This is a genomic window from Paenibacillus marchantiae, from assembly GCF_028771845.1.
In the GTDB taxonomy this organism is placed as follows: Bacteria; Bacillota; Bacilli; order Paenibacillales; family Paenibacillaceae; genus Paenibacillus; species Paenibacillus marchantiae.
Genome location: NZ_CP118270.1, coordinates 1,557,132 through 1,614,802, shown reverse-complemented (window position 1 = coordinate 1,614,802; position 57,671 = coordinate 1,557,132). Strand labels below are relative to the sequence as shown.

57 protein-coding genes (2 of these 57 cut by a window edge) are annotated in these 57,671 nt (G+C 48.1%); 21 read left to right on the top strand and 36 right to left on the bottom strand.

The window, feature by feature from the left end; genetic code table 11:
• The 4 genes from PTQ21_RS07465 to PTQ21_RS07450 all read left to right on the top strand — a co-directional run.
• On the top strand, window positions 1-138 hold the 3' end of the coding sequence (locus PTQ21_RS07465; RefSeq protein WP_024632265.1) for a thiamine-binding protein. It extends 153 nt beyond the left edge of the window; only the last 138 of its 291 coding nucleotides appear in the window; its start codon lies beyond the left edge, outside the window; the stop codon is at window positions 136-138.
• Window positions 138-896 carry an ABC transporter permease gene (locus PTQ21_RS07460; protein ID WP_072734948.1) on the top strand — a complete coding sequence of 253 codons (759 nt, stop codon included), beginning with the start codon at window positions 138-140 and terminating at the stop codon, window positions 894-896. The genes PTQ21_RS07465 and PTQ21_RS07460 overlap by 1 nt, the downstream gene beginning before the upstream one ends.
• Window positions 897-939: 43 nt before the next feature.
• Window positions 940-1,839 (top strand): ABC transporter ATP-binding protein, encoded by a 900-nt coding sequence (locus PTQ21_RS07455; protein WP_274569324.1) that lies wholly within the window; start codon window positions 940-942, stop codon window positions 1,837-1,839.
• A gap of 95 nt (window positions 1,840-1,934) precedes the next feature.
• Window positions 1,935-2,741, top strand: coding sequence for a TatD family hydrolase (locus PTQ21_RS07450; protein ID WP_274569323.1), 807 nt, complete (start codon window positions 1,935-1,937; stop codon window positions 2,739-2,741).
• 108 nt (window positions 2,742-2,849) lie between these two features.
• On the opposite strand, the gene nfsA is transcribed toward PTQ21_RS07450, so the two are convergent.
• From nfsA to PTQ21_RS07405, 9 genes are all read right to left on the bottom strand, one after another.
• The gene (gene nfsA / locus PTQ21_RS07445; RefSeq protein ID WP_274569321.1) at window positions 2,850-3,593 is read right to left on the bottom strand and encodes an oxygen-insensitive NADPH nitroreductase; all 744 of its coding nucleotides are present in this window, start codon (window positions 3,591-3,593) and stop codon (window positions 2,850-2,852) included.
• Entirely contained in the window at window positions 3,577-4,185 is a 609-nt protein-coding gene (locus PTQ21_RS07440; RefSeq protein WP_063566247.1) for a TetR family transcriptional regulator, read from the bottom strand. The genes nfsA and PTQ21_RS07440 overlap by 17 nt, the downstream gene beginning before the upstream one ends.
• Window positions 4,186-4,412: 227 nt before the next feature.
• The gene (locus PTQ21_RS07435; protein ID WP_269053781.1) at window positions 4,413-5,573 is read right to left on the bottom strand and encodes a YhgE/Pip domain-containing protein; all 1,161 of its coding nucleotides are present in this window, start codon (window positions 5,571-5,573) and stop codon (window positions 4,413-4,415) included.
• A 335-nt stretch (window positions 5,574-5,908) separates the two neighbouring features.
• Entirely contained in the window at window positions 5,909-8,341 is a 2,433-nt protein-coding gene (locus tag PTQ21_RS07430; protein WP_274570462.1) for a heavy metal translocating P-type ATPase, read from the bottom strand.
• Between the two features lie 257 nt (window positions 8,342-8,598).
• Window positions 8,599-8,799, bottom strand: a complete 201-nt coding sequence (locus PTQ21_RS07425; RefSeq protein WP_274569319.1) for a copper ion binding protein — start codon at window positions 8,797-8,799, stop codon at window positions 8,599-8,601.
• 48 nt (window positions 8,800-8,847) lie between these two features.
• Window positions 8,848-9,249 carry a metal-sensitive transcriptional regulator gene (locus tag PTQ21_RS07420; protein ID WP_082935409.1) on the bottom strand — a complete coding sequence of 134 codons (402 nt, stop codon included), beginning with the start codon at window positions 9,247-9,249 and terminating at the stop codon, window positions 8,848-8,850.
• A 162-nt stretch (window positions 9,250-9,411) separates the two neighbouring features.
• The gene (locus PTQ21_RS07415; RefSeq protein WP_079695857.1) at window positions 9,412-9,894 is read right to left on the bottom strand and encodes a GNAT family N-acetyltransferase; all 483 of its coding nucleotides are present in this window, start codon (window positions 9,892-9,894) and stop codon (window positions 9,412-9,414) included.
• Between the two features lie 147 nt (window positions 9,895-10,041).
• Window positions 10,042-10,224 (bottom strand): hypothetical protein, encoded by a 183-nt coding sequence (locus tag PTQ21_RS07410; RefSeq protein WP_063566250.1) that lies wholly within the window; start codon window positions 10,222-10,224, stop codon window positions 10,042-10,044.
• Window positions 10,225-10,347: 123 nt separating this feature from the next.
• Window positions 10,348-11,238: a DMT family transporter gene (locus tag PTQ21_RS07405; protein ID WP_063566251.1), complete on the bottom strand. Its 891-nt coding sequence runs from the start codon at window positions 11,236-11,238 to the stop codon at window positions 10,348-10,350.
• Window positions 11,239-11,448: 210 nt separating this feature from the next.
• Between PTQ21_RS07405 and PTQ21_RS07400 the strand changes: the two genes are divergently transcribed.
• Entirely contained in the window at window positions 11,449-12,336 is an 888-nt protein-coding gene (locus PTQ21_RS07400) for a LysR family transcriptional regulator (RefSeq protein ID WP_274569315.1), read from the top strand.
• Window positions 12,337-12,521: 185 nt separating this feature from the next.
• Here the strand turns inward: PTQ21_RS07400 and PTQ21_RS07395 are convergent, their stop codons facing one another.
• The 6 genes from PTQ21_RS07395 to PTQ21_RS07370 form a co-directional block, all read right to left on the bottom strand.
• Window positions 12,522-13,280 carry a nucleoside phosphorylase gene (locus PTQ21_RS07395; protein WP_090954100.1) on the bottom strand — a complete coding sequence of 253 codons (759 nt, stop codon included), beginning with the start codon at window positions 13,278-13,280 and terminating at the stop codon, window positions 12,522-12,524.
• Between the two features lies 1 nt (window position 13,281).
• The gene (locus PTQ21_RS07390) at window positions 13,282-13,953 is read right to left on the bottom strand and encodes a sulfite oxidase-like oxidoreductase (RefSeq protein ID WP_090954102.1); all 672 of its coding nucleotides are present in this window, start codon (window positions 13,951-13,953) and stop codon (window positions 13,282-13,284) included.
• Window positions 13,954-13,999: 46 nt separating this feature from the next.
• Window positions 14,000-14,923 (bottom strand): ABC transporter permease, encoded by a 924-nt coding sequence (locus tag PTQ21_RS07385; RefSeq protein ID WP_024632282.1) that lies wholly within the window; start codon window positions 14,921-14,923, stop codon window positions 14,000-14,002.
• The gene (locus tag PTQ21_RS07380; RefSeq protein WP_063566254.1) at window positions 14,907-15,974 is read right to left on the bottom strand and encodes an ABC transporter permease; all 1,068 of its coding nucleotides are present in this window, start codon (window positions 15,972-15,974) and stop codon (window positions 14,907-14,909) included. Before PTQ21_RS07380 ends, PTQ21_RS07385 begins: the two co-directional genes overlap by 17 nt.
• A complete protein-coding gene (locus tag PTQ21_RS07375; RefSeq protein WP_063566255.1) occupies window positions 15,971-17,470 on the bottom strand; it encodes an ABC transporter ATP-binding protein in 1,500 nt (499 codons plus the stop codon). The genes PTQ21_RS07380 and PTQ21_RS07375 overlap by 4 nt, the downstream gene beginning before the upstream one ends.
• Before the next feature lie 104 nt (window positions 17,471-17,574).
• The gene (locus PTQ21_RS07370) at window positions 17,575-18,606 is read right to left on the bottom strand and encodes a BMP family lipoprotein (protein ID WP_064642704.1); all 1,032 of its coding nucleotides are present in this window, start codon (window positions 18,604-18,606) and stop codon (window positions 17,575-17,577) included.
• Between the two features lie 277 nt (window positions 18,607-18,883).
• On the opposite strand from PTQ21_RS07370, the gene PTQ21_RS07365 reads away from it, so the two are divergent.
• The 3 genes from PTQ21_RS07365 to PTQ21_RS07355 all read left to right on the top strand — a co-directional run bounded on the left by PTQ21_RS07365 (window position 18,884) and on the right by PTQ21_RS07355 (window position 23,285).
• Complete coding sequence (locus PTQ21_RS07365) at window positions 18,884-20,326, top strand: hypothetical protein (protein WP_274569312.1); 1,443 nt, start codon at window positions 18,884-18,886, stop codon at window positions 20,324-20,326.
• 239 nt (window positions 20,327-20,565) lie between these two features.
• Window positions 20,566-21,198: a DUF5317 domain-containing protein gene (locus PTQ21_RS07360; RefSeq protein ID WP_063566258.1), complete on the top strand. Its 633-nt coding sequence runs from the start codon at window positions 20,566-20,568 to the stop codon at window positions 21,196-21,198.
• 254 nt (window positions 21,199-21,452) lie between these two features.
• Complete coding sequence (locus PTQ21_RS07355) at window positions 21,453-23,285, top strand: bifunctional diguanylate cyclase/phosphohydrolase (RefSeq protein ID WP_063566259.1); 1,833 nt, start codon at window positions 21,453-21,455, stop codon at window positions 23,283-23,285.
• 128 nt (window positions 23,286-23,413) lie between these two features.
• Here the strand turns inward: PTQ21_RS07355 and PTQ21_RS07350 are convergent, their stop codons facing one another.
• Entirely contained in the window at window positions 23,414-23,581 is a 168-nt protein-coding gene (locus PTQ21_RS07350; protein ID WP_162842449.1) for a hypothetical protein, read from the bottom strand.
• Window positions 23,582-23,883: 302 nt separating this feature from the next.
• Here PTQ21_RS07350 and PTQ21_RS07345 point away from each other — a divergent pair, with 302 nt between their 5' ends.
• The 4 genes from PTQ21_RS07345 to PTQ21_RS07330 all read left to right on the top strand — a co-directional run bounded on the left by PTQ21_RS07345 (window position 23,884) and on the right by PTQ21_RS07330 (window position 28,295).
• On the top strand, window positions 23,884-24,714 hold the full coding sequence (locus PTQ21_RS07345; RefSeq protein ID WP_274569311.1) for a sensor histidine kinase: 831 nt from the start codon (window positions 23,884-23,886) through the stop codon (window positions 24,712-24,714).
• A 1-nt stretch (window position 24,715) separates the two neighbouring features.
• The gene (locus PTQ21_RS07340; RefSeq protein WP_063566261.1) at window positions 24,716-25,372 is read left to right on the top strand and encodes a response regulator; all 657 of its coding nucleotides are present in this window, start codon (window positions 24,716-24,718) and stop codon (window positions 25,370-25,372) included.
• Window positions 25,373-25,552: 180 nt separating this feature from the next.
• Window positions 25,553-27,247, top strand: a complete 1,695-nt coding sequence (locus tag PTQ21_RS07335; protein ID WP_274569310.1) for a copper resistance CopC/CopD family protein — start codon at window positions 25,553-25,555, stop codon at window positions 27,245-27,247.
• Window positions 27,248-27,524: 277 nt separating this feature from the next.
• Window positions 27,525-28,295: a YcnI family copper-binding membrane protein gene (locus tag PTQ21_RS07330; protein ID WP_274569309.1), complete on the top strand. Its 771-nt coding sequence runs from the start codon at window positions 27,525-27,527 to the stop codon at window positions 28,293-28,295.
• Between the two features lie 175 nt (window positions 28,296-28,470).
• Here PTQ21_RS07330 and PTQ21_RS07325 read toward each other — a convergent pair whose 3' ends face one another.
• The 4 genes from PTQ21_RS07325 to PTQ21_RS07310 all read right to left on the bottom strand — a co-directional run bounded on the left by PTQ21_RS07325 (window position 28,471) and on the right by PTQ21_RS07310 (window position 32,006).
• Window positions 28,471-28,743 carry a hypothetical protein gene (locus PTQ21_RS07325; RefSeq protein ID WP_053780102.1) on the bottom strand — a complete coding sequence of 91 codons (273 nt, stop codon included), beginning with the start codon at window positions 28,741-28,743 and terminating at the stop codon, window positions 28,471-28,473.
• A gap of 53 nt (window positions 28,744-28,796) precedes the next feature.
• The gene (locus PTQ21_RS07320) at window positions 28,797-30,047 is read right to left on the bottom strand and encodes a Tle-like phospholipase domain-containing protein (protein WP_420800373.1); all 1,251 of its coding nucleotides are present in this window, start codon (window positions 30,045-30,047) and stop codon (window positions 28,797-28,799) included.
• An 82-nt stretch (window positions 30,048-30,129) separates the two neighbouring features.
• On the bottom strand, window positions 30,130-30,411 hold the full coding sequence (locus tag PTQ21_RS07315; RefSeq protein ID WP_063566264.1) for a hypothetical protein: 282 nt from the start codon (window positions 30,409-30,411) through the stop codon (window positions 30,130-30,132).
• Between the two features lie 338 nt (window positions 30,412-30,749).
• A complete protein-coding gene (locus PTQ21_RS07310; RefSeq protein WP_274569307.1) occupies window positions 30,750-32,006 on the bottom strand; it encodes a DUF445 domain-containing protein in 1,257 nt (418 codons plus the stop codon).
• A gap of 336 nt (window positions 32,007-32,342) precedes the next feature.
• On the opposite strand from PTQ21_RS07310, the gene PTQ21_RS07305 reads away from it, so the two are divergent.
• Window positions 32,343-33,170: an aldo/keto reductase gene (locus tag PTQ21_RS07305; RefSeq protein ID WP_274569306.1), complete on the top strand. Its 828-nt coding sequence runs from the start codon at window positions 32,343-32,345 to the stop codon at window positions 33,168-33,170.
• Window positions 33,171-33,265: 95 nt separating this feature from the next.
• Here PTQ21_RS07305 and PTQ21_RS07300 read toward each other — a convergent pair whose 3' ends face one another.
• Window positions 33,266-33,724: a cupin domain-containing protein gene (locus PTQ21_RS07300; RefSeq protein ID WP_063566267.1), complete on the bottom strand. Its 459-nt coding sequence runs from the start codon at window positions 33,722-33,724 to the stop codon at window positions 33,266-33,268.
• A gap of 258 nt (window positions 33,725-33,982) precedes the next feature.
• Between PTQ21_RS07300 and PTQ21_RS07295 the strand changes: the two genes are divergently transcribed.
• Entirely contained in the window at window positions 33,983-34,834 is an 852-nt protein-coding gene (locus PTQ21_RS07295) for a helix-turn-helix transcriptional regulator (RefSeq protein WP_274569305.1), read from the top strand.
• A 114-nt stretch (window positions 34,835-34,948) separates the two neighbouring features.
• Here PTQ21_RS07295 and PTQ21_RS07290 read toward each other — a convergent pair whose 3' ends face one another.
• Window positions 34,949-36,562, bottom strand: a complete 1,614-nt coding sequence (locus PTQ21_RS07290) for a glycoside hydrolase family 28 protein (protein ID WP_274569304.1) — start codon at window positions 36,560-36,562, stop codon at window positions 34,949-34,951.
• A 437-nt stretch (window positions 36,563-36,999) separates the two neighbouring features.
• On the opposite strand from PTQ21_RS07290, the gene PTQ21_RS07285 reads away from it, so the two are divergent.
• The 4 genes from PTQ21_RS07285 (at window position 37,000) to PTQ21_RS07270 (ending at window position 40,147) form a co-directional block, all read left to right on the top strand.
• Window positions 37,000-37,752: an amino acid ABC transporter ATP-binding protein gene (locus PTQ21_RS07285; RefSeq protein WP_079695864.1), complete on the top strand. Its 753-nt coding sequence runs from the start codon at window positions 37,000-37,002 to the stop codon at window positions 37,750-37,752.
• A 32-nt stretch (window positions 37,753-37,784) separates the two neighbouring features.
• Complete coding sequence (locus PTQ21_RS07280) at window positions 37,785-38,618, top strand: ABC transporter substrate-binding protein (protein WP_274569303.1); 834 nt, start codon at window positions 37,785-37,787, stop codon at window positions 38,616-38,618.
• A gap of 102 nt (window positions 38,619-38,720) precedes the next feature.
• The gene (locus PTQ21_RS07275) at window positions 38,721-39,443 is read left to right on the top strand and encodes an amino acid ABC transporter permease (RefSeq protein WP_090954121.1); all 723 of its coding nucleotides are present in this window, start codon (window positions 38,721-38,723) and stop codon (window positions 39,441-39,443) included.
• Between the two features lie 53 nt (window positions 39,444-39,496).
• Window positions 39,497-40,147: an amino acid ABC transporter permease gene (locus PTQ21_RS07270; RefSeq protein ID WP_063566273.1), complete on the top strand. Its 651-nt coding sequence runs from the start codon at window positions 39,497-39,499 to the stop codon at window positions 40,145-40,147.
• A 128-nt stretch (window positions 40,148-40,275) separates the two neighbouring features.
• On the opposite strand, the gene PTQ21_RS07265 is transcribed toward PTQ21_RS07270, so the two are convergent.
• The 12 genes from PTQ21_RS07265 to PTQ21_RS07210 all read right to left on the bottom strand — a co-directional run bounded on the left by PTQ21_RS07265 (window position 40,276) and on the right by PTQ21_RS07210 (window position 52,817).
• Window positions 40,276-41,613 (bottom strand): FAD-dependent oxidoreductase, encoded by a 1,338-nt coding sequence (locus PTQ21_RS07265; RefSeq protein ID WP_274570461.1) that lies wholly within the window; start codon window positions 41,611-41,613, stop codon window positions 40,276-40,278.
• A 49-nt stretch (window positions 41,614-41,662) separates the two neighbouring features.
• Complete coding sequence (locus tag PTQ21_RS07260; protein WP_274569302.1) at window positions 41,663-42,517, bottom strand: carbohydrate ABC transporter permease; 855 nt, start codon at window positions 42,515-42,517, stop codon at window positions 41,663-41,665.
• The gene (locus tag PTQ21_RS07255; RefSeq protein ID WP_274569301.1) at window positions 42,501-43,415 is read right to left on the bottom strand and encodes a carbohydrate ABC transporter permease; all 915 of its coding nucleotides are present in this window, start codon (window positions 43,413-43,415) and stop codon (window positions 42,501-42,503) included. The genes PTQ21_RS07260 and PTQ21_RS07255 overlap by 17 nt, the downstream gene beginning before the upstream one ends.
• A gap of 34 nt (window positions 43,416-43,449) precedes the next feature.
• Window positions 43,450-44,154 carry a beta/alpha barrel domain-containing protein gene (locus PTQ21_RS07250; RefSeq protein ID WP_274569300.1) on the bottom strand — a complete coding sequence of 235 codons (705 nt, stop codon included), beginning with the start codon at window positions 44,152-44,154 and terminating at the stop codon, window positions 43,450-43,452.
• Between the two features lie 27 nt (window positions 44,155-44,181).
• Window positions 44,182-45,477, bottom strand: a complete 1,296-nt coding sequence (locus tag PTQ21_RS07245; protein ID WP_274569299.1) for an ABC transporter substrate-binding protein — start codon at window positions 45,475-45,477, stop codon at window positions 44,182-44,184.
• Window positions 45,478-45,580: 103 nt separating this feature from the next.
• On the bottom strand, window positions 45,581-46,324 hold the full coding sequence (locus PTQ21_RS07240) for a response regulator transcription factor (RefSeq protein WP_274569297.1): 744 nt from the start codon (window positions 46,322-46,324) through the stop codon (window positions 45,581-45,583).
• A 30-nt stretch (window positions 46,325-46,354) separates the two neighbouring features.
• A complete protein-coding gene (locus PTQ21_RS07235; protein WP_274569296.1) occupies window positions 46,355-48,178 on the bottom strand; it encodes a cache domain-containing sensor histidine kinase in 1,824 nt (607 codons plus the stop codon).
• A 227-nt stretch (window positions 48,179-48,405) separates the two neighbouring features.
• The gene (locus PTQ21_RS07230; RefSeq protein ID WP_064642743.1) at window positions 48,406-48,594 is read right to left on the bottom strand and encodes an aspartyl-phosphate phosphatase Spo0E family protein; all 189 of its coding nucleotides are present in this window, start codon (window positions 48,592-48,594) and stop codon (window positions 48,406-48,408) included.
• A gap of 247 nt (window positions 48,595-48,841) precedes the next feature.
• Complete coding sequence (locus PTQ21_RS07225) at window positions 48,842-49,351, bottom strand: hypothetical protein (protein WP_274569295.1); 510 nt, start codon at window positions 49,349-49,351, stop codon at window positions 48,842-48,844.
• Window positions 49,352-49,488: 137 nt separating this feature from the next.
• Window positions 49,489-49,650, bottom strand: a complete 162-nt coding sequence (locus tag PTQ21_RS07220) for an aspartyl-phosphate phosphatase Spo0E family protein (RefSeq protein WP_139295711.1) — start codon at window positions 49,648-49,650, stop codon at window positions 49,489-49,491.
• A 595-nt stretch (window positions 49,651-50,245) separates the two neighbouring features.
• A complete protein-coding gene (locus tag PTQ21_RS07215) occupies window positions 50,246-51,166 on the bottom strand; it encodes a hypothetical protein (protein ID WP_274569293.1) in 921 nt (306 codons plus the stop codon).
• Window positions 51,167-51,425: 259 nt separating this feature from the next.
• Complete coding sequence (locus PTQ21_RS07210) at window positions 51,426-52,817, bottom strand: transcriptional regulator (RefSeq protein WP_274569292.1); 1,392 nt, start codon at window positions 52,815-52,817, stop codon at window positions 51,426-51,428.
• 268 nt (window positions 52,818-53,085) lie between these two features.
• Here PTQ21_RS07210 and PTQ21_RS07205 point away from each other — a divergent pair, with 268 nt between their 5' ends.
• Window positions 53,086-54,210 carry an LLM class flavin-dependent oxidoreductase gene (locus tag PTQ21_RS07205; RefSeq protein WP_090810121.1) on the top strand — a complete coding sequence of 375 codons (1,125 nt, stop codon included), beginning with the start codon at window positions 53,086-53,088 and terminating at the stop codon, window positions 54,208-54,210.
• Window positions 54,211-54,308: 98 nt separating this feature from the next.
• Here PTQ21_RS07205 and PTQ21_RS07200 read toward each other — a convergent pair whose 3' ends face one another.
• On the bottom strand, window positions 54,309-54,890 hold the full coding sequence (locus PTQ21_RS07200; RefSeq protein ID WP_090810119.1) for a TetR/AcrR family transcriptional regulator: 582 nt from the start codon (window positions 54,888-54,890) through the stop codon (window positions 54,309-54,311).
• Window positions 54,891-55,155: 265 nt separating this feature from the next.
• On the opposite strand from PTQ21_RS07200, the gene PTQ21_RS07195 reads away from it, so the two are divergent.
• Window positions 55,156-56,355, top strand: coding sequence for an MFS transporter (locus PTQ21_RS07195; protein ID WP_400348598.1), 1,200 nt, complete (start codon window positions 55,156-55,158; stop codon window positions 56,353-56,355).
• A gap of 75 nt (window positions 56,356-56,430) precedes the next feature.
• On the opposite strand, the gene PTQ21_RS07190 is transcribed toward PTQ21_RS07195, so the two are convergent.
• Window positions 56,431-57,474, bottom strand: a complete 1,044-nt coding sequence (locus PTQ21_RS07190) for an alkene reductase (RefSeq protein ID WP_274569290.1) — start codon at window positions 57,472-57,474, stop codon at window positions 56,431-56,433.
• A 193-nt stretch (window positions 57,475-57,667) separates the two neighbouring features.
• Between PTQ21_RS07190 and PTQ21_RS07185 the strand changes: the two genes are divergently transcribed.
• Window positions 57,668-57,671, top strand: the 5' portion of a protein-coding gene (locus PTQ21_RS07185) for a LysR family transcriptional regulator (protein WP_090954152.1). It continues 860 nt past the right edge of the window; 4 of the gene's 864 nt are visible here — the first part of the coding sequence; the start codon lies at window positions 57,668-57,670; its stop codon lies off the right edge, out of view.

Here is a 57,671-nt window from a genome sequence, read left to right as displayed (position 1 = left end):
GAGGAACTGCTGGAGGTTGTCCGCAAAATGCACGAAGTTCTCGTGGAAGCTGGCAGCCCAAGCATCATCTCACAGATCAAAATCGCCCATAGCCCAAGTGGCTTCAGCATGGACACCCTGACGGAGAAATATCGCTAATGCATGCCTATTGGAAAAGCGTATGGCCGCCCTTTGTGGCGGTTATTCTCTTTATAGCGATATGGCAGGGAGCCGTCTCCCTGTTCCATATTGAGAAATGGATGCTGCCTGCGCCTTCGGACATCGCCCATGAAGCAGCCTCCCAGGCCGAGCGACTTGGCATGCATGCATCGGCAACAATCCAGCTGACATTAATAGGATTTGCAGCAGGTACGCTCGTGGGATTACTGATTGCGATGGTGCTGCATCTGATTCCATTTTTGAAATCTGCACTCTATCCATTACTTATTCTTAGTCAAAATATACCGACCATTGCGCTTGCTCCGCTCTTGCTGATCTGGTTCGGATTTGGGCTGCTGCCCAAACTAATTACCATCATCCTGGTCTGCTTCTTCCCGGTAGCTGTAGCTGCCATGGACGGGTTGACCCGCACCGATGCGGCGATGATGAACTATATGCGCATGGCTGGTGCAAAACGCGGCCAAATTTTCTGGAAGCTCGAACTTCCACATGCATTGCCCTCGGTGTTCTCGGGGATTAAGATTGCCGCTACGTACAGCGTCATGGGTGCGATTATCGCCGAATGGATCGGTGCAGATAAGGGCATCGGCTATTATATGATGCTGCAAAAATCAGCCTATCGGACGGATCGTCTTTTCGTGGCAATCATGATTATTGTGGCATTGAGTCTGCTGCTCTTCCTGCTCATTGCGCTACTGGAGAAGCTGCTCGTACGCTGGCGACCACAAAAGCGATAACTTTGAAATATGCACCATATAAAGGTTAGGAAGTGATGACAAGATGACACCCGAACACAACGAGCGGGTAGCTACTGCGCCGGATGAAGGTGCAACCACTCCAACGAGTAATGGAGTTCCTGAGCATGGAGCCGTTGCCTTACCTGCACATCATTCATCACCCGCGTTGGAAGTTCTGAACGTGAATGCTTCGTTCCGAGAGCGACGCAGCACTTTGCCCGTTCTGGATGGCCTTTCTCTGACCGTGGAACAAGGAGAATTCGTAGCCATTGTTGGTCCTTCCGGCTGTGGCAAAAGCACCCTGTTTCACATCATCGGCGGTCTGCTGAAACCTCAGGAGGGACAAATCCTGATGAATGGTCAGGATGTCACCGGACAACGCGGCAAGATTAGCTATATGCCGCAGCAGCCTGCCCTCTTCCCATGGCGTACCATTGAGGACAATGTGCTGCTTGCAGGTGAAGTGTCTGCGGATGCACCACCCCGAGCAGAGGCGCTTGCAGATGCCCGGAAGTGGCTGAGCAGTGTCGGACTGGCTGGGTTCGAACAAGCCTATCCGCATATGTTATCGGGCGGCATGCAGCAGCGGGTTGCCTTTCTGCGCGCCCTGCTCAGTCCGCAGGAGCTGATGCTGCTAGACGAGCCTTTTAGTGCGCTGGATGCACTGACCCGTAGCGACATGCAGCGCTGGCTGCTCGATATCTGGGAACAGAACCGCCGCTCGGTGCTGTTCATTACGCATAATATCGAGGAAGCATTATTGCTTGCGGACCGTATCTATGTTTTATCAAATCGGCCTGCGGCTGTACTTCACGAGGTCGATGTTCCCTTTGATCGTCCACGTCGCGAAGCGATCACGGAGGAATCTGCTTTTCTTGAACGGAAACGGCAGATTTCCCAGTGGATGAGAGAAGAACAGCAGAAAACCCGCCTATCTAAATAGTGCGGGTTTTTGAGTTATTTTTTCCCTAAAATGGGTGATCCAAGACAAACTACCCTGCGTATCATTGGTAAAAGACAAAAAGGAGGGGTCCATCCATGCAATCAACCGCTTTTGCACCCTTGATCGATGCACATCTTCACCTGGACAAATATACACCTGAAGAACAACGTGAGATGCTGCATTCCTTCCCATCCCAGCAGGTTGAGTCTGTCATCGCCGTTTCCATGAATCTGGCTTCTGCCCAGAGTAACCTAGAACTAGCTTCCCAATACCCTCGTACCGTATATCCGGCCTTTGGGTTCCATCCCGAGCAGCCCCTGCCGTCCCTGGCAGAGCAGGATCTATTTTTCAAATGGATCGAAAAGCATATGGGACAAGCCACAGCGATTGGGGAAGTTGGATTGCCTTATTACAACCGACAGGAAGCTGAACAGGCGGGACAGTACTTTGATCAGAGCGGCTATATCGATCTGTTGGAGCGATTTATCCAGCTAGCGAAACGGCACGGTAAACCGATTGTGCTGCACGCTGTATACGAGGATGCCGATATCGCCTGTGACCTGCTGGAGCAATATCATCATCGCCGGGCACATTTTCACTGGTTCAAAGGCTCCAAGCGGACCGTCCAGCGAATGGCTGACAACGGATACTTCGTCTCATTTACACCTGATATCATATACGAAGAGGAAATTCGCGAATTAGCTCGCCAGTATCCTTCCGAGCAGGTTATGGCAGAGACTGATGGACCTTGGCCTTTCGAGGGACCTTTCCAGGGAAGAATGACGCATCCAGCCATGACCAGACAGGTCATTCAAGCGTGGAGTGAAGTGACCGGTATGGGAACGGAGCGGGCTGCGCGTCTCTTTTATCAGAATACGAAACGCTTCTACGATCTTCCTTAGGTCCGAATTGGCATCCATTCTTGTGCTGGTTCCTCAATTAAAAAGATATAGTATGCAAAAAAAGAAGTCAGTCGACATCTGCCGGACTGACTTCTTTTGTATTTACACTTAACGTTTCAAGAATCCTTTGCCTTCGAGGAATGGCTTCATCTGTAGACGTACCGGCTCTGTAAGACGTTTCGCCATCATTTCGGACCACGGTGTAGAACGTTCCCCTTGAGTGCGCTCCTTCATGTATGCAGCAGTCGTTTCGTCATAGCTCTCGACGCCTTTGAGGGTCTGCTCGGCGTTATAGCGGCCATGGTGCAGGACAGCATCTAGTGGTAGACGCGGACGAATACCCGTATCCTGATCAGCAACACCAATGCACATTCCATATACTGGATAGACGCCGTCGGGCAAGCCCAATACTTCGCTCACTTCCTCAATACGGTTGCGCAGCCCGCCAATATATACAATTCCGAAACCTAGTGACTCTGCTGCAAGCGCAGCATTTTGCGATGCGAGTGCAACATCAATGGTGGCCACCATAAAGTTTTCAGTGGAGTCCTCATAGGATTCCTTTTCAGGCAAATGACGCTTGGCAGCATCACTCAGGCGATAAAGGTCAGCACACCATACAAGAAACACAGGGCATTCATTGACGTAAGACTGATTGCCTGCCAATTCAGCCAATTTGGCCTTCTGCTCCTGTTCGGTAACAGCAATTATAGTATAGGCCTGCACACTACTTGAAGAGGAAGCCATCTGCCCGGCCGCCACGATTGCTGCCAGCTGCTCCTCTCTTACAGGGTCTGGCTTGAATTTCCGCACAGAGCGGTGCTTCATCATCAATTCAATGGTTTCGTTCATTGCTATTCACTCCCAATCCTCGTAGTACGAATTCAATGGTTTGCTCAGCCAGCTCATCTGTGTTCATATCCTGATAGTCAAAGCTAAACCGCGAATTCTTGGCCCGTTTGTGCGCCAAAGCCACACCCATGACCTGAAGCATCGCATAAGATACGGACTCGATCTGAAACACGCCCTGCTCCTTGCCTTCTTGCAGCAGTTCTCTCACTCTGGTCCAGACGGGGTCCAAAAAACGAAACACGGTAGCTGTGCGATGGGTACGCAGCGTAATTTCAAGCTGCACAATATCGCTCATTTCTCGGTCGGTCATTGTGAACTTTACAACTTCACCTATGATTCGTCGGATACCCTCCACGGGGGAGGACATGGACTCTTCAGCCAACTCGTTCATCATATGATCAGGAAAAAAGTGCTCAAATAATGCTTCGAACACCTTTTCTTTTCCACCAAAATGATACGAGACCAGCGATACATTCGCACCCGCCTCATCACAGATTTGACGAACACTTGTCCCGTCATACCCCTGCTGTGCAAAAAGCTTCTTGGCTGCAAGCAAAATCCTCGTTTTTATATCCAATTCCGGTTCCGTCATTCCGTCCGCTCCTCTTGTCCGTTCTATTCATTTGCTCCAGCTCACCGGGCTGCAGCGAGACTACTCTATCGTTTCATTATGAAAGTTTGTGCATCAAAGCGCAAGGTGTGCCGCCTGTGGTTCTGCAAAGCTAGCCACCTCAACCTACTATTAAACCAAGCACCCCGGTGAAAATCACCGGGGTGCTTGATCATATCCTATGAAGAACAACCATGATGACTGGAATATTAGCTGTTCATTTGAGCCGGGCTTGGTGCCCCAGCTGGCATGCGTTGTTTTTTCAACAACGTCACCACCAGGGAAAGGGCTACAGCAACCAGCAATACAATGGTAATTGAACCAGCAGCGGATTGAACTCCAGGTCCACCCAGTTGAGCGCTCAGAACACCTTGAACGGCATATGTGGCAGGCAGATACTGACCAATACCACTGTAGAAGCTGTTCAGCAATTCACGTGGCACCATTGCACCGGAAGATACCAGTTGCAGCGACAGTGAAATGATGTTGAACAAACTTCCCGCTGGTCCAAAGCAGATCAGGAAGAACTGGGAGAAGAACATGAACGTGCAGAGGAACAACGCCTGGAACAACCAGAATGCGATAAATCCTTGCTCGATCTGTCCGCCCAGCGACACGATCAGTGATGATCCCAGCAGGGAAACCACAAGAGCAGACCCCAGATTAATGACTACTCTGGCGCCAAACAAAGTCCAGCGGGAGTGAGTAGCCGACAGCATACCCATCGCTGTCTGCAGGTTCATACCCATAATCATGGCTCCCACATAAGAAGCGAGTACCATCATCATCGGCACCATCTGGTTGTTCATGCCGTTAACCGGATTAATAGAAGTCGTTGTACCTTCCACGCGGGTAGTCAGGTTGGCAGCAGCTTCAGCTGCCTGATCTGCAGGCGCTCCGGAAGCCGTCAACACAGCTTGCACACCTTGAGCGGTTGCTTGCTTGTTAATCGTGTTCGTCACGCTTTGCGATACACCTTGCATCATGCTTTTTATCGTAACCGGGTTCGCCTCGTTAATGGTGTACTTGATTTCGGCAGTGGAACCGGCTGTCTGAATCAGCTCGTTAAACCCTGCAGGAATATTCAGCACCATATGAATCTTGCGATGATTTAACTGGTCAAGTGCTTCGGCAGCACTCAGATTAGTTACGGTATGAAAAGGAAGCGTCTCAGCCATACGATCTGCGATCCCCTTGGACTGCTCTCCATCCTCATTGACAACGGCAACCGTCAATTCATTCATCCGGTCATTCACTCCGGAATATGCTGTCATCCAGATCACGCTGAAGATCACTTGGAACATAAGTGCCGTCACGATCCCCACAATTACTGGCGGTTTTTTCAACAATATACGTAAAGCCTGCAACATAAATGATGTCCTCCATTACTCATTAGTTCGAATTTGATGTAAACGATTGTTTGAATCAAACAATCGTTTTAAATTTTAAGTCTATATGTCTATATTGTCAATCTATTTCTGAAAGGTTCAGAAAGATTAAGATGTGTTTCACAAACAATGAATTCCATTTCATAAGAGGACATCACTTCACACGCTCACCTTCTAATAACAAGGAAAGGACCATTCCCTTAACATATCTCAGACATCTTTCCATAACAAAAAAAAGCACGCTCCGCCGCAGCGGACCGCACCCTATGCTTACTTTTGAGCATAATAGAAAGTTGAATCACGTCCCTCAATGGACATCAGTCATTGCTTTTCAGTTTCATCCGTTGCAGACGCAGCGAATTCAATACAACCGACACAGAGCTGAACGCCATGGCCGCACCTGCCAACCAAGGAGCTAGGAAGCCCACTGCTGCAATTGGAATCCCAATCACGTTATAGCCAAGTGCCCAGAACAGGTTCTGCTTGATATTGCCCATCGTGCGCCGGCTCATCTCGATTGCATCTGCAATACTGTTCAGATCGCCGCGCATTAGCGTAATATCCGCTGCTTCCATCGCTACATCGGTTCCGGTTCCGATGGCCATACCAATATCGGCTGTAGCAAGGGCCGGAGCATCGTTGATACCATCTCCAACCATCGCTACCTTGAGGCCACTCTCCTGAAGTTTTTTCACTTCTGCCGCTTTACCCTCTGGCAGTACCTCAGCCAGAACTTTATTAATTCCGGCTTGCTCCGCTACAGCGCGTGCTGTCCGCTCATTGTCTCCCGTAATCATGATGACATCAATTCCCATAGCATGAAGCCGCTGAATGGCTTCCCGTGAAGTTTCCTTGATGGTATCCGCCACCGCAACAACCCCAGCCCATTGACCGTCCACGGCGACCAGCATCGCTGTGCGTCCTTGTTCCTCAAGGTTATTCATCTGTTGCATCGTTTCCTCGGAGACATTCACCTTCGCATCCGTAAGCAGCCTACGTGTCCCGACCAGGATCTCTTGTCCCTGAACCCGAGCTCGCACACCATATCCCGGTATGTTCTCGAATTGCTCTGACTGGACCAGTTCCAGACCTTTACCTCGGATTCCTTCTACAATCGCCTCAGCCAATGGATGCTCCGAACTCTGCTCTGCTGCTCCCACCCGTTGCAGCAGGTCCGTTTCCGTCCATTCTGGAGCCGTCACCACATCCGTAAGCACGGGCTTGCCTTGGGTAACTGTACCTGTTTTGTCCAGTACAACGGTTTGGATCTGCTGTGCCGATTCCAGATGTTCGCCGCCTTTGAACAACACACCATATTCCGCCGCACGCCCTGATCCAGCCATAATGGACGTTGGAGTTGCGAGTCCAAGCGCACAAGGACAGGCTATGACAAGTACAGCAATCGCCTTCTCCAGCGAACCGGCAAAGTCACCGGGACTGGCGAAAAAATACCAGATCAGGAACGTGACTGCTGCGATGCCTACAACAATCGGAACAAAGATACCTGAGATCACATCGGCAATCCGCTGAATAGGGGCCTTGGAACCCTGCGCTTGTTCAACCACTTTAATAATTTGGGATAACGCCGTGTCCGAGCCCACGCGGGTCGCACGCAGTCTTAATACTCCATTTTTATTCAACGTAGCACCTGTAACGGCGTCCCCTGGTTTTTTATCCACGGGCAGGCTCTCTCCGCTTAACATGGATTCGTCGACAGAAGACTGCCCCTCCTCCACGACGCCATCGACAGGAATGCTATCTCCGGGTTTTACCAGAACGAGATCACCTACCGCGACATACGCAGACGGTACAATAACCTCCTGTCCATCACGAATCACTCTGGCTTCACGCGGAGCCAGTTCGATGAGGCTCTTGATTGCCTGAGAGGAACGCCCCTTGGCTACCGCCTCAAACCATTTTCCCAATAGGATCAACGTAATCAGAATTGCACTCGTCTCATAATAAAGCTCCACGGTTGGCATGGCTGCTGTAGCCATTCCCGTCCCACCATGATCCATCATGGTCGAAGCTGCATTGCCACTGGTCAGGGTCAGATACAGACTGTAGAAGAAAGCCGCACTTGTACCCAAAGCAACCAGTACATCCATATTGGCACTGCCATTACGGAGCGCTTTATAGGCTCCCACATAGAATTGCCATCCAATCACAAACTGTACTGGCGTTGCCAACACCAGTTGGAACCATGGGTTCATGAACAGATCCGGTACCCAGATCCACGAGGTAAATGAAAAGTGACCCACCATGGCCCAAAGCAGTGGCAAAGATAACAAGGCGGAGATCATCCATTTCCACTTTTTACGCTGTAATTCACGCTCACGCACTGATTGGGTATCTTCCTGTGTCTTCTGCAACTCTGCTCCATAACCGAGCTGTTTGATCTTCGCCGTAATATCGGTTGCCTTCAGTACTCCTGCTGCAAATTCCACATGTCCCGTTTCCAGAGCCAGGTTCACGTTTGCACGGGATACACCCGGCAACCGAGAAAGACCTTTTTCGATTCGAGTAGAACAAGCAGCACAGGTCATGCCTGTAATGTCCAGATCCACGGATTCCGTTACTGTACCATAGCCAAGGGCCTCCACCTTATCCCGCAAAGCATTGATGTTCGTTGTCTTCGGATCATAGGATACCGTTGCTTGTTCTATAGCGAGGTTAACATTCGCCTGATTGACCCCTTCCATTCGGGACAAACCCTTCTCAATCCGGGTAGAGCAGGCAGCACAGGTCATGCCTGTAATTTGCAGTGTTGTCTGCAATCCCGCCGCTTCCTGTGAAGGTACGGGTTCTGATACTGTTGCGTTCTCCGTTGTTGATGACTTATCCATGTTGTTAGCTCCTTTCTCTATGAAATATTCCTACACACCCAATACCCCCAAGGGGTATATAAAAGACAGAAAATCAGGCTTAAACAATGAACCCATTTAATGGAAAAGACCTGTTGAATTCCTTTCCATGCAAAGGGAAGTTCAGTTTAAGCCTGCGATGATTAGACTACGTCATATCCTTGATCTTCGATGGCTGCCTTGATCTGATCCACATTGACTTTTTGCTCGTCATATTCAACTGCGACAGTTCCTGCTGCCAGATTAACCTGACCATTCGCTCCCGCATTCTTCACAGCTTCTTCAACCGATTTCACACAGTGATTGCAAGACATTCCTGTAACGTTCAACGTAATATTAGACATGGGTAGTTCCTCCTTAGATATATAAATGATGAGTTCATTCAAAAATAATTACTTCATTAACTTTCTTACCGTTACCAACAATTCATCCACAACCTCATGCTCTCCGGCCTGAATGCGCTCAACGATGCAGCTCTTCATGTGGCCTTCCAGCAATAGCTTGCCTACTGAATTAAGAGCGGACTGAGCAGCCGCGATCTGTGTCAGCACATCATCACAATAGGTATCCTTCTCGATCAATCCCTTGATCCCGCGAATCTGTCCTTCAACACGGTTCAAGCGGGAAATCAGGTTGCCCTTCATCTCTTGGGAGTGATGGCTCTTGCGCACATGCTTTCCATCACTGCCTGACGTATGACATGAATTGGCTTGCTGATCATCGGTCTGTGAGACTTCGTTCACCTCTGTTACGGATGACTCCAAAGGTTCCTTGGGATGGCTCTGATGTTCCATCGCGAACACCCCTTTTCTTTCGTTCTGTAATAAGAGTAACATACCCCATGGGGGTATGCAAGACTATTTCTTTTATTTTACTCCAAATGGATGTATTCCATGCTTCCTACGACTGCACTAACGCGCCAGACATCTCATTATTCTTCGTACAGCACATTATAGTTATAGTATGTATTCCATTCTGCTGCTGCGTACAGCCAGACCCATCTGCTCATAGAAAGCTTGAGCACCAGTATTAAATGTAGACACGGTCAGTTCAACACTGTCGACCTGCATTTTTTTGCCAAGTTCGATTAACTCCTGCATCAACAGTTTGCCTGTCCCATGTCCACGATGTTTGCTACCAACGATGATCTCATGGATATATAACATCTTTCGATCCTTTAACAAATCCACATTCTGAATAACATTCAACTGTGCGCTCGCAAATCCAACAATCTCACCCTGTTCCAGCAATTCCGCAACATAGAGATAGCGATGATCCGTTTCCAGTAGTTCTTCATATTCCTTATGACTCATTCTCGTCTGCAACTCTCTGTATACGTCTGGCCTGGCCTCCACATGCAAGTGATGAAGTTCATCCATTAAGGCAGATACTCCCGTGTAATCTCCGATGACAGCCCTTCTAATGTTAATCTCACTCATCTTCACATTCTCCTCTCACAAACGTTCCCATGATTATACAATAAGACATCAGGAAGATGATGCTCCGAAACATGCTTAACCATTCTGATATAAAAAAGCAGATACCTTAACGGTACCCGCTTCTTTTAAAGCTATATCTGGTTCCTCTTATTCTTTGGATGATTTACCTTCATCAAATGCTACAGGTGACGGTTTGGCAGACCATTCGTCCGCTTGCGGCTCAATATCCACACCGCTCAAAATTTTCTTTTTCTCCATCAAGGAATCCCCGTCTTCATCCAGTTTGTTGCGAATTGCCGCCTCATCCTGAGGTTGATTGTTCTGTGTCATGCTGGAGTCCTCCTCTTCGTAATCATGGTGATGTTCCTATATATAACTTACCCATTTTTTGCATTGTCATTCGGAATGTATACAAGGTTCAACAACCACTTGAAGAAAGTTCTCCGTATAACTTTATATTTTCGCGACTTTACTGCCTTTCACTTTAACATTCACAAGCAGGATGCTGGCAATAATCATAACCAGACCTGCGATCAGGTTGACCGTAACCGACTCTCCGAGGAACAGCACACTGCATAACAGGGCGATCAGCGGAATCAGGAACGTAAACGATCCTACTTTGCTGGCTTCGCCGGAGCTAACCAGTTTGAAGAACGCGAGCCAGCCCATTGCAATGACAAACACCGAAATAAACAGCGTATCCAGTATAAAAGGAAGCACCCACTGCACATCAGCCCAGCTCTCTGTGACCGTACCCGTCAACGTCAGAACAACTCCGCCGATCAGAATCGGAATGGCTGTCATCCAGATTCCATCGACCTTCATTGAATTTCGCTTCATATATACGGTCCCGATCGCCCAGCTAATTGCACTGAACAGCCCAAGCATAACCCCTTCAGGGGATACTTTGCCTGTCATGCCGCCAATACTGATCGTAGCCACCCCTGCAAAACCGATCACCAATCCGGCAATCTTCAGTCCATACATGGACTCACCCAGCCACAACCATGCCCCGATTCCGAGCAGCACAGGCTGTAGGAACACTATGGATGAAAATAATCCTGCTGGCACTTCCGTCAGCCCCACGGTCTGAAAACCGTAGAAGAAGATGATGTTAAGCACCGCAGATATGGCATAAATATGCCAGGTTTGCTTCAACCGCAGCGTTTTGTAGCGGGGAAAAGCATACAGCCCCAGCACCAGACCCCCAATTAACAGGCGCATGCCTGCGAATATGAGCGGCGGTGTGAAATTTAATGCGTATTTGGTCAGGGGCCAGTTTACTCCCCACATGAGTACCAGAAAAGCCAGGACCCAGCCTGCTTTTGCACGTGATAAAGCCATATGTTTATTCTCCTATCCGGCACACATCTACAGGCGCAGTTTAATCAATCGTACACATTATCCTGCGCTCTTTCTGTGCCTGCAAACCATTTGGAATCCGATCCAGATCCGTTTTACATTCGTTCTTTGATCGTTCCGTGTCTTCATGATACAATAATGATCGAAATAATTGAAATGCATGTTAATCATAAGGAGCATACCATATTTGTTATGAACAACTCACAGTTGCAGTTATTTGTGAAAATTGCAGAGACGGGAAGCTTCACCCGTGCAGGCCAGGAACTGAATATGACACAGCCCGCAGTCAGTCGGGCCATCTCTTCGCTAGAGAATGAACTGGATGTCACTCTAATCATACGGGATCGTAGGAACGGCATCGTGCTTACGGATGTGGGACAGCGAATTCTGGTTATTTTCCGCCGCATTTTACAGCAATTTGATAAGGTACAGCAGGTCGTTGCCGCCGAAAAAGGGTTGGAGATTGGTACGATTCGTATTGGCTCTTTCCCTATGTCATCCGCCCATCTGCTGCCAAAAATCATCCGCTCGATTCGGGACCGCTATCCTCAGATTCAGTTTGAGTTACACGAGGGGAACATCCTTGAAATTCAGGAGTGGCTAAGCTCACGCGCCATTGATGTAGCTCTCATTATTGCCACAGATAAAGAACCAGTAGATGTGTCTTATGAGACGCTTCCACTCTATAGCGAGGAGATGCTCGCGGTGTTTCGGGACGATGAACCTTTTGCGAATCAGGAAATTCTGCCGGTAAAAATGCTGGACAAACACCCCATGATTATTTGCAAAGGCGGCTATGAGGTACCGATTGTTGATCTGTTCAATCGAGCAGATGCAGAATTACATTTCGGATTTGTCGTGTATAACGTAAACACTTGCCTTAGCATGATTGAGCAGGGACTCGGGACCGCTATGCTGCCTGCTATTTCACTATCCTGGCTGCCTCCGGGTGTCAAAGCACTCCCCACAGAGCCGAAAGCCTACCGCAATATCGAGATTGCCGTTCCTTCACTTGTCGATGCTTCTCCCGCATCCCGGTTATTTATTGAGACGGCACAGCAATTGTTCGGACAAAGCTAACGAATCGATTGCACCTTCCAATATAGCAACAGTCGCTTCTATCTCAAACTCAAAAGGGCATCCCAAAGTCATGAACATGACCTTATGGGACGCCCTTTTATATTGTCCATCTCAGATGGACATCATTTGCTTATTTTGCAATTTTACCAGCAGTAGTAATACAAAATACCCTGATGATCTCAGCTTTACGACTGATCCTGACGAGCCAGTACAGCCAATGCACGCAGTGCCGCTTCGATCTCACGCTCAACAGCATCAGCTACCGCATTTGTATGCGGATCATACTCGGCGGCCAGGTCGCTGTCTGCGAATCCATCGATAGCGACAATAGCCCCGGCACGAGCGCCGCGCAGTGTGCTGACGATGTAGAGCGCGGCAATTTCCATCTCAGCGGCAAGAGCACCCGCCTGCTTGTACTTGCGATGAGGAATCTCTTCAACTCCTGTGAAGAATGCATCCAGCGTAACGGTAATGCCCACGCCAACTTTACCCGCACTTGAAGCTTTCGCTGCACTTGCATGCTCACGAGTTGCCTCGATTAACGCTTGTGTAACACCAAGGTCCGCTACCGCAGGGAAACCATCTGGTACCAGCTGACGTGTCAGCCCGTCCGTACGCACAGCGGCCGTGCTGACGATTACGCTGCCCGCTGGATAATCCGTTGTGTACGAGCCCGCTGTACCTACACGAATCAGGGTCGTTACCCCTGCCCGGATCAGTTCTTCGAAGCAGACAGCTGCTCCTGGTGAACCTACGCCATGGCTGACCACGGCCATTTGTACACCTTCATACAATCCTACAAACGTGCGATACTCCCGGCTGAACGCCAGTTCTCTCGCCTGCTCCAGCTTGCGGGAAATTTTCTCCGCACGTGCCGGATCACCACAGACAATGGCATATGCAGGCATATCTTCGGAATGAATTTGCAAAATAGGCATCAACATCTTAATCAAACTCCTTCTTCGTCCATTCGTCTTCCGGAATCGGAATATCTTCACCAGAGAAGCGCTGCTCCTTGAACGGATCGGCAAAATGATGGAAACCATTGACTTCCCAGAAGCCATTGCGATCTTCTTTCATGAATTCCAGACCCCGTATCCACTTCGCACTCTTCCAGAAGTAGAGTTGTGGAACAACCAAGCGCAGCGGATAACCGTGCTTTGGTGTGAGCGGCTCACCGTTAAATTTAAAAGCAAGCAATACATCATCATGCATCAGTTCTTCGAGCGGAACATTCGTTTCATAATCATGATCCGCGTGGATCATAACATATTTTGCTTCCGGTTTGACGCCAAGTAGCTTGATGAAATCCGAGAACCGTATGCCTTCCCATGGTGTATCAAACTTCGACCAGCGGGTAACACAATGAATATCGCTCACCGTGTTCACTTGAGGCATCCCCTGAAGCTCGGCGAAGGAGAACACCTTCTCCTCTTCAACTTCACCGAATACCTTCAAATCCCAGGTGGAAAGGTCGTATTCCGGCACTTCACCTTCATGTAGAATCGGGAATTTCTCGGTCAGTACCTGCCCCGGTGGCAGTCGGTCTCCGTGCTCAGCACCCGCTTTGGGTGCCGGGCTTTTCGTTTTTTTCAGACGTTCAGCCTTATTATGCAAGCGTGATTCCTCCTTCTTTATATGCTTCAAGCATAACATTCAGGATTTAACGCGAGCTTCCGCCCGCTTTCAGTGCATCTTGTGCATAAGTACGGTCCTTGAAGAAGAACATCGCCACCAGTGTCACAATATACGGCAGCATCATGGTAAAGTGAGTTGGCAGCGCAAAGCCCTGCAGTCGGATACTAAGAGCTTCCATGAACCCGAACAGCACACTGGACCCCATAACGCCGAGCGGATTCGCTTGACCCAGCATGGTCGCTACCAATGCGATGAAGCCGCGACCTGCGGTCATACCCTCGGTAAACATCGTAACCTGACCGAGCGATAACTGTGCACCCGCCAAGGCGCACAATACGCCGCACATCAGAACTGCACCATATTGAATGCCGCGCACCTTGATGCCGATACTTTGTGCCGCTACCGGATTCTCACCCACGGAACGAAGACGGAAACCGGAGACACTTTTGAACAGATAAAACTGCAAGGCAATCACGATAATAATCCCGAGATATACGAGCGGGCTATGCCCTGAGATAACATCGCCTACCCACGGAATGTCCTTAATAAGAGGAATGTCCCATTTGGGGAGTCCCACCATATCCTTGTCATAGTAAGCACCTTTTACATCAAAAATCGCCCGCAGCGCAAAAGTCGTCAGTCCTGTGGCCAGAAAGTTAAGCGAGATCCCGACCACAATGGCGTTGGCCTTCAGATTAATACTGATAAAGGCAAATAGCGCAGAGAACAACATGACGATCACAATAGAAAATATTACAGCCAACAGTACATTGCCGAACAGATAGTTACCGACAATAGCGGAGAAAGCACCGATCAGTACGAGTCCTTCCAGACCCACGTTGAACAGACCGACACGAGAGCATAAAGCCCCACCGAGCGCTGCAAGCAGGATCGGCGTCATAATCCGCAGAGTAGAGCCAAACATGGCTGCATCAAACAGTTGTTGCATTGGACTTTTTCTCCTTTCTCCGCTTCAGGAATGAATATCCGATCTGAGCCGATACAAATAACGTCAATACCGCTTGGATGACACTGCCGACTTCCAGCGGCACATCCGTATTCCGTTCCATCCCCATGGCACCTGTCTGCAACGCTGCAAGCAGGATTGCCGCCACAGCTGTTCCTAGCGGATGCGAGCGGGCAAGCAATGTCGCCATAATGCCGCTCCATGCATAACTTGCAGATGACAACGATCCATCAAGGAAACGATACTGTGTACCCAGCACTTCCCCTGCACCCGCAAGACCTGCAAGTCCACCACTGATGATCATGGACAGCATCATCATGCGAATGCGGCGCACGCCGCCATATGTTGCAAACGAAGGGTTGCTACCCAACATGCGGATCTCATAACCAGTTACTGTCTTGTGTGTGAACCAGTAGATGAGAATCGCCGCCACAATAGCAATGATGAATCCAGCATGCAGTCCCATACCCTGGAACAGCTTCGGCAGCCAGACACTCTGATCAATCATTGGCGTCTGGGCCATTGCCGCTGATCCTGTACGGTCTTTAAACGGGTAGGATACCATGTATCCTCCAAAATAAATCGCAATATAGTTGAGCAGCAGTGTTGTGATCAACAGATTCATGCCAAAGCGGGCATCCAGCCAACCTGCAAACAGCGACCAGACCCCACCGGCGATGATCCCCGCCACAATGGCTGCAATACAGACAAACCAGCCTGGACCCGGCAGGTAGAGCGCCGTCAGCGCTGCACTAAGTCCGCCAAGAACCATCTGTCCTTCTGCACCCATGTTGAAAAATCCGGCGCGGAACGCCAGTGCTACGCCCAGCCCCGCAAGAATAATGGGCGTCGAACGTGCCAGTGTGTTAGTGAAGAAGTAGAAGTTGCCGAAGGCCCCTTTCCACATCTCCGCATACGTATCCACCACGGACCCGCCAACGATCAGAATGGCTACAGCACCTGCCAGTAAACCGATGAATACGGCAAGCAGCGGCTGTATGAGTCCGCGAAGTGTTTCTTTTACCCGATTCATATCCGCTCTTTCCCTCCTGCCATCAACAAGCTGATCTGTTCTTCTGTTGCTTCATCTGCCTTCAGTTCCCCGGCAATTCCGCCTTCATACATGACAATGATCCGATCCGATAATTGCAAAATCTCGGACAATTCGGAGGAAACGAGCAGAATACCCGCACCCTCATTCCGTTTGCGCAGCAATTCAGCGTGGATGGTCTCCATCGCTCCGATGTCTACACCCCGCGTAGGTTCAGCCGCAATCAGAAACGGCGTATCCTGGGCAAACTCACGCGCAGCAATCAACTTCTGCAAGTTACCGCCAGATAGGAACTGCGCCTTCGTTTCCGCAGAACCGGTTTTGATGCTGAACTGCTTGATCCAGTTCTCCACCATGGTCCGTGCTGCCTTCGCTTTAATGATACCGCGTGATTGAAGCCGGTGATGGTGGCCCATCAGTCCATTTTCACGAACGCTCGCATCCTTCGCCGCTCCCCACATATAACGGTCTTCCGGGATATGGGCAAGTCCATGCTCCCGAATGCGCCGCACTGGCCAATTGGTTGTATCCTGCCCTGACAGTAGGACGCGGCCGCTATCTGCCTTGCGTAGTCCCGCAATGATCTGGATCAGTTCAGACTGGCCGTTGCCGGAAATACCCGCAATTCCAACGACCTCGCCTTTCCGAACTTGCAAATGGATATCCTTGAGTGCAGAACGGTCCTCTGCCCCTGACAAGTTTACCGCTTCCACCTGAAGCACAGCTTCTCCCGGAACGGATGGCTGCTTGTCCATGCGAACCAGCTCACGCCCTACCATCAGGCGGGACAGTTCCTCTACATTCGTGTCTTTTGCTTCCAATGTACCTGTCACCTGACCATCACGAAGAACCGTGATCCGGTCTGCCACATCCATAACTTCCTGCAGCTTGTGCGTGATCAATACAAAGGTTTTGCCCAACTTGGCAAGGGATTTCATATTCGCGAGTAGTTCTTTCACTTCCAGCGGTGTCAGTACCGCTGATGGTTCATCCAATATAATGATGTCCGCGCCCTGATGCAGCACCTTGAGAATTTCAACACGCTGCTGCATGCCCAGAGGGCATTCAAATACTTTTTTCCACGGATCAACTGGCATGCCATACGTTCTGCCCAATTCATTCACCTGGGCCGCCGCCTGTTTGCGATCAAATACCCCTGCCGCAGACGGTTCACGGCCAATCACGATGTTCTCGGCAACCGTAAAGGAAGGAAACAGCATGAAATGCTGATGCACCATGCCGATACCACTTGCCATGGCCTGAGACGGAGTTGCGAAGCTGACCTCGCGTCCACGAACTTTGATTGTGCCTGATGTCGGTTGCTCCATTCCATACAACATACGCATCAGGGTTGTCTTACCAGCGCCGTTCTCACCCACGAGGGCATGAATCTCTCCTTCTCGCAAATTAAAACGGATGTCCCGGTTAGCGGTGAAGCCGCCGTATTTCTTCGTAATCTGCTCCATCTCCAACAGCATATCTCGCGTTCTCTCCTCTCGGTCTTAAATAGCAGCAAAACCGGCTGCCTGATCGGGCAGCCGGCTGATCAACTCAATTACTCAATCCTATGAAACAAACAATACTACTGTTGCAATGGATCTTTCACAACGATTTTGCCGGATACGATATCATCCTTGATTGCTTTAACCTTGTCGATAACTTCTTGTCCAACAAAAGCATTCAATGGAGTTTCGCTATCACGTGTTACGTAAGTCAGGCCTACGCCATCTTCTTTCAAGCCATAGTTCACAGCGCCCGCCTTGAAGTTTCCTTCAACGAAGTCTTTCACCGTCTGGTAAGAAACTGTATCAGTCGACTTTAATTGAGATAATACGATATGTTCCGGATCTTCAACGGTACGGTCCGTATCCTGACCGGAAGTATAGAAGCCTTTTTCTTTCGCGGCTTCGAACACGCCCAGATCCCCTACAGCGGATGCTGCGGCAATGAAGTCAGCACCTTTGCCGAATTGTACCAACGCAAGCTCTTTGGCTTTGGCCGGGTCGTTAAATCCACCAACGTAGTTCACAAGGAATTCCGCTTTCGGGTTAACCGATTCCAGACCAGCTTTGAAACCTTCTGTATATTTCTTGATCAATGGAACGTCCATCGCGGCAATCATACCGACTTTGTCTGTTTTCGTAGACAGTCCGGCAGCTGCACCAAGCAGGTATGCTCCTTCATATTCATGGAAACCAACGCTACGTACGTTCGGTAGATCCACCGTTGTGTCTACAACGGCAAAGGACTTGTCCGGATTTTCGGCAGCCACTTTCTTCAGTGCATCTTCTGCCTGGAATGTCGCTGTAATGATCAGATCATAGTTCTCAGCAACTGCAGCACGCAGGTTTTGCTCAAATGCTGCCGGGTCAGTCGATTCAATCGTTTTGGTATCTACCTTGAATTCCTCGCCTGCTTTTTTGAAACCTTCATCCATCTGTACGAAGAACGGGTTTACCCCGATTTTTTCAGGAAGTACAAGCGCCATGCGCAGTGATTTTTCACTGTCGCCACCTTGGGCCGATTGTTCGTCTTTGGAAGCAGAATTTCCACAAGCCGCCAGCAATATAGCCAACATGATGATCGATAAGACGAACGATAAACCTCTTTTCATTTTGAAAATTCCCCTTTTCACTATTCTTTTTTTATAATCCTAGCGGATACTGTCGATCCTTGTCAATAAATCTTTGAGCGTATACACTAAATGGAATATAATAGTTGATTTGCCTTCGACAGAGCCTCCGAAGCCTCTCTATACTAAGGTTTTTTCCGTTGACATCCAGAGCTGCTCCATGCTAAAGTCAATCCAATTATTATATTCAGATAGGATTTGTCAGAATTATAACGCAATCTTATTTATTTTCCAACCCTATTTTGAGGAGGCTATTCATTTGAAAAAAATCACCCAGATCACACTGGCCGCTCTGCTCGCCGCTCCGGTTACACTCGGCAGCCTCAGCTTGCCCGCTTCGGTATCCGCAGCATCCGCCACTTCCGCTGGACAAACGACCTCACAGGCTGTTAAAGGACCGGCAGCACAAGCTCCTTCAGTTTATACCGAGAGTGCAGCTGATTACGCCCAATTCCTGCAAGCTAAATACAATATCCAATTGCCGAAACAGTTAACGAAGGGTGACTTCATCAAGGCGATTGCTACCATTCTTGAAGCCGATCAAGCTGCTCCTGCTACAGATGAAGCAAGTGACAGTGAAGTTAAGGCGCCATCCTTTACTGATCTGAAATCGAATGATTCAGCTTATAAAGCTGCCGTTTCCTTATATAACAATGGTATCCTATCCGGTACGGAAGTTCGTGCCAATGAAAAACTGAGCACTTATGCTGCTGTCTTCATCGCAGTCAAAGCAGCCGGATTCAAAGAACTGGCCTATACATATCCTGAAGACAAAACAGCAAAGGCACTTGCAAAACTGAGCATTAGCCCAAGCCGCGTGCAGGGACAAGCCGCGCAGGAACTGGCCGCTGCCATCGATACAGGTCTAATTCCGGAAAGTCTGTACCCCGCTCTCCGTAAGGGTGGCGAAGCGAGTTCCGATTTTGCCAGCATTTTGCTTGGACGGGTATTGACCAGTCAGGGTAAATATAAAAATGAAATTGGCCGTTCCGGCGACGCTGACATTTACTCCAAATTGTACGCTGCCTATCGCACGGCTGATTTAATAGAAGCACCAGAGCTTCGGACCATTGTGGATCAAGCTCTGCGGAATGATCTCGTCACAGGTTACAATCTTAAGGATAGTCGCTTTAATTCCAACTTCATCGATGAACTGACCTTAACTTACGGACATGATGATATTAAACATGCGGTGCAGTTAATTGGACTGTTGCGCAGTGAAGGCATCGATGCTGATGTACAGTTCCAGCCGAAGACATCTGCCTTCATCTATTTGAAGGAATGGGGAGAGCCCAAAGAAACACCGGATTACAAAGTAACCCAGATCGAGAATGGCAACTACATCGCCTACGCCAAAGAATATGACATTCAGTTCGAGTTCAATAACACAGCGGACAAAGCCCGTTTCAACGACATTATATTGAAGTATGCCAAAAAGAATAGCGATGACACCTCTGCCTTAATCCATGCTTCCTGGTGGCAGCCGCTGTATTATTCACCGACTGCTCTGGCGGAATATCCGGTCATTGCTAACAATAAAATTTCACTTGGCAACTATTACGCACAATCCTTCTCCCTTAAGGAGAATTCCAAGGCAATTCAGGAAGGATTCCGTAAGCTCGCCCCTGATGCGGATATTTCCAGTTACACCTTCTGGGTTGACCACCCGTTCTTCAATTATCTCAACGGGGAATCGGAATAAATCGAACATATGCTAGGTGCATTAAAGCTCGCATTTTGACATAATATAAAGCCGTCTTTACCGAACTTTTCAATGGATTCGACCCATTGGTTCGTAAAGGCGGTTTTTTGTTTATTTTTTTGCAAATTTCTTCTCAAAAAAATATTTTCCATTGAAGGATTTACCAGTAAAAGGTCGAATAACATAGATACACAAACACGCAATCACATTTACACATATCTGTAAGACAGGAGTTAATCATGGTATACGACGGCATTCTGCTAGGCTTGATCGTTGGACTGTTCCGGGGAGGATTTCGGTATGGTCTCCACCAGTTTGCAGCACTCAAGCTGCGAGGCGGATGGATATTCCCGCTGTTGCTGCTGGCCCAGTTCTTCATCTTTTTCTTGCAGGAAAGGCTTGATTGGGTTGCATCCATCAACGGGTACCTGTTTGCTGCCGTTTATGTCACAGGTCTAGCATTTTTGTGGCTTAATCGACATTACAAAGGTTTTACGTTGATCTGGATCGGTGTCTTTCTCAATTTCATCGTCATGGCAGTGAACGGTGGGCGTATGCCGGTTTCCGTGGACGCCTCTGCTGTTCTTGGGCCCTATTATGTAGATATGCTGCGCGAAGGCGGGGCGGTATCAAAGCACTATATGATGGATGCTTCCACACATCTTTCATTCCTAGGTGATATCATCCCGCTGTCCAGCCCTTATCCGCGGACCCAGGTGATCAGCATCGGCGATGTGGTCATGAACATTGGCATATTCCTGTTTATCCAGTACATGATGGTGAATCGAACCGGAGAAGCTTTGCAGCCAGTGAGTTCCATCAGGCCTGAAGACATTCGGACAGACTCCAAGGAAGGGAGGTCTTTTCCATGAAAAAATTCGAAGGCATTAAATATTCCCGTCTCGTCATCAACGCAATCATCGTAGCTTCTGTCGTTGTTGCATTGACTTCGGGATACAAGCTGGGCGGCTAGTACATATACTTCGCCAACCAAGACAAACAGGCTGCCAGCGGCCTGTTTTTTCTTTCTGGATTTTTGGGAGGTAACTTGTTATGTTATACATCAATATAGTACAAGCCGATATATTCACATCAAGAGCAGACTAAACCAAGCAGGAGAATTTTTATGAACTTTATTCGTAACCTTATCCATAAAGCAGATCGGAGCAGCATGTATGTCGTCTTGCTTAGCTGCACCGGCATCGGTATTTTTCTGTATATGAACAAGTGGTCTTATCTCCATCTATCCTCTGACGAATGGGTAATGGTATACACGATGCTTGGTGCGGCGCTGATTTTGGATTATTTCACGTTTCAAATTCCGCCCAAAGGCAATCAGCAATCCATGGACTCTTCCGTGTACCTCGCCTCTATCTTCATGTTTGGTGGTGCATTCAGTCTGTCTGTACTGCTGCCTGTTTCCCTCATTCTGTTAATCAAGGATCGCAAACTCACCTGGTGGAAACATATCGTCAATTTCAGCATTTACAGCCTCATGATTGCTGGAGCGGCTTATGTATTTACTTGGACTGGAGGAATTCCGGGAGCACTGGATGGATATAACCTGCTGCCCTATTTTGCGGCACTTGCAGCCTACTTCATCATTAATACAATCACGCTTGGCCTGTTTTTTCATTTCTCAACAAAGGATGCATTACAGCAGATGAAGCGTGTGTTCGTTACCGAATCGCTGCTCGTCTATTTATGTACATTGATTTTGGCACTCGTGCTGACCATTCTCGTTGTGCATAACGGCGTTCTCGGTCTGCTGCTCTACCTCAGTCTTAGCATTCTGCTATCACATGCGTTCAAACAGCTGTTTGTGATGTATCAGAGTATTGAGGAAAAGGCGAATACGGATCAACGTACAGGTTTGTTTAACCATAGTCATTTTGAAAGTATGCTGGAGACCGAGCTTGGTAACGCCCGTTCTCAGGGAACCCCGCTTTCACTGGGACTCATCGATATTGATGATTTCAAAAAGTATAACGACCGCTTCGGTCATCTCCAGGGTGACAGCCTGCTGGCTCTTCTCGGAGATTTCCTCAGTCGGAAGACGGAAGGCACTTCGGTCACCGCCTTTCGTTATGGCGGAGAAGAGTTCACCCTGCTCATGCCAGGCATGGATCTGGACGAGGCTTATGCTTTCATGAACAAGCTGCGCAAGCAGCTGAACGACACACCTTTTGAAGGGGTTGAAGTGTTTCCGCACGGTTGTCTCTCGTTCTCCGCAGGTGTTGCGCGTTATGAAGTCGATATGTACAACAAGTCACAACTTGTGGATCAGGCGGATAAAGCGTTGTATTATGCCAAAAAGCAAGGCAAAAACAATGTGCATCGCCACGGTAGTAATGATGGCATGGAGCAAGAGATTGATCTGGTCCAGGATGTGCGTGACATTGAGCAACAACTCAACTTGTTCAGGTATAAGGATATGGATACATTCAAACATTCCAAACGCGTATATAAGTATGCTCTCGATATAAGTGAGTTGCTGGAACTCGATAATGTGGAGAAGCGGAATTTTGTACTGGGCGCACTGATTCATGACATCGGAAAGCTCGAAATTCCATGGTCCATCTTGAATAAGAAAGAAAAGCTTACCGCTGAAGAATGGGAAACGATCAAGGGCCATGTCACCTGGGGCAAAAAAATGGCCATGACGAACGAGCGTTTTGCCGATCTCATTCCCTATATTGAATTGCATCATGAACGATATGACGGGGCAGGCTACCCTTATGGTCTGAAAGGCTGTGAGATTCCACGGTTGTGCCGGATGCTCACGGTGATTGATTCCTTTGACGCAATGACGACAGAGCGACCGTATCAGGAAACGAAAAATGTCGATGAAGCAATCAAGGAACTACAGATGTGCTCCGGTTCTCAGTTTGATCCCGAGCTAGCCGAGCTGTTCATCCGATATATTCAGAAACGAACGGTGCAGCAACAACTTGTGTAATACCCGCAGAATTCCCCCTTACAAAGCCAAAAGCGCTACCCCCGGCCTAATCGGGGATAGCGCCATTTTCATGTTCATCATGGAATGAATCATGCACGAGATTACTTCATTCTTGTGCAGATTCTGCGTTATCGAGTGGTATTCATCTCATGTGAAGTCTGATGCAGCTCTTTAATCATCTGCTGCAAAAACATGTTATCCTGACGACTGATTCCGTGCTGATTGTCTTGAAGAAGCATTTGATGAATGTTCTTCTTGAGCAACTCGCTGCGACGTTCCAATACCTCTTGATTCATGTTGTTGCGTTCACTCCTTAACATCTTTTGTAATGAATTTCTGTTCTATATAAGTATAGAGGACCTTCTCCAATAGGGAAAATGGATACAGCCCCGCTCATCTGTACTCACCAAGGCTCACCCTGCGTGACATAATTTCACCCCATGTTGTTCTTAGATATCCTTCTAAATGCTCCCTTATCCACCCGAGGTTCCCCCGAAGAAAGCCAGACTAGGGTCTGAAGCAAGCATGCGTTATAATGGTGCCAGCCCTTGAAACGGATACATATAAATGGACCTTATCTCAAAGGAGTTCTGTATTCATGTCATACAAACAGATTAAATGGATGATTCTGCTGGTCCCCACATTCACGGTTGGTCTCTGGGAATACATCCGTCACCAATTCCTGATGCCCTACCTTTCCATGGATGCGGGCAACTGGCTTACCCCACTTATCCTGTACCTCATAAGTGTCACCTTGCTAAGTCGCTTATTTAAGATGCTGGAAAGTGCCAGGGCTGCTCTGGAGCAGGAGCGTGCTTCCAAAGTGGCACTCGAAGCTCGGGATCAACTAGCCCGCGAGCTTCACGATGGTATCTCGCAGTCTCTTTTTCTCCTGTCGGTAAAAACAGACAAGGCCGAGCGCAGTTTGGCTGGAAGTGGTCACGAGAATGAAATTCAGGAAATACGCAAAACCGTACATGAGGTCAACGCTTACGTACGGCAGGCCATCGCCCAGCTCCGCTACGTCCCTGGACAAGCGGCAGTACCGGAGGGAACTTCCCTGTTGTCACAGGTAGAATTACTTATAGAGGAGACGGTTCCTTCGGCGCGTCTGGAATGGGATCTCGACAGCACCTTCTTCTCCCCAAAGGAGCAGGTAGAGCTGCTCGCCTGCATTCGGGAAGCACTGCTTAATGTACGTAAACATGCCCGGGCCACAGATATTCGGTTGATTGCAGAAGGAACCCCTTTTGTCTGGTCCATCTTCGTTCAGGATAATGGTGTTGGTGTGAGCGGGGATCCACTGCATCTGAAGGATCGGTACGGCTTGCGAATTACGAAGGAACGTGCAGCTCAGATGGGCTGGTCTTTCGCTCTTGATTCAAGGCCAGGTTACACTCGAATAACCATTGGAAAGGGGCATGCTTAATATGGAACTTGTACGGGTATTGGTTGTCGATGATCACGCGCATGCGCGTGAGGCGATCTGCAGTATTTTATCCGAGGACAGCCTGTTTGAAGTTATTGGTACCGCTTCGACTGGACTAGAGGCGCTGGAGCTTACCGGGCAATGGATGCCCGATCTTATTCTGATGGACGTGCAGATGCCGGATATGGATGGGCTGGAAGCCACCCGCCAGATTAAACTGCGCTTTCCTTATGTCATTATCGTCATGGTTACTGTATCGGATGATGTCACGTACCTGTTCGAAGCGCTGAAGCAAGGGGCTCAAGGATATTTGCTCAAAAATCTATCTCCGTCCACTTGGCTTGAATACCTTCGCGCCATCGTCAGTGATGATGCACCCCTGAGCAAAGAACTTGCCTATCGAATCCTTCAGGAGTTCCCCGCACCTCGCACGGAAGATGTACCCGATAATCCGCTGACTACACGGGAGCTTGAGATCCTGCAATGGGTATCTGCGGGATATACTAACCGTGAGATTGCCGACCAACTTGGCATTTCGGATCAAACAGTGAAGAATCACCTGAAGAATATTTTACAGAAACTGCATCTCGAAAATCGTGTGCAATTAACCCGCTATGCATTGGAAAGCGGACTGGCAGGCCGTAAGCTGCGTAAATAGCGGCACATTCATGTTTTTGTCACAATTCCATCGATCATTTCGTTTTTTTATAGCCCAATGTAGTCATACAGTGTTATTTTGGACAAAGTTATAATGGTATAGATTGTGCTCGGTTAACAAAGAATGACTTACAATTCTAGACCTAAGGGTGATGATTTTTTGATTTTGAGTAGGTTCACCATGAAATTGGGCAAACGGCACTGGGCACTTATGGTCGCCCTGATGTTATTGTGTTGCCTTGTTATGCCACAATGGGCATCCGCCCATGCTTATATTGTGCAGGCCTCACCAGGTGAAAATGAACTTGTTGCGACAGCACCTGAACGCCTGACTCTGGAGTTCAACGAGTCTTTACAGACGGCCTTTTTTGATATTAAAATCACCGGACCTGACGGAACACAGGCAGATGACGGCAATGTGCATGTCGACGAGAACCGTCCTCATATTCTGGAGACCGGACTGCGGACCGGACTTGGAAACGGAACCTACGCCGTGAATTGGAAGGCCGTATCTGCTGATGGTCACCCCATTCAAGGGGCCTATGTGTTTCATATTGGGGAACCATCTGGCGCTCCTGCTGGTCTCGCTGATTTAACCTCAGGTTCAGGCCAGGTTGGCGGACCGTTAAAATGGATTTTGTCGCTGACAGACTGGATTCAATATCTGGGGTTGTCTGTGATTCTGGGCACACTTGCTTTCCTGCTGTTCCGAATTGCACCAGCTTCCATGGCGAGAGAACCACTGGAAGTGCCAAGGAGCTACAAGTTGTTATGGATCAGTTATGGCGCCGCTTCTGTTGCCGCTCTGATCAGTCTGCCCCTGAACACGTTGTATGAATCAGGCGTCTCCATCGGGGAGTTCAGCTGGGCACTGATGGGCAGCGCACTCAAATTGACGTCATTTGGGCAGATCTGGATGGTACAGATGCTTATTGTGATGCTGCTGGCGGTTACCATCCTCTCCGGATATGACCGGGATCGCTCGCTGCGTATCCGTATCTGGTCATCATACGGATCACTGGTCCTCGTTCTTGGCTGGTTGTTCACCCATGCCATGACAGGACATCCAGCTGCAGCAGAACATCGCGCGCTCGCCATTGCAATGGACTTCGTTCATCTGATCGGAGCCGCTTTCTGGATCGGGGCTCTAACTGCCATGGCTGCGTGTCTGCCTCCGCTCGCGGATAAACTGCCTTCCACGGTGCGAGGTGAGGTCTACTGGACGGCGATCCGACGATTTACAGCTTGGGGCATCGGCGCTGTTGCTGCTCTCGTCGCTACGGGGATATACAGCAGCCTGATCATTTTGCCTGCACCTATCCTTACGTCTTTGTTCACAACGGCGTATGGTCTCGTGCTTATCGCTAAAGTTGTCTTGCTTGTGGCGATGCTTCTATTGGCCTGGCGTCATGCCAGAATGGCACGTGCAAGCAGCGGCAACCGACTCGCTGGCAGCCTGAAGGCCGAACTGATTGCTGGAGCCGTCGTGCTTGCGTTGGCCGCCGTGCTGACACACCTGTCTCCCGGACAACCAGCAGCCGTAGGACCCTATAAAGAAGTGCAGACTAAGGATGACGGGACTACAATTACGCTTCAGGTAAGTCCCAATCGTACCGGAGAGAATCAGTTCAAGGTCGACGTGAAGAAACCGGACGGCAGTACAGTCAACGATCTGGAACAGATCACATTATCACTGACCCACCTGGATATGGATATGGGCATTTACGAGATCACGATTCCGAAAAATGATACTGGCGTGTACGAAGCAGAAGAATATATCTCCATGCCAGGACGCTGGAACATCAAGGTACATCTGCTAACCCGATCTCTGGATTCACTGGATACTGAATTTGAGATCGACACTGCTAATCCGTAGGTATAGACCGATTCAGATTTGAAACGCGACTCAATCTAAAATCAGTGTCTCAATAAGCTGCAATTGTAGTGAAGGGAACGAAATCGATTCTGGAAAAGTGTAACGTTCGCATTTTATTCCCGGATTTTCACTTATAAAGTGAATCAAAAAAATCTGGGAATAACAGCGATTGAAAGAACGATTCGTAACCGGAACGGTGACTTTGCAGCACATCAGGCACTTATTTTAGAAAATGGGCCGAAACATAAATGATAAGATTTGAGAGGGGTAAATTATTTTGAAGAAAACATCATGGACTTCCAAACTGACATCCAGCCTCACGGCTGGAGCCGCTGCGCTGATGCTGTTCGCGGGATTCGCCAGCGCACACGTTACCGTTAACCCAACCGTAGCACAAACAGGTGCATGGCAGACGTATAGCATCAAGATTCCATCCGAAAAAGAGCTGCCTACCACCAAAATCACACTGAAAGTACCGCAAGGCGTTGCATTCAAGCAATACCAACCACTGTCAGGCTGGAAAATCACTACCGAAAAAAATGATTCCAATGAAGTAACATCAATCACTTGGGAAGTAGACGGAGATAACGAAGGAATTCTGGCTGGTCAATTCCAGCAATTCAACTTCGTAGCTCAGAATCCGGATGCCGAAACGGAAGTAGCTTGGGATGCATTCCAGTATTATAGCGATGGCAGCATCGTGGAATGGACAGGCGGACCAAGTGACAGCAACCCGCACAGTATTACGGCAATCAGCCAAGATCCTGCTGCTGCAGGTAATGCTGCTGCAGGCGGAGATCATGATAGTGCAGGCACAGCCGGCAATGCTGGCCATGATGATAAAGCAGCAACGGGCGATGATAAGAAGGCAAACGACGATACCACACTGGGTGACGCGTTAAACGACACCGTTACTGGTGAGCCAAACAACACGGATTCCGACCCAGGCACATTGAAGCTGCAACAGGCAACATTGATCGTATCCATTCTGGCGTTGATCCTGTCCTTCCTGGGTATCGCTCTGGCAACACGCCGCAAAAAACGTTAAGAGCTAACATAGAGTCTTGTATGTAGACTGAAAAAGAAAGGAGCCTTTGGCGAACGGGATCTTTCCCGATGTGCCGAGGCTCCTTTTTGATATCTGTATGCATACGCCAACTTCGATTTCAAATTTCCATGCTTAAGTTCACTGATTAAGAACAGCGTCCCTTACAACTTTTCCCCTATCGTCCCTGATCCGTCTGGATCATGATTTCAATATATTGCAGCAAGCTCTTCTTCTGTTGTTCAATCGACTGTATTCGTCCAGACAGACCCGCGAAAAACGCTTCGATCTGCTGCCTTGTATAATCGGCCGATTGTCCCTTCCAGTCGTCGAGACGGTTGTATAAGCTTCTTGCCTCCTGCTCATCTGCCTGGAGACGGGCAAGCAGCTGGGTCAATTCTTTTTCAGCAATCCGAAGATCATTCAGCTCTACCAGCAATTGTCCGCTCACTCGTGTTCCCTCCCTTATGTAAGTTCCAATCGCCAGGCCCTTCACGCAAAATTCTATTTAAAACTGACCTGACTCTCATCCGCTTGACGGAATGCTTCCGCCTTCTCTTCGATAAAGTTCAGGAATTGACTCGTATGCTTCATATGCCATGTGCTCAATTCGTTAATAGACGCATCCAGATGAGTGACGATAGGCTCAAGTCTGCGACTACGGCTGGAATGCAGGTAATGCGCCATTCGGCTCCGAACCGTATTCAACTCTGCATTACACTGTTGTGCATTTTGCTTCCACCGGGCAGCGACACTTTTGAGTTCTTCGGGCGTTACCTGAATCAGGCCAGATGCTCCTGCTGCTGCGGCCATACCTCTTGCAAGGTTGCCTGCTTGCCCACCCAGGTTCCGCATGAATGCTACGAGATCAGACAGGACATTGGATGGCTGACGTGGTGAATAACTGATTTGCTCGCCCGTAACCGGATCGTATAGATCGTTGGAAATATAGCCATTCTCGAATTTGTACTGTTTCAAACCGTGATACTCTTCACCACCAAAGGTATTACTGATTTTATCGAACATGCCCATGTCATCATTCATATCCTTGTAGTTGGAATTGATGTAATACATGGAACCTACATGACGATCATATCCACCAAAAAATCCGCTGGTTACAAAATCTCCGGGATGTCCGTAGTTAATGATTTGGCTATCAAACCCACCCTCTTCAGCCTTTCGTTTCGCCTCTGGCGTGAGGCTGGAAATCACGGATGGCGCGCTGAACGTCACCGCGGAAAGTCCCGTGTATGCGGCCGCATACTGGGCATTGCCCCCTCCAAGCGAATGCCCTGTTAGCGAAAAATCCAAATCCTTATATTTTTTCTGCATATCTTTGGCGTAATCTTCCGCTTCATACATTTGGTTGGGACCCAGCCCGATTGTCTTATCCAGCTTTTTGTCCAGTTCTCCCACAGCATTCTCGACTTTAGTGATTCCGGTCACATCTCTTACCTTCTGGATTCCATTAGCTAACCAATCTGGCGTAAGGTCAGTACTTTGTTCGATTTTTCTGCCAAGCTCAGGCAAACCGATTTGAGCATCCGCGTAATAATCAGGGGCGCTGCGATCCAATGATGCACTTCCCTCTGTGCCCCGATATGCGATAACCGCCTGTTTGGTCTCAGGATTGTAGAAGGTCACCGCATCAAAACCGGATTTTTTGTTTCCATGAGTGTCCTCAAGAACTTGCCATCCAGGAAGATTGTCAAACTCAATACCTGATTTCAGATTCTCGTAAGCTAATTCAGACATCTTGTTATATGTTTCATCATCAATTTTTGGTGATTTACTCACAACGGTTGCACCTCCAAGAAAATCAATCCTGAGTTATGATTTATTTGTTAAACGGATCATACCCCTTAGCTATAATTGCTTCCTTAATTGCTGGACTCATGCCAAAGTTTTTGATTTTTTTATCTTCATAGTCGTACGAGATCGTAAATTCTTGCTCTTCATGTTCAACCACATGCCCTTCCATAGCAATAGAATCAAGCGCCATCTCAGGTAACAGCTCTTTATTTGTGATCACGACATCCAGTTCATATTTATTTTTCAGATATTTTACGGCTTCCGCTTCGGCTTCTTTAAAATAGGCCTGTTTTTCACTTTCCTTCATGTTCTGACATCCTCCCAAAATGAAAGTAGATAGTATGGTCAAAAAAAATATACATGCGAGTCGTCGCTTCAACCTCATATCAATCACCTTTTCTTTATCATTAAATCGTATACCCACTCTTTTCTTCTGTTATCTGCATCATAGTACAAAATCAACATGATCACATCGGCTGTTGGCATCGTTTTTATGTAACTTTGTTCCTAAATGATTCCAATAGAGCATTCGGGTGTACATTACCCAATTCAACTGTTTTTGCATCATTTCTCTATTTATCATTTGCCCAGACAAAAAAAGAGCCTGCTCCAGAGAGCGGCCCTAATCTTGCCATTATCAATGAGTTACTCCAATACCATCCGCAGGGCGGTCAGTGCAATCCCGATTATAAATCCGGTAACAGCCCCGTTAATCCGAATCCACTGCAGATCCTGTCCTACCTTATCCTCAATCAAGGAGATCAGTGAGGCATTATCCATTTTGTCGACATTTTCGCGTACGAGGTTGCCGATTTTGGAATGGTTTTTCTCTAGCAGCGTCGTTACACCTTCCACAATCTTCGCATTCAATCCAGCCAATAAAGCATCGTCTGACCGCAAATCAGACAATACCCGCTCAATCGCGGGTAGAGCAAACGTCTCCACATACTGGCCATCTTCCATTGCAGCGAGCGCCTTTTCCCTCAATTCAGTGAGTTTGTTCAGCACGGTTTCATCTGCGTTCCATCCATCCAGCATGTTGTTTTTCCAGCCGTTGACTCCATCCTGCACACTTTCACTCATCGCCAGCCGGATAGCCTGGGTTCGCAACAGATCTAGCACTTTGTAACGAAGAGCGCTACCCTCCCGCTTCATGTCCTCCACCCGGTCAAACAGATATCCTTGCAAAATACTGCCCAGACGCTCCTCGTTCAGATAACCCATGAACGCATTCATCGCAAATTGCATTAATCCGTTCATCTGGATACCACTGATTGCCTTTAGGCCGCTTTCACCCAAAAACATGATCGTCTCCGGCTTCACCAGCCATTCCTCTGCCTGCTTCAGACCATAGTCCAGTGCTTTGGCATCATAACCACGCTCACTCATCTGGATCGAAGCACGTTCCAGAATCGGACCCAGGTCGAAGGCTCCCGCCTGTGATTTGATCTCGCCCGCAACCAGTGGAGCAATCTGCTCCAACGGCAGGCCTGCAAGGATTCGTTTGCAGAGCGTATCGATCATGGTTTTGACTCCATCGTTGTGAAGTTCCCTTGTCATGGTATCCAGAACGATTTCTGCCGCCTTGAAGCCCGCAATTTTCTCGGTGATGCTATCCTTGTTCAGCAAGTTGTTTTCCACCGCGGAGACAAGGCCTTCAGTCAATTTGTCCCGATTCTTAGGCAGCAAAGCCGTATGGGGAATCGGAATACCCAGTGGATGACGGAACAACGCTGTTACGGCGAACCAATCCGCAAGTCCACCTACCAATCCCGCTTCAAATGACCCTACCAGCAGTTTGCCTACTACACCGCCTTGAAACGGCAATGATGCGGCAAATCCCGCTCCCATAATAACGAGAGACCAAGCTGCTGCTTTTTTGGTTTGTTTAGGTTTAGCCATTGTATTCTTACTCCTTTATCGTTAATCACACGGGTTCAATAACACCCAACTTTCCCGTGCTCTTCTGTTCTTCCTGTGATTGCTTCCATAGGAAAGCTTCGGTTTCCATATTTCGTATACTTCATCTTATCACCCGTAAGCGTCAAAACCAAACCTCTGGCTGGCGAAAAAGGATAAAAGAGGGGTTTTTCCTATCGAAATGGTCGTATTCTTTTCCATTACCAAAAAGGTTTTAGTATAATCAATACAGACGGCCCTCCATTTAGGATTGGCCGGCGGTCAGCAGGGTAATTACATAATGGAATAATGAATGAATCAGAGGAGGAATTTCGGACCATGAAACACGTGCAGGACACAACGACACTTTATAACGGAGTCAAAATGCCTTGGCTGGGTTTTGGTGTATTCAAAGTTAAAGATGGAGAAGAAGTGGTTGAAGCCGTCAAAACGGCTATCCAGGCAGGTTATCGCAGTATCGATACAGCGAAAGCGTATAACAACGAAACCGGTGTAGCTCAGGGTATTCGTGAATCCGGAATCGCCCGCGAGGATCTGTTCATTACCACCAAAGTGTGGAACGGGGACCAAGGCTACGAATCCACACTGGCGGCTTTTGAAGCAAGCATGGAACGACTCGAACTGGAATATCTGGACCTCTATCTGATCCACTGGCCTGTCAAAGGCAAGTATAAGGATACCTGGAGAGCGCTGGAGAAGCTGCATAAGGAAGGACGCATCCGCGCCATTGGGGTGAGTAACTTCCAGATTCACCATCTGGAGGACCTGATGACCGATGCCACCATTAAACCTGCTGTGAATCAGGTGGAACTGCATCCGCTATTGATTCAAACGGAGCTACGGGAGTATTGCAGCAAACATCAGATCCAGATTGAAGCCTGGTCTCCACTGGGTCAGGGACATCTGCTGGAGCATCCGCTTCTTCAGGACATCGCTGCCAAATACAGCAAGTCACCGGCACAGGTCATTCTGCGTTGGGATCTGCAAAATGGCATTGTGACCATACCTAAATCTGTTACACCACAGCGCATTCGCGATAATGCGGACCTGTATGACTTTGAGTTGACCACGGAAGAAATCGAGCTCATCAATCAATTGAACGAGAATAAGCGCTTTGGTTCCGATCCGGACAATTTTAACTTCTAACCTCAATATATAATCAAGCTAGAAAACATCAAAAAATCCCGATCTGGATGCACACGCACCTGGATCGGGATTTTGCTTATTCATTTATAGTTATATTAGCCTTTGGAAACCAGTTTGAAATCATCAAAATGGAAACCTGGTGCTACAACACACGTTACCAGTACAGGCTCATCACCCAGCGGACGTGCTGTTTGCCATACTCCGGCTGGAACGAGTACCTGCGGCGATTGCCCCGCAGCAATATCCATACCCAACACGAGCACTTCTTCATTTTCGGGGTTTTCCCCGTTGCCGCCCAATTTCAATTCTACTGGACTGCCGCTATGCCACAACCAAAGTTCATCGGACAAAACGGTATGCCATTCCGAGACTTCATGGGAGTGCAGCAGGAAGTACGTCGAACTTGCCGAGAATCGAGGGCCTGAGTATGTATCCGGCAGTACGGATTGTGGAATTTGGTACGATGCCTTCCATTCTTCCTTATACCAACCGCCTTCAACGTGCGGCTGCATATTCAATGCAGCAACGAGTGGCGATAATTCATGTGTCGTCATATTCTGTTTCCTTCCTTCCAAATCGAATTGGAGACACCCCTATCCAGAGGTTAGTCTCACTCCCCCTACTGTAAAACATGAATAGACTTTTGTCACCTTTACAGCATATATAAGCTTGCCGAAAATCATTCCACCCGTATGCTATTCATTTCGTCTGGTCGGACCCCTATTCAAATGATAGCGTTTACAACAAACTGGATTTTCCGTTATGATATGGATATTAACCGTAAATCAGCTGGCGCAGAGGGGAGACGTGTTATGAGTGTTATAGAGGATCGGATTGGACCCAAATATCGAATTGGCGAGAGTTCATTCACCATTGAACACATGAGCAGACACGAAGGGAACGCCATGCCACAGCCTCACGCCCACCCTTTTTATGAACTGTATTATCTGCTTGAAGGAGAACGCGTCTATTCCATGAATGGTCAGCTTCTTACCGCCCGCAAAGGTGATTTGATCCTGATCAATCCCCATGATGTACATACGACGTCCAAAGGAAGTATTCCCGGCTTTGAACGAATCCTGATCGGATTCTCGCCTTCTTTTGCCACCGGGATGGAGCTTGGAATATGTGGTCTGCTTCCCTTCGATCGTTCAAGGCTGCTGCACTTTCCTGATGCGGAACAGCCCGAGATCGAACGAATGTTATGGCAGATGCTGCAAGAATGCAGGGAGCGCCGAACTCATTATGACATCGTGGTGAGAAGCCTACTTGCCCAGATCCTGATTCAGATCCACCGGGTTGAAGAAGATACTCGGCAATCCTCTCCGGTCCCGCATCATCCCATGCAGGATAAGATCAGTGAGATCGTCACTTATGTAAACAATCATTATACCGAGCCCCTTACGTTGGAAGAGGCCGCAGCGCGATTTTATATCAGTCCATCCTATTTGAGCCGGATGTTCAGCCGTTTTACCGGATTTCGCTTCAGTGAATATTTGCGTGTTACCCGGGTTCGGGAGGCACAGAGACGTTTACTGTCCACTCAGGAACGGGTGCAAATGATTGCGGAGAAGGTCGGATTTGAGCATACAGCCCATTTTAATAAAACGTTTAAACAGGTGACCGGGACCACGCCGCTTCGCTATCGCAAAGAACATCGATAGATCTTGGAAGCGACTGGCGAAGCCGGACACCTGTCATATGACACCCTATCATGACACCGCGCGCCAGGAGATGCCCGCGGTGATATGCTAAGCGTATACTAAGTCGAACCCTTCTTACCTGCGGATAATTACACCACTTCTTACTTCAGGACCAACGGAGATTTGGCGTCCCTCTGTATCTGCATCACTTTCCCGGCATACGATTCCTGCCGATTCATGTCCTGTCACCATCAGAAGCCGACCGTCCGCGCCTACACCCTCAATCGCTTCCAGTTCCGCACCCTTACACTGATGCAAATGAATTAACGATCCATCGGTAATATGTGCGTTCATTTCGGCGATTCGCAGGTGCTTCGCATGAGCGCAGTGCACCCCATTACGAGCCGTCACCGTATATCCCTGAATGACCAGACCATCCAGAGGCATTTCCGGCAGTCCACTCACCAATAACGCGGTTTCCGCTCCTGCACAGACCACATCCGATATCCGAATATCCCGGAACACCGGAGTCTGCTCACTGACCTCCTGAGTCAAGTCGCTACCACGAGCGGAACCCTCCTGATTGGCATAGAAAAAGGAAAACGAAATAGCTTCCATAATGATATCTTTCATATAAATGCGCTCCACCTGAATATCTTCAACGACCCCGCCGCGCCCACGCGCGCTTTTGAAGCGAAGCCCAATATCCGTTCCAATAAACGTACAGTCCGAGACCCGGACATGCTGCACACCACCAGACATTTCACTGCCAATGACAAAACCGCCATGACCGTGATACACGGTGCAATTGCGGATCGTAATATATTCCGAGGGCAGACCGAGTTCACGTCCTTCTGCATCCTTGCCGGATTTCAGGCAGATCGCATCATCACCAACATCGAATACACTCTGCTCCACAAGGACATGACGGCAGGATTCGATATCAAGCCCATCACCATTCTGGGAAAACCATGGATTTCGCACACTCACGTTACGAATTGTGACATGCTCGGATGCCCACGGATGCAGATTCCATGCAGGAGAGTTTTGGAACGTCGGTCCGTCCAAAAGCACTCGTTTACATTGACGCAAGCTGACCATGTTAGGACGCAAAAAGTCTCTGACTTCGTCATAAGCAGCCACATCACACACTTGCTCCAGATGCAGACGATTCGCAATCGCACCGCCTTCAAGAGCAGAAGTCGAGGGCCACCAAATGGCTTCGTCTCCGCCAGTCTGCTCCACCACACCGCCCGAGGAAACCAGTCGATTCCACTGCGAGGCCGTAATCTTGGATCGTTTCACCGGACGCCATGCCTCTCCACCGCCATCCCAAATCCCCTCACCCGTGATCGCAATATCCTCCAACTGCTCACCATCAATAGGCGACTGACACCGCACTGCCTGCCAACCTTCGAAGCTGGACGCAATCAGGGGATATTGATCGAAATTACGGCTGAACGTAACCAGAGCACCCGCCTGAACATGAAGCTCAATTCGACTGCGGAGAACAATCGGACCCGTTAACCAAACACCCGCCGGAATGACAATTCGGCCACCGCCCGCTTCTGCACAAGCTGCTATAGCCAGTCGAAACATCTCGGTATTATCGGTCAAGCCATCCCCTACCGCACCATAATCCGTAATCTGAAAATCCCGTGCAGGGATGACAGGTAAACTCACTTCATAAGCTTTCGTATGGGATTCAACACCTTCTCCTGTACCCAGTGGGGAGTAATATGTATTCATCGTTCAGAACATCCTCTCTACCTATAATTGGATCGGACTGTTTTTAATATTGCATTACTTACTGGAAAGCGCATTCTCGCTCCATCATATCAATGCCATAGGGCATAAGGTTGAGCTTTTTTGCCATGTACGATTCAGAATTTGATGTTATTTGTTTTTATGATCAGAGTCATAAAGTAAACATCCCTTCCAGTATACTCTATACATCTATTCCAATGGTTGTAAAACAACTAGGAGAATGGATTCATTTTTCTGTCAGGATTCGTCACAAAGAGGCTAGCAATATAACAAATATATAACATAATTACTGGCTATAGCCCTATAAAACCCATTACTTATGTCATGTTTTATCACAAACCAATTGCCTTTAGCAGGATGAGTATGTATGATTAAATAACTAGTTTCAATTTATTCCTTATTATTCCTTTTACAAACAGATGTTGCAGAAAGGATGGGGTCTCTTGATTGAATTTAGGGGTGTTCAGAAGCATTTTGGCCATTTTCATGTCCTCAAAGATATTCATCTTCACATTGAAGAAGGAGAAGTCGTTGTCATTATCGGCCCTTCCGGCTCAGGCAAAAGTACATTGCTCCGCTGCATCAATCGTCTGGAGACGATTACCGAAGGTGAACTTGTCGTCAGTGGTGTCCCTTTACATCAGAAAAAGGTGGACATCAACCTCTTCCGCCGTGACATCGGCATGGTATTTCAACACTTCAATCTCTACCCTCACAAAAAAGTCATCGATAACATTACCCTTGCACCCATGAAGGTGCGTAAACAGCCCAAAGCACAGGCAGCCTCTACGGCGATGAAGTATTTGACCCGGGTTGGCATTGCCGACAAGGCAGACAGTTATCCTTCCCAGTTGTCCGGTGGACAACAGCAGCGGGTAGCCATTGCAAGAGGTCTTGCCATGGAGCCCAAAATCATGCTTTTTGACGAACCCACTTCTGCACTAGATCCCGAAATGATCGGGGAAGTTCTGGATGTCATGCGGTCTCTTGCACATAACGGGATGACAATGGTCGTTGTTACACATGAGATGGGATTCGCCCGCGAGGTCGCAGACCGAGTCATCTTTATGGATGAAGGCCGAATTGTGGAAGAAGCCTCCGCCGCTGAATTTTTCGACAACCCGAGAGAAGAACGGGCCAAGCAATTTCTGAGTCGTCTGATTCACCACTGAGAATAATCCATTTTGAAAGGGGTCTTTACCAAATGAAAAATGTATTAAAGTGGCCGTCGTTTATGCTTGTCTTGATTCTATCCCTTGTCTTGTCCGGTTGTAGCACTGGAGAGGAAAGTAGCAACAGCGGTGGTTCTGGTGGGAGTACCGAAGCCAAAGGCACGATTGAACAGATTAAAGAGCGTGGCAAGCTCATTGCCGGCGTGAAATACGACACCAAATTGTTCGGTTTGAAGGACCCCGCAAGTGGCGAAGTCGAAGGATTCGATATTGATATCGCCAAAGCACTCGCCAAACAGATTCTTGGAGACGAAACGAAGGTAGAACTGAAGGAAGTAACGTCCAAAACGCGCATTCCGATGCTGCAAAACGGCGACATTGATCTCATCATCGCAACGATGACGATTACGGATGAACGCAAGGAACAGGTGGATTTCAGCGATGTCTATTTTGAAGCCGGGCAGTCCCTGCTTGTGAAAAACGACAGCACAATTACAGGTCTCGAAAGTCTCAGCGGTGTGAAGGTACTTGCCGTCAAAGGCTCGACTTCTGCGCAAAACATTCGCGAAAAAGCCCCGGACGCCGAGGTGCTGGAATTCGATAACTATCAGGATGCCTTCACAGCCCTCAAAGCGGGTAAAGGCGAAGCTCTGACGACCGATAACATCATCCTGATCGGCATGCAGCAGACGGATAACAACTACAAGCTGGTTGGTGGCAATTTCACGAGTGAACCTTACGGCATAGCAATTCGTAAAGGCGACACAGCCTTCGTCGAAGAAGTAAACAGCCTGCTCAAAAACCTGAAGGACAGCGGTGAATATGATACGTTGCACGAAAAATGGCTGGGCAGCAAGCCAGAGTAACCCCGATTAATGATGGTTAAGCGGCGACTTCGCCTGTGATATGCAATGCATGAGCAGACGCAATCGCCGCTTCTACATCTGGAGAACGGAGGCTTCGCCTACATGGGCAAATTGGACTTCAGCGTACTGATCAAACATTCGGATCGATTTCTGGAAGGGTTCCTCAACACCATTCAGGTGAGCATCATGGCCTTGATTGGCAGCTTTATTCTGGGTGCAATCTTGGCTATCTTTCGGATATCCCCCATCAAACCGCTCAACTGGATCGGCACGGCTTTTGTGGAGTTTATCCGTAACATCCCGCTGCTGCTTGTCGTGTTCTTCTTCTATCTCGGATTGCCGGCACTCGGCATTTCACTGGATGGATTCATCTCGGGTACACTCGGTCTGACCATCTATACGGCTGCTTTCATTGCCGAAGCGATTCGAGCGGGTATTCAGACGGTCCCTCGCGGGCAGTTAGAGGCTGCGAGATCTTCCGGTCTGTCCTACGTACAGGCCATGAACCTGATCATTTTGCCACAAGCGATCAAGATTGTATTGCCGTCCCTTGGCAACCAGTTTATCAATCTGGTCAAAAACTCATCCATCCTAGCGGTCGTGGCTGGCATGGATCTGATGTATTTTGCCGATCTGATCAACTCGGATACGTTCCTGCCGCTCAGCGTCTACACCATTGTTGCACTGTTCTACCTGGTGTTGACCTTACCGCTCAGCTTCCTGGTTCACTATATGGAGCGCCGTTTCGGACAAAGTGATGCGGATGCCAGCCGTGCCAAAGGAAAACCAAAAAAGAACAAACCAACGGGTCAGGTCACCATGTAAAACAGACATCCTTTCTAAATCTTGTCCTACTCACAGAAGGAGGCCGATGATCTATGGACTTTAGCGGGGCCTACGCCTGGCCCAACCTTCGTTTCCTGCTGCACGGATTCCTGATCACCCTGCAAGTGGCAGGGTTATCGATTGTATTCAGCTTTGTCCTCGGTACGGTGCTTGGTACCGTTCGATACACCCGAATTCCGGTCCTGTCACAGATTGTGGCCGTCATCGTGGATACGATCCGCAATCTGCCGCTGCTGCTGATCATTTTCTTCATTCATATCGTACTTCCCCAGCTCGGGATCAAAATGTCCGTCTTCTGGTCTACGGTTGTTGGACTAAGTCTGTTCGAAGGCGCCATGATCGCAGAGATTGTCCGCAGTGGACTCAAATCGATCGAGCGCGGTCAGGTGGAAGCCGCCCGTTCCTCCGGCCTAAGCTATATGCAGACACTTGGCGGCATCATCATGCCTCAAGCTTTGCGGCGCATGTCGCCACCGATGGTAAGCCAGTTCATTTCCTTGCTGAAGGATACTTCACTGGCGATCATCATCTCCCTGCCGGAACTGATGCACAATGTGCAGATCCTCGGGGGTCAAAGCTTCGATTACGTCATCCCTGCCCTGCTGCTCGCAGCCGTATTGTACTTCGTCATCAACTACACGTTGTCCATTGTGGCACGGCGGCTTGAAGCACGAATGACTTGATGATCGGATGATTGTTGCTTCCATTGCAACCCCCATTACAAACCAAATAAGACTCCAGCTCCACTTCAATAGTGGTTTTGGAGTCTTTTTTGGATTTCATGATAGTCTGCTCGCACAGGAATCATTCCTCATATCGCTGCTCCGTTACGGCGTAGTTCCTTTTGCAGCACCGCTACCGGCAGCTCCAACGGATCTAGCTTCATCTGAACAGCTAAAGCTGCTGCTGTTCCCGCCGCCTGCCCCGTAGCCATGCAGCTTGGAGTCAGCCTTGTCGTTGCGTGGGCCTCATGTGTGGTGGAGATGCAACGTCCTGCCGCCAGCAGATTGCGAATATTGCGAGAAATCAGAGAGCGGTACGGAATATCGTATGCTCCGTCTCCTTCTATAAAAGCCGCTACGACGCCTTGACCGGAGGGATCATGAATATCAATCGGATAGCCACTTCTGGCGATTACATCGTCAAACTTTTTCCCTGCAACCACATCGTCCTTGGTCAATGCATAGTGTCCGATGATTCGCCTGGATTCACGGATACCGATCTGCGGTGCTAACGCTGAGATCGAAGCCCGCTCGAATCCAGGCACGTCACGCTGCAGAAACTCAGCGATCATCAGCACCTGTTTCCTGCCTTCCTGTTCAGCAGAGGTCAGATCCTCTGCATCTGTAGCATCCAACCCCTGCACCCGGGTGCAGTTAATCAATACTTCATCTTCAGCCGGTCCGGTAAAAAACAATACCTGATCACGATTAATCGGTACACCTGCTTTTTTCCATTGGGAATAGAAGCCGCTCACCCCGGTTAACGGAATACTGTCCAGTTCGGAGAAAGGGGTTTTGGCATAGAAATCCTCCGGGTGCTCCTGCATGTATTGCTTCACTCGTCCAAGGTCCACACCACGCATTCGGAATTTCATGGTCATCGGCTGTGACTGGTGATCGCCATCTCGCCCCTTTGCAACAGAAGCGCCCGCAAGATACGCCGCATCCGCATCACCGCTGGCATCCACGAATACGTTCGCTTGGAGCTCCATTCGACCAGACTTGTTCGTCAGGCGTACCGCTTCTACCCGATCATCCACCATAACTACTTCATCCACGAAGCTGTGCAATAACAACCGGACACCCGCCTCCTGCAGCATCTCCGCCGCAACCACTTGATAGATCGCAGGATGGTAGGGCGTAACGGTATGCACAAATCCAACCGTATCACGAAGATGCCCCGGAGAGCCGCCGCGCGCCTGCAGTCGGTCAACGATTTCCTGGGCGATACCCCGAATCACCTGTTCACCACTCTCCGTATGGAAGGTCATCCAAGGGTAGACCATGGCGGCAGTCGACATTCCACCAACGAACCCGTACCGCTCCACCAGCACTGTTCGAACACCTTGTCGTCCAGCAGCAATGGCTGATGCTATACCCGCCGGACCTCCTCCCACAATAACCACATCCGCTTCTTCCTTTTTCATACTCGTCCGTTCACTCAAGTTTATCACTCCTTCCGTTCTATTACATGGACTACTCTTTCAGTCCTGTCATGGCAACTCCCTCAATGAAGCGCCGTTGTGCCAGGAAAAAGACAATCAACAGCGGCAGGGTCGCCATGACGGTGGCACTCATCAGATATTGCCAGGCTGTACCCACTTCATCCGTGAATAGGGATAACCCAAGCGGCAGCGTCATCAGTTCTCGCGAGTTAGTGAAAATCAACGGATCGAAAAACTCATTCCAGATTGTGACAAACGTAAAGATCGTCAGCGTAGCCATACCGGGCTTGGCAATTGGGAGCATAATACGAGCATAGATCCGGAAGCGGTTGCAGCCGTCAATCATCGCCGCTTCCTCCAGCTCGGTGGGTACCGTAATGAAGAACTGCCGCATCACAAAGATGCCAAACACACCGCCCGCCCCAAAGATCGGCAGTAAAATCAGCGGAAGATGTGTATCAATCCACCCCAGCTGCCGCATGAACAGAAACATCGGGATTGCCGTCACCTCATGGGGAATCATCATCGCACTCAGCAGGATGAGAAATACCACATTACGTCCCTTGAACGGAATTTTGGCAAATGCGTACCCAGCGAGAGATGCAAAGAACACCGTACCCAGCACAACCACAGCAGCAATATATACACTGTTAAAATAAAATCGATGAAACGGAATCAATCGAAAGACATCGATGTAGTTCTGAAATCGGAAGGTATCCGGTATCCACTGTGGTGGATAGGTAAATATGCTCTGAGGTTCCTTGAATGACGTCGATATCATCCAGATAAATGGAACAATCATGATCAGCGAGATCAGTGTCAGCAACAAATACGTCCCAAGGGCACTCCATGTCTTACGAACCGAAGGATTAGGCATCGCCTTCATTGAACACCCACCTCTTTCGAAGCTGCCATTGCAGCAGCGTCAGAATTAGCACGATAAAAAACAGCACATAGGCAAGCGAAGAGGCGTAGCCGAACTGAAATAATTTGAATGCTTTTTCCCAGATGTAATAGACCAATACCTTCGTGCTGTTGCTCGGCCCTCCCTGTGTCATGACGTAGATCTGTCCAAACACCTTGAGCGAGCCAATCACGGTCATGACCATGGTTAGAAACACCGTTGGCGTAATCATGGGTAACGTGACGTGAAAGAAGGTTCCCCTTCTGCCCGCGCCGTCCAGTGTTGCCGCTTCGTAAAGTGAACGCGGCACCTGCTGAATGGCTGCAATGAACAGCACCATATTCAGCCCCACATTTTTCAGTACACTCGTCACAATAACCGCAGGCATCGCCAGATCCTGATTGTAGAGCCAGGCCGGACCCTTGATGCCTATCATTAACAGAAGCTGATTGATCAGTCCTGACTCTGTCGCATACATCAGCTTCCATACGATGGACCATACAATCAGCGAGGTCATGACCGGAACGAAGATGGCTGTTCGAAAAATTCCGATACCGCGCAAACTTCTGGATAGCAGCAACGCGAGCAGTAGAGCGAGCACAATGTTAAGCGGCACAAGCCCCGCAGTGAAATAGACCGTATTGGCAAGCACCTTCCAGAACATGGCGTCTGTCATCACATTCCGGTAATTCTCCAGTCCAATAAAATGATGATCCCCCAGCAGCGGCCAGTCGGTCAGGCTCATGTACAGAGCCAAACCCATGGGAAACAGCAGCAGCAGGGTAAACCCGAGCACCATTGGTGATACAAACAGCCATCCCGCGATCTGGGCCTCTCTGGCGAGCGGACCTCTTCCTGTACGCTTGCGTGAATGGTTCACAGTCAGGCCCTCCTTTATATCAAATTTCTTCCCTCTAGTCTGAACGGTTCAGAGTGTCCACCGCATTTCGGAAGGCGTTAACAACCCTTCGCAACTGCTCCTCCGCTCTGCCTGTTACGACCGCTCCAAGCATGATCGCCTTGACTCCGGTATCGTGCAGCACCCGAACATCCTCCGGCACCAGCTTACGCTGAGAAGGAACCAATACCGGAATTTGCGCCTGCAAGACCAGACGGCGATACTTGAGCACGTCCGCAAAGCTTAGCGGTGTACCATATTCATTCCCAGGCACAATGGATGCCTCCAGGGCGGTGAAGCCGTAATGAGCCGCTGACGTTACGATTGAAGGTTCATATTCGTCGTTGATCGCAAACGTAGGGTCCAACCCCAGGTCATCCAGCATGAAGGATGGCAAGTGATGTGCATAGATGGAATAAAAGTCAAAACCCAGCCCGGAGAGGCGCTCCACGTCCTCCCTCCGTGCTCCATCTATACTACCGGATGGTACGACCCCAAGCGGGCCGCCAGACTCGCTACGGATCGCCTGAAAAACTTCGGCATAGTTGTCCAGTGGACCAAAATGATTCCCGCTGGCGCGATGACCGACATTATAATGCACCTTCAGTGCATCAGCGCCCTCTTCAATTGCTGCCCGGGCCAAAGATAGATCGTTCTCGGGTAAACTGACCACAAGTGACAGGGATTTCCGATCAAGCAATTCCTTGAATTTGCCCATCATGCTCACCTCCTGTTTCTATAAGAATATTTATTGTTGCAGCACGCTTTGGACCTCTTCCTGCATTTGCTTCAGATTATCCTCGGGTGTCGCTGAACGGGCGAACAGTCGGTCAAATCCCTGCAACACCGCATTGTCGATATCCTGCCAACGGATATGACCTGGAATCAAGCGCGCTTTTGGCATTTCATTAATCACCGCCTGCACAATATGCTCCTTGCTCGGATTATTGGGCTGATTAATGAACGCATCGGAGTTCAGCACAGAGGTACGCGGAGGCACAAAGTAGGTGGCCGTCTCCTGAATGCCCTGCTCGCTGGCAAAATACTTCAACAGCTTCTTGGTTTCCTCCGGATGTTTGCTGTCGTTGAACATGGCATATCCAGCCTGCCCCAGCATCGGTACGCTGCCCTGTGAACCGGAAGGCATGGGAGCGATACTCCATTCAAAATCCGTAATTTCTCTGGCTTTGGAAACATAGCTGTAGTTATCGAAGAACATGCCCACATTGCCAGCATCGAAACTGACCTGCTCGCCTGCTTTTGGATGCGATTCATCGGTGAACATCATGCGCTCCAGCAGTTCAAAGGTCTGTACGCCATAGGCATCGTTCCAGGTGAATTTCGTCATGCCTTCGTCGAACGGGCCGCTGCCATTGGACCAGGAATACGAGGAGAGCACAGCCCAGGTCTTCCAGTCGCGAAAAAAGTTAGCGCCATAGATCCGGTTGGTCGCCTCCTTGCTGGTGATCGCCTTAGCGGACTTCTCGAACTGTTCCCATGTCCATTGCCCTTGGCTGGCAAGTGTATTCGGGTCGGTCAGGCCTGCTTTGTCGAACAGCGTTTTATTGTAGAACATGACCACCGGAGGTGTAGAAAAAGGAAGCCCCAGCAGCTGATCTCCATCACGGAACAAATCCAATGTGCTTGGTATATAATCATCCAGCTTGAACTGTGCATCGTCCTTGAACTCGGATACATCGGCCAGGATGTGATTGGATTTGAATTGTGGCACCATCCGCTCCGATACCCATGCGATATCCGGGAGAGAGCCGCCAGCGGCAAGCACCGAAATTTTTTGCTGATATTCCGCGAAAGGTACGGATTCCATCGTCACCTTGATGCCTGGATTTTCCTGCGTGAAGCCATCGATCAGCTTGTTGTATACATCCATATGTGCCTGATTGCCCCACATCATGAATTTCAGCTCAACCTCTCCATTCTCCCCGGCTGTTTGCCCAGGATCACTTCCGGAATTGGAGCTTGTGCACCCGATTGAAGCAATCATCATGAGTAAGAGTATCAATATCAGTCCTGCTTTTTTCATGAAAATCCCCCTTATGGACTTAGTGGTATACATGTGCAACCAAAGTATAACGAAGGTATCGGCCGCTCATAAATCACGTCAATTACAGAAATGGTATGGTTTTTCAAGAACTACTGAATCGGTCACGATATTCCCCTGCTGTCGATCCCACCTGCTGCTTGAATACCAGCATGAAGTGCTTAGGACTCTGATGCCCGGATAACCTTGCAACATCATAGATTTTGAGCCCTGTGTTAACCAGCAGCCACTTGGCCCGTTCCATACGAGCCTCAGCGATGTATTCGGAGTAATTGGTTCCTGTTGCGTTCTTGAACAGTTGGCTTAGATAGGTGGGGTTCAGATGAACCAGAGCTGCTATGGTCTGAAGTCGCAGATCCCCATCGGGATGCTGCTTGATGTGCTCCTTCACATCTCGGATAATCTTCCGCGTATCTCCGCCGGAGTGCTCAGCTTTTCCAGGTGACTCAGTGATTGGAAGGGTTGAAATGCCGTACCTGCGATCCAGCAGCAATTGAATTTTTTGGATGCATAATGCCAGTTCATGTCGTTCAATCGGCTTCAGCAGATAGTTCAATACCCCGTATTCCATCGCCCTGCGTGCATATTCAAACTCTCCGTACCCGCTAATGATGATCATCAGCAGATCAGGGTACATATCTCTTGCTTTGGATACGAGTGTCAGCCCGTCCATTTCACGCATGCGAATATCCGTGATCAACACATCAGGTACTTCACATCTCAGAAAATCCAGTGCCTCGGCTCCGCTCGAAGCTTCACCTGTTACCTCGAACTGAGGAGCCGCCTGTACAATCAGCTCTCTCAGTCCCCTGACGGATGACCGTCTCATCCTCCACAAGCAATACTTTATACATGCGCTTCATTCCCCTTTCGGTTGAAGTTGAATGGATATCGTCACCGCCAGGCCCTGCCCGGGACTGCCATCGACGCTCAGGCCGCTGCCTTCTCCATACATGAGGCGGAACCTTTGAGAGATATTGTTAAGTCCCAGCCTGTCCCCGGCATGACAACGCAATGCCTCATTGGAAGGCTGCCGAGCAATGGATTCATTTAATTCATCAATCTCCGCCTGAGCCATGCCTTTGCCATTGTCACGCACAATAATCAGCAGCTCATCATCGAATTTCAATGCAGATACCCAGATCACCCCGCCATCCGCCTTCCCTTCAATGCCATGGTAGACAGCGTTCTCCACCAGCGGTTGCAATACCAGCTTAGGAATCAGACACTCTGTAATGGCTTCATCGATGTCATAGATTACCTTCAGCTTGCCGTCATAACGTACCTGTTGAATGCGTACATAGGATTGTACAAACGCCAGTTCTTCCTGAAGCGGAACCCTCCGATCCACCTTATCAATCGTATAACGCAGCAGCTTGCCAAGTGCCGTCACCATATCAGACACCTCAGCGTGCTTCTGGCGGACCGCCATCATGTTGATGGACTCCAATGTGTTGTATATAAAATGGGGATTGATCTGGCTCTGCAATGCTGACAACTCTGCCTCTCGCTCTTGAATGCCCAACAGAAATACCTCGTTGAATAATCTATTGATCTCTTCCATCATCCGGTTAAAACCCCGGCTAATCTGTCCGAACTCATCATTGCTAAAGTGCGCTACGCGCTGGCTAAAGTCTCCCTGCTCTACCCGAATCATATTGTGCTTCAGTCGAATTAGAGGCCTCGTTATGCGATAGGATAAGAACACCGCGAGAACTGCTACGGCCGCCATACATAACACAGCGAATCCAAACGTAAACGTGAGCATCTCGCCCGACTCCTTCTGAATAACGGCAATAGGCGTAAGGCTGATCACCGAAAGTCCGGAATAGCTGGAATGGTTTTGCACGTAGAGATAGGGCTTCCCATCAAGGACAACCTTCTGGTTGCCTGCATAGCCTTGAAGCTGGCCATGCGTTAACAGTTGGTCGTAAGCGGATAGACCTCCAGCTGAGGTCCGCTCGAACAAAAGACGCTGCTTGCTGTCGACAATCATCAGGCTCGCATTTTGCTCAAAATTCAGATTGGACAAGAGTTGGCCGAAGGCTTCCAGCCGGATGTCGATCAGAATATACCCCAGTCGCTGGAGTGTACCCGGATCACGTATCTCACGGGCAACCGATATATACGGCTCTTCATGACTGCCCGTGTAATAGCTTGGTTCGTGCGGAGGGAGCAGACGCCATTCCCCTTCCGAGCCGTTAAGCTCTGCAAACCAGTCATCCTGCCTGCTGTCCCATACCGGATTCACTGCCAGCGAATCCAGATTGGAGAACAAAATGCCGCTGTTGCTGATTAGATGGATGCCACGAATTTCAGGTCGGTCATACGCCTGACCGGACGTGTAGAGCTTCATTTTCAGATAATCATCGGATCTCGCCCATGTACCCGATCCCATCGGAGCATTGTATTTGCCCAGAATGCCAAGCACCATCTGATCATAGAGCGGCAAGAGCGACAACCGCTCGAAGTCCTTGAGCAGCCGATTCAGATTAGTATTAATCTGGCGAACAATATCAATGGTGAACTGCTCCGTCTTGCGATCAATCGTCTGCGAGAAATGCAGGTAATTCACCACTCCCTGCAAGCTTAGCGGCAGCAAGGTCAACGCCAGGAACAACAGAAGCAGCTTGGTGCGCAGATTCATATTTCTTCCGAAATAACCTAGTACCTTGTCCATCATTTCCGTTCATCCCTCCCTCTCCCGATCATTGTATGAGCCCCCTTCACAGATCAATCTGAATATAACTGGGGTCATCATATTCAGTTTTAATGATCGTTGGCTATCCTGCCAACCATGGGATTGGTACGGAATTTCAAGATTGAAGCGCAGGTTTCGGGGAAACGCAAAAAAGCCGACTGTATCGCTACAGTCGACTACTCTTCTATTACATAAAAAAACCGACTGCATTATGCAATCGGCTGTCTTTTCATAAAGTGTTTTTTATATTTGAAGCGATTATATTCATTAATTAACTCGTCCAATACCATCGATTGTTGAAGGACTTTGTAGTCTTGCATGCCATGATATTCCGCCAAACGACTTAACTCATGCCTGTTTTGTTCGATTTGGTCTCTAATCTGCTTCGGTTCTCTCACAGCATGCACCCCCTCTTTTTAAAACATTTTAGGATACATTGCCAAAAAATTCATATTTTATTCCTTTGCAAAATAAAATGTTTTCTTACATAACAATACTTTCATAACATAGCATTTTGCATTAATCCGTGAAAATCGTCACAATTACAGCATATAGATATATTCCACTCACACTAAACTACATATCGTACTCATGAGAAAATGGAGTCCCTTTACGCAAAGACTAAAGACAGAAACACATTATAAATTATGTTCCAATCGTATGCTGTACTTTGCTCGCTCTGGAGCGGATTAGAATCCCTGCTACACGCACCAAAACCATAGCTGCGGTCATTAATATAAATGCAGGGCCGATATTCTGAAGATCCAATTGATGCTCATTTGCATACTGGTATGCTTGCTGCGGATGAAACGTAATCCATTCCACCGGAATGATGCGTAGCAGGAATGCCACTGCCCAGACGACCACACTACCTATCCCCACTCGGGTATACCACTTACCTGCCGTCGCATCGAATTCCATACGCGTTATTCCCAGCACAATCATTCCGAACAATGCCCCTACAATCACGGCCACCAACAAAAACAGCACATTATTGCCTGTAAAAGTCATGTCTTTAAGGAATTTGGCTGCATAATAACCCATAATAACGAAAGGCAGCAATAAACGATAATAACGTACTGGCTTTCGTCCAATTGAAGTGAATACTAAAACCGCAAACATGATGATCATCTGAACCCACATGCTCGTCGTCATACGTTGTTCCCCCTGTAATCTGCTTGATTTGATGCTTTAAGCATAGCAGGGAGAACACCGCTCTAGCGTCCACAACTGGGTTGATATAGAGGTCCACCTATAGGTGGATTACAGAGGAAGATAAAAGCGTTAACAAATTAGTGTTTCTCTCTTAGTCGAATATATTTATTAATCAGTTCATCCAGGACCATAGACTGCTTGAGAACTTTATCATCATGCATGCCATGTTTCTCCACCAACCGACGCAAATGTTGCCGATTCTGCTCGATTTGATCTTTGATCTGCTTGATTTCTCTCACAGCATGCACCCCTTTTTCAACCTATTTTAGGGTACATTTATCTAAAAATTCATAATGGAATGCTTTGCAAAATTTTTGTATTAGATCTTTTAGTAGAGGTCGTTATATTGAGCAAGATTAGATCTCAGTAGTTATACACTTTTAATTCTAATTCCAAAATTTTGTGAGCTCTGGCCTTCTATTAACCTATTGTATTGTTCTTCCTGTTGGTTCGTTACATGCCTTCTGAATTTACCATATAAATCAATAGATTTAATAGACATTAGGTCATCGTTACTTGATGATGAGAGTTCCAGGCTCGTGAGTAACGTGTCAATCCCCGTTGCGTATCTTTGTTGGTTGAGCCTGTACTTCGCTAACTCATAATAAAAACATATATATCTATAATTCAACATTTGCATATTGTACGTCCCTTTTAAATGTATATCCGTGTTGAATTGTTTAATATAAGGATCGAATCTATCCAATGCAGAATCAATATCCAGTGAGTGCCGGTTAGCTGCTTGCACAATATTCACGAATGCTATTAAAATCTCATGTGGATTAGCATCAAGGTAATTCAGATAAGGTTCAATAACCTCATGGTTCCCATTCATCAAATGGTATAAATACCGATTTCCCTCCGCCCATCTTTGAAACGTTCTATTAATTCTTGCTCTTCTTCTGTTGGATTAGAGATTTCAATAACAGTCACGTAAACATCTGTATATTCCAGAGCTTTTTCATATTGCTTACGCGCTTCACAGACACTTGCCTTCAATAAATTCGCATATGCTTTATACGTAAATATGGGGTAAAAGGCGGTTCTTTTTCTATTTTTCCGTCTTCGAGATTGAAGTTCAAGTTGAAAATCAACTTTTCGTTCCAGTTCCTCTGCCAGATCATAAACCTTATCCCAGAGATGTATTGTACTATAAACATTCGCCAAGTCTTTAATAGCATCCAGTTGTATTTCTTCATCCAATTTCTCAATATAAGGTTCCAATTGGGCTGCTGCAGCCAGATTATCGAATTTACTCATTGTTTTATGAAGCAAAAAAATACGGTACTGGCATAACGCCAACCGTTCCGAGTGCTGATATTTCTCACCTGCGGCTACGCATCCATATAAAATAAGCGCCGCTTCATTCATTTCTTTGAAATATAGATTTTCTGCCATTTGAAACAGTTCTGAAATATAGGATCGATCATCTGTAACCTGATAGACTACCTTTTTAATACAGCCTAGCTTGTTAAGTTCAGCGCAGCGATACAGGAACGGTTCCAAACGCCTCCAATGAGGTGCGGCTTCCACAAAACATTCCACACTGTACATCTCGTAGAAGTATCCCTTCTCCAACCCCATACCAGATGTGATTTGATCCAACTGATTCATAGCTAGAGGTCTGCTGCCCTTGAGGATAGCACTTAATGTGCCAACGTTGACACCTGTGACATCTGAGAATTGCTGTAGTTTATATCCTCTTTCTCTTATGTGATTCTCTATATATGTGCGTATCGTAGGTGCAAGTTTCAATTCTCCCACCCCCATCAACCAAACTAACTTAAGGATTCATCAGCTCTTAATAAATGTAATTTTAATCCTGAATTTTACAATGGTCAATCTGCACAAAATAAAAAGCAGTATAGTCCTAAGATAGGATCAATACCGCTTGCCTAGTTTGGAGATTGAAGTATAATGCAATTACAATCCTGCACCACCATGAGTGCTTGGACTGTACATCATAGTATTACTGGGAATAGGTTGAGGATACAAACTAAATAATAAAACAGCACTAAACAAAACTACGATCAAAGCTGCTTTTTTTCTCATAATTACTGTAGACCTCCTCAATTAAAGTTTTATACTTAATTTCTAATTCTATTGAAGCTCTGGCTCTATGTCTTTCAAATAGAGCTACACACTGTATAATGATGGACTCGCTCTTCATACTTTTGGCTAGAGCCAAACAGTCTAACAAGTACTGAAATCCTGTTGTGTATCTTTCTCTCTGAAGTTGGTATATCGCTACCTCTTTAAGGAATTGCACGTATCTTCCACTCGTAATCTGTTCCGTATAACTCCCGATATCCCCATAAGTTTTGGCGTACATTGAAATGTATGACTCCAACCGATTGAGAACTGCATCAACATCTATATTATGATGGTTTGCTGCTTCCATTATTTTGACTAATGCAGGCAAAATCTCTGCCTCATTCTTTTCAATAAAGGCAATATAAGGCCGTATGACTTCAGAATCACCCATCATAAGTCTGTATAAGTAATGGTTTACCTCCGCCCATCCACTAAACTTATTAATGAATATGAGATCTTCTTCATTCGGTTGTTCAATTCTAATTAATTTAGAGTACGCCTCAGTATATCGGAGGGCTTCAGAGTATTCTTCCCTTCCATCACATGCGGCTGCCCGTAGCAAATTTGAATATGCGGAATATACAAAAATAGGATAAGATGCAATTCTTAGATTTTCCGACTTTCTCTTTTTATAAGAGTTCAAGAAGCTTGTTTTCTGCTCCAACTCTCCCCCAAGATCGGACACCTTGTCCCAATATCTCAAAGCCAAATATGTATTCGCCAGATCCTTGATCGCATCCAGTTGCCGCTCTTCATCAAGCCTATTAATATATGGCTCGAAGTGCACGGCTGCCCTGAGATTTTCATGCTGATCCTGACCCAGAGATAGTGTGAAAATACGATACTGACACAATGCGAGACGTTCCGAGTGTTGGTACTTCTCACACTCCGCAACGCATTCATATAACATGCGGGCCGCTTTCTTTTGTCCTCGTTCAAGCATGCCTTCTGCCATCTCAAATAATTCGGAAATATAGGAGCGGTCATCCGTCACTTGCTGGATTACCCTCTGAATACATTCGAGCTTGTCCAGCTCGGCGCAACGTTGCAGAAAAGGTTCCAGTCTTCTCCAATGTGGTGCAGACTCCACAAAACACTCAGCGCCGTAAATTTCGTAGAAATGGCCTTCTTCCAGCTTCATGCCTTTGGTAATCAAATCCAGTTGAGCCATGGCGATTGGCCGCGTTCCTTTGATGATCGCACTTAACGTTCCAGCGTTCACACCCGATATATCGGCAAAGTATTGCAGGGTATAGCCCTGTTTCCTGATGTAGTCCTCAATAAAGGAGCGTATCGTAGTTGTAGGTTCCATGTCTCCCACCTCCACAATGAAAATCCATAAATTTGAATTTATATGATATGCACAATTTTAATCCTAAATTTTACAGCGGTCAATAAAAATCGTGGCAATTTCCTGCCCATTTGTCTAAGTTTGAGCGGCTTTAATCCGCCTTATAGAAAAAATCCATTAGAAGAATGCATGGCAACATGGTAAAGTTAGTTTTAGCTTGAATATCCTACTATTTCCATAGGATTAGACAACCCAGTGCTTTTCCAATCCAATCCAAGGGGATGGTTAGATGAAATTTGCCTTATTTAGTCTCATGATGAATCTTCCAAATGCCGTAACTGGTGAATCACTAACAACACAACAAAAGTTTCACAACATTTTGGAACAAGCCAAGCTGGCCGAACGGCTGGGGTTCGATGCATATGGGATCGGTGAGCGGCATGGCGCACCTTTTCTGTCTTCCTCACCTCCCGTTGTGCTGACCGCCGTCGCTGCTGCGACTTCACGTATCCGGTTGCTAACAACGGTCACTGTTCTCAGTATACTTGATCCGGTACGGGTTGCCGAGGATTATGCCACGCTGGATCAATTATCGGGCGGACGTCTGGAGATGATCATCGGGAAAGGCAATGATCCTCGGCACTATCCCCTGTTTGGCATTAGCGAGGAGGAACAATGGGATTCACTCGGTGAACGCTACGAACTGCTGAAACGGCTGTGGACTGAAGAGAATGTAACCTGGCAGGGAACGTATCGCCCTCCCCTTCAAGAGGTTACTACTCAGCCGAGACCGCTTCAGCAATCCATTCCGATCTGGCATGGCAGCGCATCGAGCACCCGCTCTACCGAGCTTGCAGCTAAGTATGGCGAACCGATATTTAGCTCGAATTCCTTCCACCCACAGGCAAAATACAAAGCGTTAATTGACCATTACCGGGAGCGTCTCGATTATTATGGTCATGATGCGAACCGAGCGGTGGTTGGCTCTGGTGCAGGCAGCCTATACCTCGCGAATACACGCGAAGAGGCGATCCGTCGTTATACGCCTTATTATGAGGCATTTCATGCTACGGCCGCTGCGCAGCACAACCAGTCACCCTTTAAGGACCTGGAGGATAACATTGCGCATGGTCCTGTACTGATTGGTAGTCCAGAGCAAGTCATTGAGAAGATCCTCAATTACCATGCCGCATATGGACATCAGGTACTGAGTATCAGCGTGGATGGACTCAGCCATGCAGAGCAGCTGGAGCAGGTAGAACGCTTTGCCCAGGATGTAGCGCCGGTGTTACGACGCGAAATACCCAGTTTCATATGGAACGAGCCCCCGCTCTTGAACGAGTCTCTTCCTTCTTCCACTTCGCATTCTCCTGATTCATGGCCCCCAGCCATCTCACCGATCTTCCAGGTATAGTTCTCAGTTCTCCACACAATCCCCATTCATCCACAAGCCTTTATGTATCCAGGGTGATTCTTAAGAATCGCCCTATCCCTCCCCCAAGATGTCTTTCTCTATGATCCAGATTTAATACCCTCAAACAAGGAGATCAACGAACGCTGCACGAATTCAGTATCTATCACTTCGCCAGTCACCAGCATGCGATAGAACATCGCTCCATAGACGAGGTCTATGCACAGTCCGATGTCACAATCCTTTTTCAACTGTCCCCGTTCTACACCTTTTTCAAAAATTCCCCACGCTTCGCGCCGACGAGGCTGAATGTATCTGGTTCGGTATTCTGCTGCAAGCCCTGGATCAGACTGTCCCTCTCCGACAATCTGTGTGATCACTTTTCCTTCCCGGCTGCTCAAAAAAACAACCAGATTGCTCGCATGAATGCGCACATCCTCAAATACCGATCCTGTATCCGGTACAGGCAATCTTGCCTTTGCCGCAGACATATACCCATCCATAATGACAGCACCTTTATTAGGCCACCATTTATATATCGTTGCTTTGCTCACCTTAGCACGTTCAGCAATTTTTTCGATCGTAATCGCTCCGAAACCATGTTCCAGTAATAATTCATAGGAAGCTGCAAGAATCGCATTCTGGGTTTCCACATTGCGGGGACGCCCTCTTTTGGCTGTCATCATAAGCCCTCCTTGGTGTAACCAATGCATCTGTAATTCATAAAAACTATACGTTCATTATACTAAAAGACCGATACATTAAACAATTTCGTTCTTACCTTACCTCGACATGAAAAAAATCCCCACGCCTATTTACAATACTAAACGTTTAGTTTATTATATGCTTACGATTAGTAAACGCACCGTTTAGTAATTAACAATTTCAATACAAGTTCACTTTAATAAAAAATAATTAGAGAACATGTGGAGGGTGATACTCATGGATATGCAAACTGATGTGAAATCAAATTCAGTTCCCAGTTGGTTGATTTTACTTTTGGCTGCGGCGTGCGGGCTGATTGCGGCAAACCTGTATTATGCTCAGACGGTTATAGGACCAATCAGCGTGACAACAGGGCTTTCCTCTGCTGCTGCGGGATTGATTGTGACGTTAACACAGATCGGTTATGTTATTGGCCTGCTGTTTATCGTTCCGCTCAGTGACATTCTGGAGAATAAGCGACTGGTAACTTTTTTCCTCATCATTCTAGTCGTTGCATTGATTGCCGCTGCTTTCTCTTCCCATGCCGTATTATTTCTGACTGCTTCCCTAGTCATCGGGATCAGTTCAGTCGTTGCGCAAATTCTGGTTCCCTACGCCACCTACCTCACTTCTGAGGAGCAACGCGGACGGGTTGTCGGCAACGTGATGAGTGGTCTACTGCTGGGCATCATGCTGGCTCGGCCAGTCGCAAGTTTTATTACAAGCCTGCTCGGCTGGCAAGCGGTCTTTGTCTTCTCGGCAATCATTATCGTATTGCTTACATTGCTCCTATCACGTGCACTTCCTGCACGTCAGCCACAACCTGCGATGAAGTACGGACAATTAATTCTGTCATTGGGCTCCCTGCTCAAAACATTTCCCATGCTCCGCCGCCGAGCCCTCTATCAGGCCAGCCTGTTTGGCGCTTTCAGCTTGTTCTGGACCACAGTTCCCTTGCAGCTCGCCAATGAGTATGGCATGTCCCAGCAAGGAATTGCCTGGTTTGCACTGGCTGGTGTTGGGGGTGCCATCGCAGCACCTATTGCCGGAAGATGGGCGGATAAAGGTTTAACCCGCATATTAACCGGACTCGCCATGGTCATCGCGGCTGCGTCTTTTGGGCTCGCCTATCTGTTCCAGGGCCACTCTACTGCTAGCCTTATTCTGCTTGTGGTCGTTGCCATCACACTGGATATGGCGGTCTCGGGTAATTTGGTGCTGGGACAGCGCATTATCTATTCGTTGAGCGAAGCAAGAGGACGCGTAAACGGGATATTTATGTCGATCTTTTTTGTAGGGGGCGCAATTGGATCATCTCTTGGCAGCTGGTCCTACGCACATGGAGGTTGGAGTCTCACCACACTGATTGGTCTGTTGATGCCTCTACTGGCACTCGTATACTACTTAACAGAAAAGAAAGTTACCGTCGTCAGTAACCCGTAACCATCCTTCCATATGTAAACAAAACAAAGGGCAGAGTGATCTTGAGGATCAGCTTCTGCCCTTTTCTTGCTACATTCACACCAACACAGTCAGATGTGCGTTGGCATCGTACTCGACCAACTGCTGCCCCGAACGCAATTTTTGCACCAGATCGGGATTGGCGATAAACGGTCTGCCGAACGCTGCCAAATCAATGCTCCGATCTTGCACTGCCTGCTCTGCGGTTGTTGCCTCAAGATCCCCTACTCCAATGATGATTCCATCCCACTGCTGGCGAATCGCTTCATGGAAATTGTGCTCCCCATCCCAGACTGTGGTGTATCGATCTGTTGAAGGATGCAAGATTGTAATACCTGTCTCACGGAACAGATTCAGATAGGCATTCAGCACTCCAGCCTTGTCTGACCAGACATAGGAAGGGTCATCATCTTTTTTCTCGGAAAATCGTACCGATATGCGATCCACGCTGATTTCTTTTTGGACTGCAATAATGATCTCCTTCAGAAAACGCAATCGTCCCTGGATATCGCCTCCGTATTCGTCTGTTCTGTGGTTCGTCTTCTCATTAATGAACTGGTCGATCAGATAACCATGCGCTGCATGCAGCTCAATTCCGTCAAATCCAGCCAGTACCGCATTGCGGGCAGCCGTTTGAAATTGTTGAACGGTATCCCGGATATCTTGCACACTCATAGCTTGGGGTATCTGATATGGCTTATGCAATTTATGGACTCTTCCTTGAGCCGGAATGCTTGAAGGTGCTAGTGGCGGGGTACCGATCAGATCGGAGTGAGACAGTCTGCCCACATGCCACAGCTGAGCGATGATGGTTCCTCCGTGTTTATGGACGGCATTCGTTACTTTTTTCCATGAAGCGGTCTGTTCAGCCGTATATAATCCGGGGATACCATAGGTTCCTTTGCCTGCCAGCGAGGGATTGATACCCTCTGTAATGATCAACCCTACACCATCCTGGGCACGTCGCTCGTAATACGCCACCATCTCTTCCGTCGCGGTCCCACCCTGATCATTGGCAAACCCTCGGGTAAGAGGTGCCATCACTAATCTGTTTCTCAAATGCCATTCGTTGATCGTCACCGGACTCAGTAATGTAGACATATTTTTCATCACAACTCCTTCTCCATTATCAGCGTTTTGCATGATTCCATTGCTCTGTAAAAGCTGTTGATAACGATATTGTAAGCCGGCATATATATATCGTAAAATGATTGAAATATATAGATGTATCTCTCATAGAGATACCTAACACTTCACTTCACTTCATTTCATTACAACTCAGGAGGCCAGAGCCATGG

Bases quoted from the DNA above. Each gene is read 5' to 3' on its own strand.
- PTQ21_RS07410 (WP_063566250.1), bottom strand. From the start codon at position 10,224: ATGACACAGAACAATCAACCTCAGGATGAGGCGGCAATTCGCAACAAA.
- PTQ21_RS07360 (WP_063566258.1), top strand. From the start codon at position 20,566: ATGGTATACGACGGCATTCTGCTAGGCTTGATCGTTGGACTGTTCCGG.
- PTQ21_RS07245 (WP_274569299.1), bottom strand. From the start codon at position 45,477: ATGAAAAAAGCAGGACTGATATTGATACTCTTACTCATGATGATTGCT.
- PTQ21_RS07375 (WP_063566255.1), bottom strand. From the start codon at position 17,470: ATGCTGTTGGAGATGGAGCAGATTACGAAGAAATACGGCGGCTTCACC.
- PTQ21_RS07450 (WP_274569323.1), top strand. From the start codon at position 1,935: ATGCAATCAACCGCTTTTGCACCCTTGATCGATGCACATCTTCACCTG.
- PTQ21_RS07320 (WP_420800373.1), bottom strand. From the start codon at position 30,047: ATGTCTGAATTAGCTTACGAGAATCTGAAATCAGGTATTGAGTTTGAC.
- PTQ21_RS07420 (WP_082935409.1), bottom strand. From the start codon at position 9,249: ATGGAACATCAGAGCCATCCCAAGGAACCTTTGGAGTCATCCGTAACA.
- PTQ21_RS07430 (WP_274570462.1), bottom strand. From the start codon at position 8,341: ATGACCTGTGCTGCCTGCTCTACCCGGATTGAGAAGGGTTTGTCCCGA.
- PTQ21_RS07315 (WP_063566264.1), bottom strand. From the start codon at position 30,411: ATGAAGGAAAGTGAAAAACAGGCCTATTTTAAAGAAGCCGAAGCGGAA.
- PTQ21_RS07200 (WP_090810119.1), bottom strand. From the start codon at position 54,890: ATGACAGCCAAAAGAGGGCGTCCCCGCAATGTGGAAACCCAGAATGCG.
- PTQ21_RS07435 (WP_269053781.1), bottom strand. From the start codon at position 5,573: ATGTTGCAGGCTTTACGTATATTGTTGAAAAAACCGCCAGTAATTGTG.
- PTQ21_RS07460 (WP_072734948.1), top strand. From the start codon at position 138: ATGCATGCCTATTGGAAAAGCGTATGGCCGCCCTTTGTGGCGGTTATT.
- PTQ21_RS07205 (WP_090810121.1), top strand. From the start codon at position 53,086: ATGAAATTTGCCTTATTTAGTCTCATGATGAATCTTCCAAATGCCGTA.
- PTQ21_RS07275 (WP_090954121.1), top strand. From the start codon at position 38,721: ATGGGCAAATTGGACTTCAGCGTACTGATCAAACATTCGGATCGATTT.
- PTQ21_RS07380 (WP_063566254.1), bottom strand. From the start codon at position 15,974: ATGAATCGGGTAAAAGAAACACTTCGCGGACTCATACAGCCGCTGCTT.
- PTQ21_RS07415 (WP_079695857.1), bottom strand. From the start codon at position 9,894: ATGAGTGAGATTAACATTAGAAGGGCTGTCATCGGAGATTACACGGGA.
- PTQ21_RS07310 (WP_274569307.1), bottom strand. From the start codon at position 32,006: ATGGCTAAACCTAAACAAACCAAAAAAGCAGCAGCTTGGTCTCTCGTT.
- PTQ21_RS07290 (WP_274569304.1), bottom strand. From the start codon at position 36,562: ATGAATACATATTACTCCCCACTGGGTACAGGAGAAGGTGTTGAATCC.
- PTQ21_RS07295 (WP_274569305.1), top strand. From the start codon at position 33,983: ATGAGTGTTATAGAGGATCGGATTGGACCCAAATATCGAATTGGCGAG.
- PTQ21_RS07190 (WP_274569290.1), bottom strand. From the start codon at position 57,474: ATGTCTACATTACTGAGTCCGGTGACGATCAACGAATGGCATTTGAGA.
- PTQ21_RS07270 (WP_063566273.1), top strand. From the start codon at position 39,497: ATGGACTTTAGCGGGGCCTACGCCTGGCCCAACCTTCGTTTCCTGCTG.
- PTQ21_RS07355 (WP_063566259.1), top strand. From the start codon at position 21,453: ATGAACTTTATTCGTAACCTTATCCATAAAGCAGATCGGAGCAGCATG.
- PTQ21_RS07285 (WP_079695864.1), top strand. From the start codon at position 37,000: ATGTTGCAGAAAGGATGGGGTCTCTTGATTGAATTTAGGGGTGTTCAG.
- nfsA (WP_274569321.1), bottom strand. From the start codon at position 3,593: ATGAACGAAACCATTGAATTGATGATGAAGCACCGCTCTGTGCGGAAA.
- PTQ21_RS07195 (WP_400348598.1), top strand. From the start codon at position 55,156: ATGCAAACTGATGTGAAATCAAATTCAGTTCCCAGTTGGTTGATTTTA.
- PTQ21_RS07260 (WP_274569302.1), bottom strand. From the start codon at position 42,517: ATGAAGGCGATGCCTAATCCTTCGGTTCGTAAGACATGGAGTGCCCTT.
- PTQ21_RS07345 (WP_274569311.1), top strand. From the start codon at position 23,884: ATGTCATACAAACAGATTAAATGGATGATTCTGCTGGTCCCCACATTC.
- PTQ21_RS07440 (WP_063566247.1), bottom strand. From the start codon at position 4,185: ATGACGGAACCGGAATTGGATATAAAAACGAGGATTTTGCTTGCAGCC.
- PTQ21_RS07385 (WP_024632282.1), bottom strand. From the start codon at position 14,923: ATGCAACAACTGTTTGATGCAGCCATGTTTGGCTCTACTCTGCGGATT.
- PTQ21_RS07235 (WP_274569296.1), bottom strand. From the start codon at position 48,178: ATGATGGACAAGGTACTAGGTTATTTCGGAAGAAATATGAATCTGCGC.
- PTQ21_RS07425 (WP_274569319.1), bottom strand. From the start codon at position 8,799: ATGTCTAATATTACGTTGAACGTTACAGGAATGTCTTGCAATCACTGT.
- PTQ21_RS07395 (WP_090954100.1), bottom strand. From the start codon at position 13,280: ATGTTGATGCCTATTTTGCAAATTCATTCCGAAGATATGCCTGCATAT.
- PTQ21_RS07350 (WP_162842449.1), bottom strand. From the start codon at position 23,581: ATGAATCAAGAGGTATTGGAACGTCGCAGCGAGTTGCTCAAGAAGAAC.
- PTQ21_RS07265 (WP_274570461.1), bottom strand. From the start codon at position 41,613: ATGAAAAAGGAAGAAGCGGATGTGGTTATTGTGGGAGGAGGTCCGGCG.
- PTQ21_RS07250 (WP_274569300.1), bottom strand. From the start codon at position 44,154: ATGATGGGCAAATTCAAGGAATTGCTTGATCGGAAATCCCTGTCACTT.
- PTQ21_RS07305 (WP_274569306.1), top strand. From the start codon at position 32,343: ATGAAACACGTGCAGGACACAACGACACTTTATAACGGAGTCAAAATG.
- PTQ21_RS07280 (WP_274569303.1), top strand. From the start codon at position 37,785: ATGAAAAATGTATTAAAGTGGCCGTCGTTTATGCTTGTCTTGATTCTA.
- PTQ21_RS07210 (WP_274569292.1), bottom strand. From the start codon at position 52,817: ATGGAACCTACAACTACGATACGCTCCTTTATTGAGGACTACATCAGG.
- PTQ21_RS07300 (WP_063566267.1), bottom strand. From the start codon at position 33,724: ATGACGACACATGAATTATCGCCACTCGTTGCTGCATTGAATATGCAG.
- PTQ21_RS07335 (WP_274569310.1), top strand. From the start codon at position 25,553: ATGAAATTGGGCAAACGGCACTGGGCACTTATGGTCGCCCTGATGTTA.
- PTQ21_RS07455 (WP_274569324.1), top strand. From the start codon at position 940: ATGACACCCGAACACAACGAGCGGGTAGCTACTGCGCCGGATGAAGGT.
- PTQ21_RS07400 (WP_274569315.1), top strand. From the start codon at position 11,449: ATGAACAACTCACAGTTGCAGTTATTTGTGAAAATTGCAGAGACGGGA.
- PTQ21_RS07225 (WP_274569295.1), bottom strand. From the start codon at position 49,351: ATGACGACGAGCATGTGGGTTCAGATGATCATCATGTTTGCGGTTTTA.
- PTQ21_RS07405 (WP_063566251.1), bottom strand. From the start codon at position 11,238: ATGGCTTTATCACGTGCAAAAGCAGGCTGGGTCCTGGCTTTTCTGGTA.
- PTQ21_RS07240 (WP_274569297.1), bottom strand. From the start codon at position 46,324: ATGAGACGGTCATCCGTCAGGGGACTGAGAGAGCTGATTGTACAGGCG.
- PTQ21_RS07370 (WP_064642704.1), bottom strand. From the start codon at position 18,606: ATGAAAAGAGGTTTATCGTTCGTCTTATCGATCATCATGTTGGCTATA.
- PTQ21_RS07340 (WP_063566261.1), top strand. From the start codon at position 24,716: ATGGAACTTGTACGGGTATTGGTTGTCGATGATCACGCGCATGCGCGT.